This window comes from Flavobacterium glycines, from assembly GCF_900100165.1.
Classification (GTDB): Bacteria; Bacteroidota; Bacteroidia; order Flavobacteriales; family Flavobacteriaceae; genus Flavobacterium; species Flavobacterium glycines.
On record NZ_FNEO01000007.1, the window covers coordinates 115343 to 171214 of the forward strand.

General features: G+C 32.3%; 51 protein-coding genes and 1 other RNA gene (1 of these 52 running past the window's edge). 28 read left to right on the plus strand and 24 right to left on the minus strand.

The features are described 5' to 3' along the window. The 3 genes in view from BLR17_RS14090 to BLR17_RS14100 are tightly spaced (at most 39 nt apart) and all read right to left on the minus strand, a layout consistent with a single transcriptional unit that may run on beyond the window. On the minus strand, nt 1-1337 hold the 5' portion of the coding sequence (locus tag BLR17_RS14090; RefSeq protein ID WP_066326540.1) for a bifunctional UDP-3-O-[3-hydroxymyristoyl] N-acetylglucosamine deacetylase/3-hydroxyacyl-ACP dehydratase. 55 nt of this gene lie to the left of the window's left edge; 1337 of the gene's 1392 nt are visible here — the first part of the coding sequence; its start codon is at nt 1335-1337; its stop codon lies off the left edge, out of view. Between the two features lie 11 nt (nt 1338-1348). After that, nucleotides 1349-2377, minus strand: a complete 1029-nt coding sequence (gene lpxD, locus BLR17_RS14095; RefSeq protein ID WP_066326105.1) for a UDP-3-O-(3-hydroxymyristoyl)glucosamine N-acyltransferase — start codon at nt 2375-2377, stop codon at nt 1349-1351. A 39-nt stretch (nt 2378-2416) separates the two neighbouring features. Next, nucleotides 2417-3646 carry an HD domain-containing protein gene (locus BLR17_RS14100; RefSeq protein WP_066326106.1) on the minus strand — a complete coding sequence of 410 codons (1230 nt, stop codon included), beginning with the start codon at nt 3644-3646 and terminating at the stop codon, nt 2417-2419. 211 nt (nt 3647-3857) lie between these two features. On the opposite strand from BLR17_RS14100, the gene BLR17_RS14105 reads away from it, so the two are divergent. Genes BLR17_RS14105 through BLR17_RS14120 form a run of 4 tightly spaced genes read left to right on the plus strand, consistent with a single transcriptional unit; the run spans nt 3858 to nt 10062 of the window. Then, a complete protein-coding gene (locus tag BLR17_RS14105) occupies nt 3858-4355 on the plus strand; it encodes a GbsR/MarR family transcriptional regulator (RefSeq protein WP_066326107.1) in 498 nt (165 codons plus the stop codon). Between the two features lie 9 nt (nt 4356-4364). Next, nucleotides 4365-5483 (plus strand): efflux RND transporter periplasmic adaptor subunit, encoded by a 1119-nt coding sequence (locus tag BLR17_RS14110; RefSeq protein ID WP_066326108.1) that lies wholly within the window; start codon nt 4365-4367, stop codon nt 5481-5483. 21 nt (nt 5484-5504) lie between these two features. Then, the gene (locus BLR17_RS14115) at nt 5505-8657 is read left to right on the plus strand and encodes an efflux RND transporter permease subunit (RefSeq protein WP_066326110.1); all 3153 of its coding nucleotides are present in this window, start codon (nt 5505-5507) and stop codon (nt 8655-8657) included. A gap of 4 nt (nt 8658-8661) precedes the next feature. Then, the gene (locus BLR17_RS14120; RefSeq protein WP_066326111.1) at nt 8662-10062 is read left to right on the plus strand and encodes an efflux transporter outer membrane subunit; all 1401 of its coding nucleotides are present in this window, start codon (nt 8662-8664) and stop codon (nt 10060-10062) included. A gap of 63 nt (nt 10063-10125) precedes the next feature. Here BLR17_RS14120 and chrA read toward each other — a convergent pair whose 3' ends face one another. From chrA to BLR17_RS14135, 3 genes are all read right to left on the minus strand, one after another. Continuing rightward, on the minus strand, nt 10126-11250 hold the full coding sequence (gene chrA, locus BLR17_RS14125) for a chromate efflux transporter (protein ID WP_066326113.1): 1125 nt from the start codon (nt 11248-11250) through the stop codon (nt 10126-10128). Nucleotides 11251-11372: 122 nt separating this feature from the next. Beyond that, on the minus strand, nt 11373-11852 hold the full coding sequence (locus BLR17_RS14130) for a GyrI-like domain-containing protein (protein ID WP_066326115.1): 480 nt from the start codon (nt 11850-11852) through the stop codon (nt 11373-11375). 33 nt (nt 11853-11885) lie between these two features. Beyond that, nucleotides 11886-13973, minus strand: coding sequence for a M48 family metallopeptidase (locus BLR17_RS14135; protein WP_066326117.1), 2088 nt, complete (start codon nt 13971-13973; stop codon nt 11886-11888). 297 nt (nt 13974-14270) lie between these two features. Here BLR17_RS14135 and porX point away from each other — a divergent pair, with 297 nt between their 5' ends. The 6 genes from porX (at nt 14271) to BLR17_RS16510 (ending at nt 18987) form a co-directional block, all read left to right on the plus strand. Continuing rightward, nucleotides 14271-15824 carry a T9SS response regulator signal transducer PorX gene (gene porX, locus BLR17_RS14140; protein ID WP_066326119.1) on the plus strand — a complete coding sequence of 518 codons (1554 nt, stop codon included), beginning with the start codon at nt 14271-14273 and terminating at the stop codon, nt 15822-15824. A gap of 74 nt (nt 15825-15898) precedes the next feature. After that, nucleotides 15899-16306, plus strand: coding sequence for a tRNA (adenosine(37)-N6)-threonylcarbamoyltransferase complex ATPase subunit type 1 TsaE (tsaE, locus tag BLR17_RS14145; protein WP_066326542.1), 408 nt, complete (start codon nt 15899-15901; stop codon nt 16304-16306). A gap of 215 nt (nt 16307-16521) precedes the next feature. Continuing rightward, nucleotides 16522-17721: an alanine dehydrogenase gene (locus BLR17_RS14150; protein WP_066326120.1), complete on the plus strand. Its 1200-nt coding sequence runs from the start codon at nt 16522-16524 to the stop codon at nt 17719-17721. Between the two features lie 36 nt (nt 17722-17757). Next, entirely contained in the window at nt 17758-18135 is a 378-nt protein-coding gene (locus BLR17_RS14155; protein WP_066326122.1) for a DUF4258 domain-containing protein, read from the plus strand. Between the two features lie 250 nt (nt 18136-18385). Further along, on the plus strand, nt 18386-18820 hold the full coding sequence (locus tag BLR17_RS14160; protein ID WP_066326123.1) for a hypothetical protein: 435 nt from the start codon (nt 18386-18388) through the stop codon (nt 18818-18820). 2 nt (nt 18821-18822) lie between these two features. Continuing rightward, on the plus strand, nt 18823-18987 hold the full coding sequence (locus BLR17_RS16510; RefSeq protein WP_169817148.1) for a hypothetical protein: 165 nt from the start codon (nt 18823-18825) through the stop codon (nt 18985-18987). Here BLR17_RS16510 and ung read toward each other — a convergent pair whose 3' ends face one another. Further along, the gene (gene ung, locus BLR17_RS14165) at nt 18988-19662 is read right to left on the minus strand and encodes a uracil-DNA glycosylase (RefSeq protein WP_066326545.1); all 675 of its coding nucleotides are present in this window, start codon (nt 19660-19662) and stop codon (nt 18988-18990) included. A 111-nt stretch (nt 19663-19773) separates the two neighbouring features. Between ung and BLR17_RS14170 the strand changes: the two genes are divergently transcribed. Then, complete coding sequence (locus tag BLR17_RS14170; protein ID WP_066326124.1) at nt 19774-21939, plus strand: endonuclease MutS2; 2166 nt, start codon at nt 19774-19776, stop codon at nt 21937-21939. Nucleotides 21940-22072: 133 nt separating this feature from the next. Then, on the plus strand, nt 22073-22489 hold the full coding sequence (locus tag BLR17_RS14175) for a thiol-disulfide oxidoreductase DCC family protein (RefSeq protein WP_066326125.1): 417 nt from the start codon (nt 22073-22075) through the stop codon (nt 22487-22489). Here the strand turns inward: BLR17_RS14175 and BLR17_RS14180 are convergent, their stop codons facing one another. Beyond that, nucleotides 22490-23659, minus strand: a complete 1170-nt coding sequence (locus tag BLR17_RS14180; RefSeq protein ID WP_066326126.1) for a proline dehydrogenase family protein — start codon at nt 23657-23659, stop codon at nt 22490-22492. Nucleotides 23660-23750: 91 nt separating this feature from the next. Here BLR17_RS14180 and aroB point away from each other — a divergent pair, with 91 nt between their 5' ends. The 6 genes from aroB (at nt 23751) to BLR17_RS14215 (ending at nt 30674) form a co-directional block, all read left to right on the plus strand. After that, complete coding sequence (gene aroB, locus BLR17_RS14185; protein ID WP_066326127.1) at nt 23751-24818, plus strand: 3-dehydroquinate synthase; 1068 nt, start codon at nt 23751-23753, stop codon at nt 24816-24818. 291 nt (nt 24819-25109) lie between these two features. Continuing rightward, the gene (locus BLR17_RS14195) at nt 25110-26504 is read left to right on the plus strand and encodes a type III PLP-dependent enzyme domain-containing protein (protein WP_066326133.1); all 1395 of its coding nucleotides are present in this window, start codon (nt 25110-25112) and stop codon (nt 26502-26504) included. A 107-nt stretch (nt 26505-26611) separates the two neighbouring features. Continuing rightward, complete coding sequence (locus BLR17_RS14200; protein ID WP_066326134.1) at nt 26612-27583, plus strand: deoxyhypusine synthase family protein; 972 nt, start codon at nt 26612-26614, stop codon at nt 27581-27583. Between the two features lie 10 nt (nt 27584-27593). Further along, entirely contained in the window at nt 27594-28001 is a 408-nt protein-coding gene (locus BLR17_RS14205; RefSeq protein ID WP_066326135.1) for a DNA primase, read from the plus strand. A gap of 72 nt (nt 28002-28073) precedes the next feature. Further along, nucleotides 28074-30185 (plus strand): DNA helicase RecQ, encoded by a 2112-nt coding sequence (gene recQ / locus BLR17_RS14210; RefSeq protein WP_066326136.1) that lies wholly within the window; start codon nt 28074-28076, stop codon nt 30183-30185. 6 nt (nt 30186-30191) lie between these two features. Next, nucleotides 30192-30674 (plus strand): DNA-deoxyinosine glycosylase, encoded by a 483-nt coding sequence (locus BLR17_RS14215; protein WP_066326140.1) that lies wholly within the window; start codon nt 30192-30194, stop codon nt 30672-30674. On the opposite strand, the gene BLR17_RS14220 is transcribed toward BLR17_RS14215, so the two are convergent. From BLR17_RS14220 to BLR17_RS14235, 4 genes are all read right to left on the minus strand, one after another. Then, on the minus strand, nt 30669-31184 hold the full coding sequence (locus BLR17_RS14220) for a DinB family protein (RefSeq protein WP_066326141.1): 516 nt from the start codon (nt 31182-31184) through the stop codon (nt 30669-30671). The two genes, BLR17_RS14215 and BLR17_RS14220, sit on opposite strands and share 6 nt — an antisense overlap. 6 nt (nt 31185-31190) lie before the next feature. Next, complete coding sequence (locus BLR17_RS14225; RefSeq protein ID WP_066326143.1) at nt 31191-33776, minus strand: phosphoenolpyruvate carboxylase; 2586 nt, start codon at nt 33774-33776, stop codon at nt 31191-31193. A gap of 111 nt (nt 33777-33887) precedes the next feature. Beyond that, on the minus strand, nt 33888-34367 hold the full coding sequence (locus tag BLR17_RS14230; protein WP_007139244.1) for an Lrp/AsnC family transcriptional regulator: 480 nt from the start codon (nt 34365-34367) through the stop codon (nt 33888-33890). A 76-nt stretch (nt 34368-34443) separates the two neighbouring features. After that, complete coding sequence (locus BLR17_RS14235; protein WP_066326145.1) at nt 34444-35598, minus strand: M14 family metallopeptidase; 1155 nt, start codon at nt 35596-35598, stop codon at nt 34444-34446. A gap of 315 nt (nt 35599-35913) precedes the next feature. On the opposite strand from BLR17_RS14235, the gene BLR17_RS14240 reads away from it, so the two are divergent. From BLR17_RS14240 to BLR17_RS14250, 3 genes are all read left to right on the plus strand, one after another. Continuing rightward, entirely contained in the window at nt 35914-36372 is a 459-nt protein-coding gene (locus BLR17_RS14240; RefSeq protein ID WP_066326147.1) for a helix-turn-helix domain-containing protein, read from the plus strand. 240 nt (nt 36373-36612) lie between these two features. Further along, nucleotides 36613-37278 carry a spermidine synthase gene (locus BLR17_RS14245; protein ID WP_066326149.1) on the plus strand — a complete coding sequence of 222 codons (666 nt, stop codon included), beginning with the start codon at nt 36613-36615 and terminating at the stop codon, nt 37276-37278. A gap of 72 nt (nt 37279-37350) precedes the next feature. Then, nucleotides 37351-38061 (plus strand): potassium channel family protein, encoded by a 711-nt coding sequence (locus tag BLR17_RS14250; protein ID WP_066326151.1) that lies wholly within the window; start codon nt 37351-37353, stop codon nt 38059-38061. On the opposite strand, the gene kdsB is transcribed toward BLR17_RS14250, so the two are convergent. The 5 genes from kdsB to BLR17_RS14270 all read right to left on the minus strand — a co-directional run bounded on the left by kdsB (nt 38058) and on the right by BLR17_RS14270 (nt 42402). Then, the gene (gene kdsB, locus BLR17_RS14255; RefSeq protein WP_066326153.1) at nt 38058-38783 is read right to left on the minus strand and encodes a 3-deoxy-manno-octulosonate cytidylyltransferase; all 726 of its coding nucleotides are present in this window, start codon (nt 38781-38783) and stop codon (nt 38058-38060) included. The two genes, BLR17_RS14250 and kdsB, sit on opposite strands and share 4 nt — an antisense overlap. A 134-nt stretch (nt 38784-38917) precedes the next feature. Then, nucleotides 38918-40171 (minus strand): SIR2 family protein, encoded by a 1254-nt coding sequence (locus BLR17_RS14260; RefSeq protein WP_083189236.1) that lies wholly within the window; start codon nt 40169-40171, stop codon nt 38918-38920. Between the two features lie 178 nt (nt 40172-40349). Next, nucleotides 40350-40520, minus strand: a complete 171-nt coding sequence (locus BLR17_RS16615; RefSeq protein ID WP_368482853.1) for a DUF2683 family protein — start codon at nt 40518-40520, stop codon at nt 40350-40352. Between the two features lie 20 nt (nt 40521-40540). Then, entirely contained in the window at nt 40541-41371 is an 831-nt protein-coding gene (gene ygiD, locus BLR17_RS14265; RefSeq protein WP_066326157.1) for a 4,5-DOPA-extradiol-dioxygenase, read from the minus strand. Between the two features lie 152 nt (nt 41372-41523). Next, nucleotides 41524-42402, minus strand: coding sequence for an SDR family oxidoreductase (locus tag BLR17_RS14270; RefSeq protein ID WP_066326159.1), 879 nt, complete (start codon nt 42400-42402; stop codon nt 41524-41526). Between the two features lie 120 nt (nt 42403-42522). Between BLR17_RS14270 and BLR17_RS14275 the strand changes: the two genes are divergently transcribed. Continuing rightward, nucleotides 42523-42891, plus strand: a complete 369-nt coding sequence (locus BLR17_RS14275; protein WP_066326482.1) for a winged helix-turn-helix transcriptional regulator — start codon at nt 42523-42525, stop codon at nt 42889-42891. A gap of 299 nt (nt 42892-43190) precedes the next feature. Here the strand turns inward: BLR17_RS14275 and BLR17_RS14280 are convergent, their stop codons facing one another. Further along, nucleotides 43191-44612 (minus strand): ATP-dependent DNA helicase, encoded by a 1422-nt coding sequence (locus BLR17_RS14280; RefSeq protein WP_066326484.1) that lies wholly within the window; start codon nt 44610-44612, stop codon nt 43191-43193. 85 nt (nt 44613-44697) lie between these two features. Beyond that, nucleotides 44698-45324 carry a hypothetical protein gene (locus BLR17_RS14285; RefSeq protein ID WP_066326486.1) on the minus strand — a complete coding sequence of 209 codons (627 nt, stop codon included), beginning with the start codon at nt 45322-45324 and terminating at the stop codon, nt 44698-44700. 277 nt (nt 45325-45601) lie between these two features. Here BLR17_RS14285 and BLR17_RS14290 point away from each other — a divergent pair, with 277 nt between their 5' ends. Further along, nucleotides 45602-46408, plus strand: a complete 807-nt coding sequence (locus BLR17_RS14290; protein WP_066326488.1) for a DUF3822 family protein — start codon at nt 45602-45604, stop codon at nt 46406-46408. Beyond that, nucleotides 46405-47001 carry a 16S rRNA (guanine(966)-N(2))-methyltransferase RsmD gene (gene rsmD / locus BLR17_RS14295; RefSeq protein ID WP_066326489.1) on the plus strand — a complete coding sequence of 199 codons (597 nt, stop codon included), beginning with the start codon at nt 46405-46407 and terminating at the stop codon, nt 46999-47001. The genes BLR17_RS14290 and rsmD overlap by 4 nt, the downstream gene beginning before the upstream one ends. 68 nt (nt 47002-47069) lie before the next feature. Here rsmD and rnpB read toward each other — a convergent pair. Further along, nucleotides 47070-47396: RNase P RNA component class A (gene rnpB, locus BLR17_RS14300), an RNA gene on the minus strand. Nucleotides 47397-47522: 126 nt separating this feature from the next. Here rnpB and BLR17_RS14305 point away from each other — a divergent pair. The 3 genes from BLR17_RS14305 (at nt 47523) to BLR17_RS14315 (ending at nt 49669) form a co-directional block, all read left to right on the plus strand. Then, a complete protein-coding gene (locus BLR17_RS14305; protein WP_066326491.1) occupies nt 47523-47822 on the plus strand; it encodes a hypothetical protein in 300 nt (99 codons plus the stop codon). 138 nt (nt 47823-47960) lie between these two features. Next, the gene (gene dnaX / locus BLR17_RS14310; protein WP_066326496.1) at nt 47961-49046 is read left to right on the plus strand and encodes a DNA polymerase III subunit gamma/tau; all 1086 of its coding nucleotides are present in this window, start codon (nt 47961-47963) and stop codon (nt 49044-49046) included. A gap of 335 nt (nt 49047-49381) precedes the next feature. Next, nucleotides 49382-49669 carry a DNA polymerase III gene (locus BLR17_RS14315; RefSeq protein ID WP_245683144.1) on the plus strand — a complete coding sequence of 96 codons (288 nt, stop codon included), beginning with the start codon at nt 49382-49384 and terminating at the stop codon, nt 49667-49669. Nucleotides 49670-49671: 2 nt separating this feature from the next. On the opposite strand, the gene BLR17_RS14320 is transcribed toward BLR17_RS14315, so the two are convergent. From BLR17_RS14320 to BLR17_RS14335, 4 genes are read right to left on the minus strand one after another with little or no spacing between them, the layout of a single operon-like run. Further along, complete coding sequence (locus tag BLR17_RS14320) at nt 49672-50259, minus strand: TMEM175 family protein (RefSeq protein ID WP_066326502.1); 588 nt, start codon at nt 50257-50259, stop codon at nt 49672-49674. An 8-nt stretch (nt 50260-50267) separates the two neighbouring features. Then, on the minus strand, nt 50268-51158 hold the full coding sequence (locus tag BLR17_RS14325) for a Ppx/GppA phosphatase family protein (protein WP_066326504.1): 891 nt from the start codon (nt 51156-51158) through the stop codon (nt 50268-50270). A gap of 23 nt (nt 51159-51181) precedes the next feature. Next, entirely contained in the window at nt 51182-53254 is a 2073-nt protein-coding gene (gene ppk1, locus BLR17_RS14330; RefSeq protein ID WP_066326506.1) for a polyphosphate kinase 1, read from the minus strand. A 3-nt stretch (nt 53255-53257) separates the two neighbouring features. After that, nucleotides 53258-53743 (minus strand): SixA phosphatase family protein, encoded by a 486-nt coding sequence (locus BLR17_RS14335; protein ID WP_066326513.1) that lies wholly within the window; start codon nt 53741-53743, stop codon nt 53258-53260. A 717-nt stretch (nt 53744-54460) separates the two neighbouring features. Here BLR17_RS14335 and BLR17_RS14340 point away from each other — a divergent pair. Further along, a partial coding sequence (locus BLR17_RS14340) for a PKD domain-containing protein (RefSeq protein ID WP_245683145.1) occupies nt 54461-55872 on the plus strand: 1412 nt, incomplete at its 3' end.

The following is a 55872-nucleotide window of genomic DNA, read 5'->3' on the forward strand; positions in this document are numbered from 1 at the left end:
CCATTAGCGTAAGCATTAGCCTGCATGTGACAAATACCTCTTCTGATAGGAGTAATCAAATCACACTTGAAGGTTAATGTATCTCCAGGCAACACTTTGTGTTTGAATTTCACGTTATCTATTTTCATAAAATAAGTCAAATAGTTTTCCGGATCTGGAACTGTACTCAATACTAAGATTCCTCCTGTTTGTGCCATAGCTTCAACAATTAAAACTCCCGGCATAACTGGTGCATCAGGGAAATGCCCTACGAAGAAATTCTCATTCATAGTCACATTTTTCATACCTACCACATGGCTATCCGACATTTCGATAATACGGTCAATCAATAAAAATGGTGGTCTATGAGGCAACATAGCCATGATTTTATGAATATCCATCAATGGCTCCTGATTCAAATCGTAAACAGGAACAAAATTGCGTTGTTCGATTTTAATCATCTTAGCCATTTTTTTAGCAAATTGTGTATTCACAAAATGTCCAGGCTTATTTGCAATGATTTTCCCTTGAATTTTAGTTCCAATTAAAGCCAAATCTCCAATTACATCTAATAATTTATGTCTGGCAGCTTCATTAGGATAATGTAATGTAAGATTATCTAAAATTCCGTTAGGTTTTACGCTAATTGTTTCTTTACCAAAGGCAACTTTTAAATTTTCCATTGTGTTAGTAGAAATTTCTTTATCTACATAAACAATGGCATTGTTTAAATCTCCTCCTTTAATTAATCCGTTGTCAAGAAGAGATTCTAATTCGTGTAAAAAACTAAAAGTTCTGGAAGAAGCAATCTCAGTTTTAAAATCACTTATACTTTTTAGAGTTGCATTTTGAGTACCTAAAATTTTAGTACCAAAATCAACCATTGTAGTTACAGTATAATGGTCACTAGGCATCACAAGAATTTCACTTCCGCTGGCTTCATCGGTAAAAGAAATAACTTCTTTTACTACATAAACATTACGTTTAGCATTTTGTTCTTCAACACCTGCATTTTCTAAAGCTTCCACAAAATATTTAGACGAACCATCCATAATAGGAAGTTCAGAAGAGTTCAATTCGATGATAACATTGTCTAAATCGCAACCAACTAAAGCAGCCAAAACATGTTCAGGAGTCTGAATCTTAACGCCTAATTTTTCTAAATTAGTTCCTCTTTGTGTGTTTACCACATAATTAGCATCTGCTTCAATTACAGGATTTCCTTCAAGATCAACCCTAACAAAAGTAAAACCGTTATTAACCGGAGCGGGTTTGAAAGTCATTGTAACTTCTTTACCAGTATGCAAGCCAACTCCTGTTAGTGAGATTTCTGTTTTGATGGTCTTCTGTTTAACCATATTTTCCATTCTTATTGGTTTTTTATTAGTTTTTTTAATTCGTCAATTTCTGCTATAATCTTTGGTAGATTTTTAAAATGAACATAGGATTTACTAAAATCACTATATCCAAATGTTGGGCTTCCTTGCAAGACTTCGTTGTCTTTAATATTTCTTGCAACTCCTGATTGTGCCTGAATCCTAACATTACTACCAATGGTTAAATGTCCTGAAATACCTACCTGTCCGCCAATCATTCCGTTGCTGCCAATTTTTGTTGAACCTGCAATCCCTGTTTGTGCCGCAATAACCGTATTCTCTCCTACCTCTACATTATGTGCAATCTGAATTTGATTATCTAATTTCACCCCTTTTCTTATTATTGTCGAGCCCAAGGTTGCTCTGTCTATAGTAGTACAAGCTCCTATTTCTACATTGTCTTCAATTACAACATTTCCAATTTGTGGGATTTTTTTATAACTACCATCAGGATTAGGCGCAAATCCAAAACCATCGGAACCTATTACTGTCCCTGCATGAATGATACAATTATTACCTATAACTGATTCCGAGTAAATTTTAGCACCGGCAAAAATAGTGACATTATTATGAATGACAACGTTATCGCCAATAAAACAATTTGGATAAATTTTTACATTATCGCCAATAACCACATTGGTACCTATATAGCTAAAACTACCTAAATATAAATTTTCACCATATTTTACATTAGCACTTATTACTGTGTGTGGATCTATCCCTTGTTTACTTGCTTTTTTTGCCTGATCATAAAACTCTAACAGTTTTGAAAAAGCCATATAAGCATCGTCAACTTTAATCAAAGTAGTCTTAATTTCCGATTCCGGAACAAAAGTTTTATTTACAATGGTTATTGTTGCCTGAGTGGTATAAATATAATTGTTGTATTTGGGATTTGATAAAAAGGTTAATGACCCTTCTTTTCCTTCTTCTATTTTAGATAGTTCATGGACTTCAGCATGGGGATTCCCTACTACTTCGCCTTCTAAAACACCTGCTATTTGTTCTGCTGTAAATTTCATCGCGACAAAAATATAAAAAATAGATTTTAAATTAAGTATTTATACCAGATGTTTTGGGAAGCAAATATAATACTTGGTTACCGATTTTGATAAAGATTTCAAATTCAACTGATCTGAGGATTCTATCACATCTTCAATAGTTCTGTCTTTTTTCAAAATTCGAATAGGCTCAGCTTCCTTATCATAAGCCTGATTTTTTATTTTTCCTTTAAAAATAAAATAATTTGTATCGGCCAAACTAATATTATGTTCTGATACTAAACGCTCTTTCAGCGGGGTTAAATCATCAATTGCAACTTTGTCACTCGTTAACTGAATCTTTAATAAATCCCTGTTGATAATCATTTTACTTAACGAAGACAAAATAAAATCATTATGTCTTTGCCAGGCTTTTAATGCGCTAATAATATCAAAATCATCTAATTGTGAAAACAAATCCAAGGTAATTGTATCAAACGATTCAAAATCAATTTTATTTTGCATAAAAAATTGCAAAGGTTCACTGCAAGGTAAAACAACTCCTTTCAAAGTAAGCTCTTTAGCCCTTTTTAAGATTTTAGTTAAAACCAATTCAGCTACCAAACTTGTTTTATGTAAATAAGCCTGCCAATACATCAATCGACGCGACATTAAAAATTTTTCAACCGAATAAATTCCTTTTTCTTCAATAACCAAAACATCGTCTTCAACATTCATCATTTGAATTAAACGCTCCGAATTAACATTTCCTTCGGCTACACCGGAATAAAAACTATCGCGTTTTAAATAATCCATTCGATCCATGTCCAATTGACTCGAAATCAACTGCAACATGAATTTTCTATGATAATCGCCTTCAAATATCTTGATGGCCAAACTTAATTTTCCTTTGAATTCGGTATTCAACTGTCGCATAAACAACAAAGAAATCTCTTCGTGATGCACATCTTCAACAATACTTTTTTCCATAGCATGTGAAAATGGACCATGACCAATATCGTGTAATAAAATTGCGATATACAATGCATTTTCTTCCTCTTCCGAAATAGAAACCCCTTTAAAACGCAAAACATCCACTGCTTTTTGCATCAAATGCATGCATCCTAAAGCATGATGGAATCGGGTATGATTAGCCCCAGGATAAACTAAATATGATAATCCCATTTGAGAAATACGTCTTAATCTCTGAAAATAAGGATGCTGAATTAAATCGTATATTAAAGCATTAGGGATGCTAATAAATCCGTAAATAGGATCATTAAATATTTTAAGTTTATTGATTTGAGTCACTATAACTTTATTTTTTTTCGCCAACAAATATAATTAAATTAGCTTGTAATTTTAACTATACTTTATTGTTTACTACCAGAACAATTAAATGGTTTTTTGTTATACAACTGGCTCTTAAACAACTAAAAACTTCAAATCTTAAAAAAAGTTTAAAATAATTCGTTTAGTTCGGTGAATTACGAACTAATCATATCTTTGCAAAAAAATAATCATGGATGCTCTACAAAAAGAAAGAGAAGAACTCATTGAAATGTTTGGTATTCATTTTGAATCCATCTACCAAATTCCCCCTTTGGCAGGAAGAATTATTGGTCTTTTGATTGTTGAAGGATGCAAGTCCGGATTAACATTTGAAGCAATCGTAGAAAAATTAGGTGCAAGTAAAAGTTCTATTTCTACTAATCTAAATTTACTACTTAAAACAGAAAGAGTTATCTATTTTACAATTCCATGTGACAGAAAAAAATACTTCAAGTCGGCTCCTTTAAGCAACAGATTATCAAATTATTTAAAATTTTTAGAATCAGAAAATTACATTACCGATAAAATATTTGAGTATCGTCAAAAAACAGCTTCCTGCCCGGAAGAAAAATGTAATTTAGAAAACATAAAAGCATATAAAAAACACCTGAAAGAAGTTGAAGCTTCACTTAAAAAAACAATTGCTGAATTCAAAGAAATAGAAATCCAAAATCAATCCAATAAATAACATCTAATTATGAAAAAGAGATTTTTTATTAGTGCAATCATATTATCCATTGGTTTACTTTCTTGCAATAAAAAGAAAGAAGAACAAGCCGCACCACCTGTAATGCCTTACAAAGTGATTAATGTATCTAAATCAAATACTTCTCTGTTAGCTGAATATCCTGCTACTTTAGAAGGAATAACAGACATAGATATTCGTGCTAAAGTAGATGGTTACATTGAGAAAATATATGTACAGGAAGGTCAGGAAGTTAAAAAAGGACAATTACTTTTTAAACTGGAAACTCAAACTGCCGATCAGGAAGCAAGTGCTGCTAAAGCTAAAGTTGCTGCTGCTCAGGTCGAAGTAAACCGTTTGAAACCATTGGTTGAAAGAAACATTATCAGTGATGTACAATTAGAAACTGCAAAAGCCAATTTAGCCAGTGCCAAAAGCACTTATCAAAGTATTTTGGCCCGTATCAATTACGCTACCATCAAAAGTCCTGTAAATGGAATTGTTGGGACTTTACCTTTACGATTAGGAAGTTATGTGAGTAGCCAAACAGCCGAACCATTAACCAGAATTTCGGATGTAAGCACAATTTATGCTTATTTTTCAATGAATGAAAAACAGCAATTGGACATCACGATGCATTCGGCAGGAAAAACATTTCAGGAAAAAATTGCCAAAATGCCTGCTGTTAATTTAATTCTGAGCAACGGAATCGAATACGAACAAAAAGGGAAAATTGAAACATTTAGCGGACAAGCAAATACTCAAACCGGTTCTTTTAACGTAAGAGCAAGTTTTACCAATGCAAACAAATTATTGCGTTCAGGAGGTAGCGGAACGATTCAAATTCCAACCAATTTAACTGATGTAATTTTGATTCCTCAAAATGCAACTTTAGAAATGCAGGACAAACGTGTAGTGCTAACCGTTGACAAAGAAAATAAAGTAAAAGCTATTCCTGTAGAAGTTCGTGCTGTTCCCGGAGGACAATATTTTGTTGTAGACAAAGGATTGAATGTAAATGATAAAATTCTTATTGAAGGTGTCGGAATTATATCTGAAGGAACCGAAATCAAACCACAATTAGTTGACTATTCAACAATTATAAGTCCTGAAAAAAAGGGAATTAACTAACAATCGAATAAATAACACATTATGTTTTCAAAATTCATTGACAGACCTGTATTGTCAACGGTGATTTCTATTATTATCGTTATACTGGGAATTTTAGGGTTAATCTCGCTTCCTGTTTCACAATACCCGGAAATAGCCCCTCCTACTGTTACCGTTTCTGCAAATTATCAAGGTGCCAGTGCCGAAGTTGTAATGAACTCAGTGGTTATACCTTTAGAAGAACAAATCAATGGTGTGGAAGACATGACTTACATGACTTCTACTTCAAACAATGATGGTTCAGCTTCTATAAATATATATTTCAAATTAGGAACTAATCCTGATTTGGCTGCCGTAAACGTTCAAAACCGTGTGTCTCGTGCCACTCCTCTTTTGCCACAGGAAGTAACAAGAGCCGGTGTAACAACATCCAAAAGACAAAGTGATAACATTTTGATTTTTTCTTTATACAGTGAGAATCCAAATTACGACATGACTTTTCTTCAAAATTATGCTAACATCAATATCTTACCTAAAATCAAAAGGGTTGCCGGTGTAGGTGATGCAACCATTTTTGGACAAAGAGATTATTCTATGCGTATTTGGTTAAAACCAGATATCATGGGGGCTTATGGTTTAGTTCCTTCTGATATTACTGCACTGTTAGCAGAACAGAATATTGAAGCTGCTCCAGGACAATTAGGTGAAAGAGGGAATCAATCTTTTCAATATGTATTAAAATACAAAGGTCGTTTACAAAACACCAAAGAATTTGAAGATATTGTAGTTCGTTCCACTCCTAACGGGGAAGTTCTTAAACTTAAAGACATCGCCCGAATTGAATTAGGAGCTGTAAATTATGCCAGTAGTACACTTACAAATGCAAATCAGTCAGTGGGTATTGCGATAGCACAAACAGCAGGTTCTAACGCACAAGAGGTAATTGAAAATTCTTTAAAAGAATTGGATAAAGCAGCAATAAATTTCCCCAAGGGTGTTAAATACACCACATTAATTAATGCTAATGATTTCCTTGACGAATCTATTTCAAAAGTTATCCATACTTTAATAGAAGCTTTTATTTTAGTATTTATAGTTGTTTTTGTCTTTTTACAAGATTGGAGATCCACTCTTATTCCTGCTATTTCAGTACCTGTAGCTATTATAGGGACTTTCTTTTTCTTGAGTTTATTTGGCTTTACGATTAACTTATTAACTTTATTTGCGCTAGTATTAGCGGTAGGAATTGTAGTAGATGACGCCATTGTTGTTGTTGAAGCCGTACATGCTAAAATGGAAGCAGGAGAACACGATCCAAAAAAAGCAGCCCATAGTGCCATGGGAGATATTAGTGGAGCTATTATTTCCATTACATTGGTTATGTCGGCGGTATTTATTCCTGTATCTTTTATTAGTGGTTCATCTGGAGTTTTCTACAAACAGTTTGGTTTAACATTAGCGATTTCTATTGTACTTTCTGCAATTAACGCCCTTACCCTGTCACCAGCTTTATGTGCTATCTTTTTAAAAGAACATGATCCAAATAAAGAAAAAGGATTTTTTGAACGTTTTTACACTGCATTTAATGCCGGTTTTGAAACCACCACTAATAAATACAAAAAAGCGGTAGAGTTTTTAGTGAAACGTAAATGGTTAGCTTTCTTAGGAATTGCCGTTTTTGCGGGTGTATTTGTTTTGTTATTAAACACGACACCAAAAGCTTTTGTTCCAAGTGAAGATACCGGAGCAATCTTTTCTGATATTCAGTTAGCACCGGGAACTTCATTAAAGAAAACTGAAGAAGTATTATTACAGGTAGAAAACAAAGTAAAAGATATGCCGGAAATCAAAGAGATATTGCGTATTTCTGGTAGAAGTATCATCAGTGGTTCCGGTAGTAACTATGGAATGGTAATTTTAAAATTGAAACCCTGGGCAGAACGTAAAGAAGCAAATCAGGAAATTACAGCTGTTGTTCAGGAATTATTTAAGCGCGCTGCTAGTGTTAAAGATGCCAAAATTTTATTTTTTGCGCGCCCTACCTTATCCGGTTTTGGTTATTCTAATGGATTCGAAATGCAATTACAGGATCAAAAAGGAGGAACAATTCAAGATTTAAGTAAAGTAAATACCGATTTCTTAGCTGCTTTAAATAGTCGTCCTGAAATTAAATTTGCCGCTACACCTTTTTCTCCAAATTACCCACAATATCGAATTGATTTGAATGTGCCGGCAATTAAAAAATCCGGATTAACAGTAACCGATGTGTTGGGAACTATGCAAGGTTATTATGGAGGAGTTTATGCTTCTAACTTTAATAAATTTGGGAAACAATACCGTGTTGTTTATCAATCTGAACCCGAATTTAGAAGAGACCCTGAATCGTTGAACAAAGTTTTGGTTCGAAATAATTCTGGTCAAATGGCTCCTATTTCACAGTTTGTAAAATTAGAAAAGGTATTCGGGCCTCAGGCAATCGATCGTTTCAATTTATTTACATCGGTTAAGATTACCGGTGCTCCAAACGAAGGATATAGTTCCGGTGATGCTATTAAAGCCGTTCAGGAAGTAGCCAGTCAAAAATTGCCTTTGGGTTATGGATATGAATTTTCAGGAATGACTCGTGAGGAAATTAATGCAGGTGGACAAACCTTGTTTATTTTCTTATTGTGTTTAGTATTTGTTTATTTCTTATTGTCTGCTCAATATGAAAGTTACGTATTACCCTTTGCCGTATTGTTATCATTACCTATAGGTTTGTCAGGCGCCTTTATTTTTGCATTTTTCTTTAATGTAAGTAATAATATTTATATGCAAATTACTTTAATCATGCTTATTGGATTATTAGCCAAGAATGCCATTTTGATTGTTGAGTTTGCTGCCGATTCCAGACGAAAAGGATTGAGTATTTCTCAAGCTGCCATTCAGGGTGCAGTAGCACGTTTAAGACCAATTTTAATGACCTCTTTTGCCTTTATTTTAGGTTTAATGCCATTAATGCTGGCAAGAGGAGCCGGAGCTATAGGAAATAAAGCTATCGGAACCGGAGCAATTGGAGGAATGTTAATCGGTACTGTTTTAGGAGTATTTGTAATTCCAGTTCTGTTTATTGTTTTCCAAAATTTACAGGAAAAAATTTCTACAAAGCCACTACCAACAACTATTGATGAATCTGATGTTGAATCTTTAGAATAAGAAAATGAAAAATAAAACATATAAAATTGCCTTATTAGCAACAACAGTCATAGTATTTCAATCCTGTTTTGTTGCTAAAGATTACAAAAGACCTGACTTAAAAACGGATCATTTGTATCGTAATGAAACTACTGCTGTAGATACAAATTCTTTAGCGAATGTGAGTTGGGAAAAAATATTTACTGACCCCATTTTACAAAGTCACATCAAAAAAGGATTGCAAAACAATTTAGATATTAGAATTGCCATGCAAAATCTTGCAGCAGCTGAAGCAACAATGAAACAGGGAAAAGCAGGCTATTTTCCAAATTTTTCAGTAGCGACTAACTGGACGCACATCAAAACTTCTAAAAATAGTCAAACAGGTTCGTTTTTAAGAAAATTAGACACCGATCAATATCAAATTAGCGGTAATCTTTCATGGGAAGCTGATATTTGGGGAAAAATCAGAAGTAATAAACGTGCTGCCAATGCTGCTTTTTTACAAACTACAGCAGCCAATCAGGCTATTAAAACAGAACTGATTGCTAATATTGCATCTACTTATTATCAATTGTTGGCAGTAGATGAACAAATTAAAGTAGCAGAAGAAACGCTGATTAACCGAAACAAAAGTGTTGAAACAATTATTCAACTTAAAAAATCAGGAAATGTAACTGAAGTGGGAGTTAAACAAACTGAAGCTCAAAAATATGCCACTGAATTAATTATTGCCGATTTAAAAAATTCGGTAATCATTCTTGAAAATACTTTAAGTACTCTTTTAGGAGAGCCTTCAGCTCAGATAACACGCAGCACTTTTGAATCTCAAAAATTGCAGCCTGCTATTACACTGGGAGTTCCTGCTCAATTGTTAAGAAACCGTCCGGATGTGATAGCTGCCGAGTACAATTTGATTTCCAATTTTGAATTAACTAATGTTGCCAAAAGTAGTTTTTACCCAAGTTTTACGGTAACTGCCACCGGTGGATTACAAAGTATAACATTAAAAGAATGGTTTAGTGCTAATTCCATTTTTGCCAATATAGTAAGCGGTTTAACACAACCTATTTTTAATCAGAGACAGTTGAAAACCAAGTACGAAATTGCAAAAGCCAATCAGGAAAAAGCCTATTTGCAGTTTGAACAATCACTTTTAAGGGCTGGAAAAGAAGTTTCGGATGCATTGGCACAATACAATAATGAAACTAACAAAATTAATATTCGTAAAAAACAAGCCGAAGCATTAACAAAAGCAGCCAGTTTCTCTGATGAATTGCTGACTTACGGTCTTGCAAATTACCTCGAAGTTTTAACTTCAAAAAACGATGCTCTGAATGCTAAACTGAATTTAGTTGATAATAAATTCCAACAATACAAAGCTATAATTCAATTGTACAAAGCCCTTGGCGGAGGATGGCAATAAGTCTTTATTATAAAATTAGTTATTTTATCAGAAGTCATTAAGTTTTCTTAGTGGCTTCTTTTTTTAAATCAAAGCCAATAAATATCCTAAAAAAGCACCGCCAACAACAATAAATGCTGAATTGATTTTTTTGAAACTAAAAGCTATAAAAATCCCTACTATTGCAATCACAATGGTACGCCAATCCGTGATTGTATCCTTTGCCATTTGAATGCAAATCGAAATAATTATAGCTACCGAAGCCACATTGACAGCATCCAAAAACACCGAAAAAGATTTCGAATTTCGTAGTTTTTTTACCAAAGGATTCAACAAAGCAACAAATATAAAAGAAGGTAAAAAGACGGCTAAGGTCGAAACCATAGCTCCCGATATTCCATTGATTTGATAACCCACAAAAGTCACAGATGAAAAAACGGGTCCGGGAGTAAATTGTCCTACAGCAATGGCGTCAATCAATTCTGTTCTGCTAAGTAATCCTTTAGAAACTAATTCGGCATCCAAAAAAGCAAATAACACATAACCGCTTCCGTAGAGAATAGAACCTATTTTAAGAAAAATCAAAAATAAATTCCAATTACTAGTCACTAAAATTGTCTTAGGAACAGACAAAATACCAATAGGAATAAAATTACGATGAACAGTATTTTTATTCTTTATAAAAAACCAAAATAAGGATAGAAAACCAGCCCCAAAAAGCAAGGCAATTTCGTTAAAGTTCAATAATGACAGCATCAGAACTATTGCACCAATTATTCCAAGCAGAATGGTTTTAAATGATTTTTTTGCCAATGGAAAAATAGCACCCAAAATAATAGCAATAATAGCAGGTTTAATCCCGTATAAAAAAGGTTGCATTTCGGGTAATTGGCCGTATTCTTTATAGAGCCAGGCGAAAAATCCGGTAATAAAAACCGCAGGTAAAATAAAACAAAGTCCCGCCACGACTAAGCCCTTTACTCCTGCTCTTTCATGACCAATATGAATTGCCAATTCGGTGCTGTTAGGCCCCGGAATTAAATGAGTTGCTCCTAACAAATCAAGAAAATGCTGCTCGTCAAGCCATTTTCGTTTAACAACCACCTCGTTTTGCATCATGGCAATATGTACCGCCGGACCACCAAAACCAATAATTCCTAATTTTAGAAAAAGTTGCGCAAGTTCTTTTAAATTTTGTTTTTCATTCATTTAAAAAAAATTAGACTAAAAGAATGCTAAATTAAGAATTAAACGTTGGCTTTATAATTTAGAACACAAACTTAACATTAAACTAATTTCTTAAAATTTGCTAAATCTGTGTTCTAAAAATATTATTTCAACCGAACAGGAATCCAGACTTCTTCTTCCGAATTGGGATCTCCTTTTTTGTATTTAGAACCCAAAATTTCAAAATGAGGTCGGTTATCCACCACATAAGCCGAATTGGGAATCCAATCACTAAAAATGGCTTCAAAAAAAGCGGGAGCATTACTACCATCTCCTTTGTAGTCAAAAACCGCATACCAACCTCCCGGAATTATCAGAGTATGCATATTTGAAGGAATGTTTTCAAAAGCACTTACTTCAACAGCTGCCCATTTTTCAAAAACCGTTTCAGGATTAAAATGAGTCCAAAAATCTATTGGAAATTGTTGTACCGAAAACAAATCAGAACCAATGGTATTTGTAATTTCCGTTTTTATCGGCATAAAACTTTGCCACAACGGAACCGGATTGTAAGCCGCATAATTCATGTTTTGCTTACAACCTACCAGCTTTTTTTCTTCGAGGGCTATTATTCTAGGTTTCATCTTAATTAAATAAAAAGAGTTTTAAAAATAATTTTATAATTGATAGTCATTTGTTTTTTCGACAATAGGAAGATTAGCTGTTGTCAATAATTCACTTTGAAAATCCAGTAATTCTTTTTTTAATAGAAAATACCCTCTTGAAATGATAAACATATAATTATTAATTGCTTTATAAAAGATGTTTAACTCCTCCTCAATATATTTACTGTTAGAAAAATACAGCCAACTCTCTTTCAAATACAATTCAAAACTTTCTCGAATATCAGCTGTTAATTCTTTTTTAAATAATTCATTTGAAAGCATATCTTGAATCTCTTTTTTGATGTTTACTTCCAGAGCGTAAACATTTTTCAATTTTGATTTGATTACTTCTATCGGAGTAACTACCGATAAAAAATCGGTGGCATTTATTAAATCATTATAATAAGCAGCTCTTTTTTCATATTCAGAATCATAATTGAAAAAAGCTTTGTATTTCAATATTAAAGAACCATCCCTGTAATCTTTTTTAGCCAGATTATTAAAAAATAAAAAGATTGAAATGTCATTCTCTGTGATTTTATTTCTCAAATTATTTATTTCTTTCTCAATTTTGGGCAACAATTCCAAAGCATCTTTAGCTTTAAATTTATGTCCATCATAATCAAAGCTTTTAATACTTATTTGTTTGTTTGCAATATTTTCAATAACCATTTTATCATTTTCTAATGCAATAAACTCATAAACCATATCAATTTTTTCTTTGCTGAAAAGAGCATCAAAAAAACTTACATCAGAATTTTTATCTAAAGTATTTATTTCAAAATAATTAGGATTTTTATTATCATAATACCCGTTATAAATAGAATTGAACGTATTCTTTTCAAATTGTTCCTGATATTCTGATTTAAAATCTTCTAATGATAAATAACCAAAGGTTTCTATATTTTCAATACTGGAAAATAATTTTGCAGTGAGCTTTTCCTGAATCTTCTCAATGTCTTGGAAAACAGTATTCGCCATTTGGTTTTCTGTTATTTCCTTATGAATATTAAGTTTATTAAGTTTCGCATTTCTATCCTGAGTGGATGGATGTGAAGCCCATTGATTTTCAATATTAAGTTTGGATTTATTAAACTTATTTGCATCTAATTCACTAACTAAAGGTAATCCATTTTTGCATTCTATTTGACTGTCTTTTGCAAAAAAATCCAATAAAAACAATTGTTCTTTATAAACATTCCTCGGTTTTATGTTTTGACTGATTTTATCGCTGTAAAAACTAAGAACAGAATTGTACGCAGAATCCACTAAATCCATTCTTAACAAAGATTCCTGTAATGGATGAATTCCTGCTACATTAGCCGCAACTTCATCAGCATGAAATTCCATTTCTCGGGAAAGTGCCAAATAATTGATATTAATTAACCCATACATTTTTTTTAATATCCATTGAATTGCTTCAATTATTTTTACAGATATAATCAAAAATATAGAGAAATAATTATTTGAATTGCCCCATTTTTGTATTGTTTTATCGAATGAATCATTCTCATATAACATATTAAAAATAATTTGGTTTACATAATACACATAACTTCCAACTTTCATGCTTTTTTGAGAAAAATGTCCGAACTCATGTGCCAAAATAGCTTTTAATTCCTGTTTGGTTATGGTATTAACTAATCCTAATCCTATATTAAGATTCTTTTTTACAGGGAAAAATAAACTCCAAAAATTGGAATCATAAAACACACTTGCATTTACATCAGCTGACAGATAAATCTTTTTAGGAAAATTTGTACCCACTTCATTTACTATCTCTGTTATAAACTCAAATAATTTAGGTTCGTTTTCTTCCTTAATTTCTACTAAATGACTAAGATCTATAGTGTGTTTTTTGAATAGAAATTTGAATAAAAATGCCAAAATATAAAATCCTAAACTTGCTAATCCAAGTCCAAACATTAATGTAAAAAAGGACGGATGATTTTTAATCATAAAAAATCCCCCTAAAGCACATAATACAGTTAAGCCTACAGCAAAAGCAATTAAGATTACGTAAACAATCATAAATAAAACGATTGAAGCAATCGCTTTAATTGTCCTTTTTCTAAAATTTTTAGATACTTCTATATTCATTTTTTACAATTGTATTAATTTCAATATCTTCAAATGTAAGATAAATATGCTAATATAAAAATTCAAAAAAGATTAAATTTCTTAATTAATTTGTTAGATTCACTTCAATCAATACAAATCAATTCTTTCGAAAATATTAGTTACCATAATTTCAGAAAAAATATTACTACTATCAGGAAAGGATATTAGAAAGAAATTTTATCATAATATTAGGAAGTTGAACTATATAAAATCTGTAATTTGCACAATGTACTTGCGTTTTTTACGTTCAGGAATAACTATTAGAACAGATAAAACATGGATAAAATAAAAATACTTTGGGTTGACGACGAAATTGATTATCTAAAACCACACATTCTTTTCTTAGAGAAAAAAAATTACGAAGTCACTACTTGCAACAATGGTCTTGATGCCATCGAGATATTTGATAACGAAAATTTTGACATTGTTTTCCTTGACGAAAACATGCCCGGAATGAGCGGACTGGAAACCCTTTCGGAGATGAAAGAGAAAAAAAGTGCTATCCCGATGATTATGATTACCAAAAGCGAAGAAGAATACATTATGGAGGAAGCCATTGGCGCTAAGATTGCCGATTACCTGATTAAGCCCGTGAATCCAAATCAGATTTTGCTGAGTTTAAAAAAGAATCTGGATAATTCTAAATTGATTTCGCAAAAAACCACTTTGGATTACCAAAAGGAATTTCGAAAAATAGCCATGGAAATGGGTATGGTCAACAGCTACGAAGACTGGATAGAATTGTATAAAAAACTATTATTCTGGGAATTACAATTGGAAGACATCAATGACCCGGCTATGATTGAAATTCTGGAATCCCAAAAAGTAGAAGCTAATTCACAGTTTGGAAAATTCATCGAACGTAATTACGAAGACTGGTTTTTACCTAAAGCAGACACTCCTATTCAATCGCATACATTATTTAAGGAATTAGTAGTTCCTGAATTGAAGAAAAAAGAAAGACCGGTTTTATTTATCGTGATTGACAATTTGCGTTACGATCAATGGAAAGCCTTTGAAAATGTAGTAGCCGATTATTATAAACTGGAAAAAGAGGTACCTTATTATTCTATTTTACCAACGGCTACCCAATACGCCCGAAATGCTATTTTCTCAGGTTTATTACCTGTTGAGATGGAAAAAAAACATCCGGACTTATGGAAAAATGATCCCGACGAAGGCGGAAAAAATTTATTTGAAGCCGAATTTTTGGCAGCCCAATTGAAGCGTTTAAATCTGAATATCAAATCGGATTATTTCAAAATTACCAATATGGCTTCGGGCAAAAAACTTCTGGATAATTTTAGAGCTTTAAAAGACAACGATTTGGTTGCGGTAGTCTATAATTTTGTCGATATGCTTTCGCACGCCAAAACCGAAATGGATGTTGTAAAAGAACTTGCTCCTGATGACAAAGCTTATCGTTCCTTAACTTTAAGTTGGTTTAAAAATTCACCATTATTGGAAATTATCCAACAGGCACAAAAACTGGGTTTCAAATTAGTCTTAACAACGGACCACGGAACTATCAACGTAAAAAACCCTTCAAAAGTGGTTGGTGATAAAAATACCAGTTTGAATTTGCGTTACAAAACCGGCCGCAGTCTAACTTATGAAAACAAAGATGTTTATGCGGTAAAAGACCCAAAAAAAATTGGCTTGCCGGCAATAAATATGAGCAGTTCTTTTATTTTTGCAAAAAATGATTTGTTTTTAGCTTACGTTAACAACTACAATCATTATGTGAGTTATTATAAAAATACGTATCAGCATGGTGGAATTTCGCTTGAAGAAATGATTGTACCCTGCCTGATATTTAATCCAAAATAAAATAGTTTTCAGTGTTCAGTATTCAGTCATCAAAAGAACTGAATACTGAACACCAAAAACGGAACACTAGAATTATGGAAATCACTTTTTCATTAAACGAAATAAGCAATGTTGCCGAATTGATTGTAGCGGCTAAGCCTAACAAAGTAATCCTTTTTAATGGTGAAATGGGAGCCGGAAAAACTACATTTATCAAACAATTGTGCAAAACTCTTGGGGTAAATGAAGCTACCAGCAGTCCTACTTTTTCTTTAGTTAACGAATATGAAACTACAGACAATCAGACTGTTTATCATTTTGATTTTTATCGTTTAAAAAAAGAAACTGAAGCACTCGACATGGGAGTAGATGATTATTTGTATTCCGGAAATTGGTGTTTTATCGAATGGGCGGAAAATATTGCTAATCTTATTCCTGAAACACATTCCACCATAAATATTGAAGCACTTCCGGATGGAAAAAGACTTTTAAAACTAAATTAATTCAATGAAAACAAATAATTATAACTACTGAATATCAGTATTTTAAATTGTTTTCTTTTGTGTTTCTCCGAAAATACTTCTTAAGAAAAAACAACAAAAGTATTAAAAATCTAACTTTATGTTAATTAATAAAATCATTTGCGTTTTTATCAGATTATAAAACTTATTTTTTTAATCTTTTTGTGTAATTTTACCTTTTAATTGTACCAAAAACGATGTCAATATCAATAACTCCATTTACAAAACAACAGTTATTACCTCAGGAAGAGAAGCTGGAAGTAGCCAAAAAAAAAGGTGACCTATTTATTGGTATTCCAAAAGAGACCAGCTATCAGGAACGTCGTATCTGCTTAACACCTGATGCAGTGAGTTCGTTAGTGTGTCATGGACATCGCGTGATGATTGAATCGGGAGCAGGAGAAAGTGCCAGTTATTCGGACAAAGAGTATTCTGAAGCAGGTGCGGAAGTAACTAAAGACACTCAAAAAGTTTTTGGCTGTCCGATGATTTTAAAAGTCGAGCCACCTACAATTGCCGAAATCAACATGATGAATAATCAAACGATTCTACTTTCGGCAATTCAATTAAAAACCAAGAAAAAAGAATATTTTGAAGCTTTAACAAAGAAGAAAATTACAGCTTTGGCTTTTGAATATCTTAAAGATGTCGATGATACCTATCCGGTTGTAAAATCCTTAAGTGAAATTGCCGGAACAGCTTCTATATTAATTGCCTCCGAATTAATGATTGCCAATGCAAACGGAAGAGGACTACTTTTTGGAAATATTACCGGAGTCCCTCCTACTGAAGTGGTTATCCTGGGAGCAGGAACTGCCGGGGAATTTGCAGCAAGAGCAGCCATTGGATTAGGAGCTAATGTAAAAGTTTTTGATAATTCGATTACCAAATTAAGACGCCTTCAGAATAGTTTGAGTGAGCGTATTTTCACATCAACGATTCAACCTAAAGCGCTGATGAAAGCCCTAAGACGTTGTGATGTTGCCATTGGTGCCATTCGCGGTTTAGAACGCTGCCCAATTGTCGTTACCGAAACAATGGTGGAACACATGAAAAAAGGTGCTGTTATTGTTGATGTCAGTATCGATATGGGAGGTTGTTTTGAAACATCCGAAGTTACTACACACGAAAAACCAACCTTCATAAAGAGCAATATTCTTCATTATTGTGTTCCCAATATTCCTTCCCGCTATTCTAAGACCGCTTCGCTTTCAATAAGCAATATTATTACTCCTTATTTATTAAAAATTGCTGAAGATGGTGGACTTGAAAGTGCCATTCGCTGTGATAAAGGCTTGAAAAACGGGGTTTATACCTACCACGGAATCCTAACCAACAGAGCTATTGGAGAATGGTTTGATTTACCTAACAACGACATTAATTTAATTGTTTTTTAAGTAAACTTTCAACTACCTTTGCCAAAAAAATAATTCATGAAATTTGTACAACGTTTTGCTTACTATCTGGTAGGTTTAGTAATAGGCTGCTTTTTTGTAGCCCTTGTTTTTAGTGGAAAAGATACTCGATGTAATTATTTCCCAAATGCCCGTGTTTTGAATGATATTAGAAACAAACCTTTTGAATATTCTGCAAAAGCTACTCAGGTTTTAAATGAAAAATGGGTCGATACTGCTGATATTCGAAAAACTTTAGAATTTGGCGATGTTGACTTTGATAAAAGCGATACTGAATTTGGAAAAAAAAACAAATTGTATGTTATTGAGGGAAAAACAGCCCAAAATGTCGAAATCATTTTAACCGTAAAAAACGAAGAAAACAAAGCTACTTTAGAAAATATTATTAAGAAGTAATTTTATTCTTTTACCATATAAGCCATTTAAATTTCGTAAAAAGAAATTTGAATGGCTTTTTTTATCCGATAAGTTATCTCTCTGCTAATATATCTGATGTCGAATAAATCATTATAATTTTGGAATTTATCCGAAAAACAAATGGTATTAATTAACAAATAAGAAACTACAAATATATTTCTGTAAGAAATTTGTTTGTATTTGAAATAATAATAGATTGAAAAAGGATTTTTAATTTAAAAACTTCTACATGAACAAAATTTTAACAGTTGTAATCGGACTCCTTTTAATTGCTTTAACCTCTTTCACAACAGAAAAAACTACTTCAGGTTTTCAGGAGACATTACAAAAGACTAAGATGTCTTTCTCAATGCCAAAAGATTTTAAAGAGACAACAATTATTCCTAACAATCATATGAATTATGAATATGCCATCAAACATATTGAAAAGAATTTTGAAGTTAGATTTGCAATACGTCCACTTGGAGATAGAATGACTGCGTTTTATGAAAAAGAAAAAAACAAAAAAACTGGTGAAGTAAATTTAAGTCCTAATAAGTCCTATCAGGCTTCTTTTTTAGCTATTACTATGAATGTTTCTGGCATTATGGACAAATTACCCAGAACTTCTACTTTTCCCCAGAAGCGATTAAAGCTGAATTTAATGCCGATTGGGGTGCAATGACTATGGTGGAACCAAGAAAAGAATTTGGACAGGATTACAAATATTGCATGATAATAGCCATTCATAAAGATGATGCTGCAGATGCCTATTATTTTTATTTAGCAGATGACCAGCAAACCCTAAAAGAACAAATGCAAGCTGTTTTTCATAGTTTAAAATTCAATTAGCTACAAAACCCAATCAATCTCAGTTTTTTTATTCGCTTTTAAATAGGCATTAGTCTGAGAAAAATGTTTATTTCCAAACCATTTTCCCTGATTAGCGCTCATGGGAGACGGATGTCCGGATTCGAGAACTAAATGTTTATTTCTGTCAATTTTACTTCCTTTTTTTTGTGCAAAAGACCCCCAAAGTAAAAAGACAACTGCCTCTTTTTCATCGGATATTTTTTGAATGACTGCATCCGTAAAAAGGTTCCATTTTAAATGTTTATGACTGTTAGGTTTGTCTTTTCTAACACTAAGTGAAGTATTTAACAACAAAACCCCTTGCTCTGCCCAATGCTCTAAATTTCCCGAAGCCGGCATCAGCAAATTATCCAAATCATCATTAATTTCTCTGTAAATATTACGCAATGAAGGCGGAATTTTAACACCATCATTAACCGAAAAACACAAACCATTGGCTTCTCCTTCTCCATGATATGGATCCTGACCTATGATTACCACTTTCAGATTGGAAAAATCACAAAAATTAAAAGCCGAAAAAATTAAATCTTTAGGTGGATAACAAATATCAGATTGGTATTCTTTTTCTACCTCTGTCATTAAAACATTAAAATAAGGCTTTTGTATTTCATCAGATAAAATTGCTTGCCATTCGGGGTTAAGATTGATATTCATTTGCATCATTTTGGGCAAATTTCGTAAAGTTTTCAGCAAACTACACTACAATTACATCTATTTTAACTACTAAACTTTGTAACTTTGCTCCTTTGCAACTTATATTTAAGAATGATATCCATCACCGAAAAAACATTACAAGATCTTCAGTTTCCAACCATTCTCGAAACCATTTCAGAGATATGTAATACTGAAATTGGAAAAGAAAAAGCACTCAAAATTACTCCTTTCAGAGACAAGGAAGGCCTGATGCAGGCTTTGATGCAAACCTCTGAGTATGTTTCTTCTTTCCAGAATAATAATGCGATTCCTAATCACGGATTTGATGCGATAACGTATGAAATAAAATTTCTGGCTATTGAAGATAGTTTTCTGGAAGTAGGCAGTTTTAGAAAAATTGCCTCCCTTTCTTCAACAGTTAATGTGATGTTGCAATTCCTTAAAAAATTTGATGATTATTACCCTAATATCAATGCCAGAGCTTCCAGAGTGGAACTGACTAAAGAAATTGTGACTCAGATTGATGTGGTTGTAGATAAGTATGGTGAAATCAAGGATAACGCCTCTCCTGCTCTGTCGGATATTCGCAGAAATATGAATTTGGTTCGCGGCAAGGTTAATCAGAGTTTCGGAATTGCGTTGCAGCAATACAACGGCTTAGGATATTTAGACGATATTAAAGAAAGTTTTGTGCAAAATCGTCGTGTTTTAGCCGTATTGGCGATGCACCGAAGAAAAGTAAGAGGAACTATTTTAGGAAGTTCGAAAACAGGAAGCATTGCTTACATCGAACCTGAAATGACACTGAAATATTCCAGGGAATTAAGTAATTTAGAATACGAAGAAAAAGAAGAAATCACCCGTATTTTAAAGCAATTATCGAATGCGATTCGTCCATTTTTACCTTTGTTGAAAGAATATCAGGATTTTTTAAGTGATATTGACGTAATTGCAGCCAAAGCAAAATATGCCAACAGAATCAACGGAATCTTACCAAATATAACCGAAGAACGTCGTTTGTATTTCAGGGATGCTTTTCATCCTATTTTGTATTTGAATAATAAACAAAAAAAGGAAATCACTTATCCGCAAACTATCGAATTACAACAGGAAAACCGAATTATCGTTATTTCCGGACCTAATGCAGGAGGAAAAACCATTTCGTTAAAAACCGTTGGTTTACTGCAATTAATGCTGCAATCGGGAATGTTAATTCCTGTTCACGAACGCTCAGAGACCTTTTTATTCGACAGAATATTGACAGATATTGGAGACAATCAATCTATTGAAAATCATCTGAGTACCTATAGTTACCGATTAAAAAACATGAACTACTTTTTGAAAAAGTGCAACAGTAAAACCATGTTTTTGATTGACGAATTTGGTACAGGTTCTGATCCGGAATTGGGAGGAGCTCTTGCCGAAATTTTCCTCGAAGAATTCTATCATCGGGAAGCCTTTGGAATTATCACGACACATTATGCCAATTTGAAAATTCTGGCTAATGAATTGCCTTTTGCTACCAATGCAAATATGCTTTTTGACGAAAAATCTTTGGAGCCCATGTATAAATTGGTGTTGGGACAAGCCGGAAGTTCGTTTACTTTTGAAGTAGCCCAGAAAAACGGAATTCCTTTTGGCTTAATCAATCGCGCGAAAAAGAAAATCGAGGTTGGAAAAGTTCGTTTTGATAAAACCATTGCCAACTTACAAAAAGAGCGCTCCAAGCTGGAGAAAACCTCTTTGAATTTAAAAGAAGAAGAAACCCGGGCTCGTGAAGAGAGCAAAAAAATGGAATCTATCAATACCAAAATAAAACAAAAACTGGAAAGCTATCAGGAATTGTACGACAGCAATCAAAAAACGATTTACATTGGTCAGAAAATAGAAGATATTGCCGAGAAATATTTCAACAACAAAAACAAAAAAGAATTGATTGGTGAGTTTTTGAAAATTGTAGAAATCGAAAATTCGAAACGTAAAAAAGCCACTCCAAAAGAAACTAAAGCGATAATTGCCAAGAAAAAAGAAATTATAGAAGAAGTTCAGGTTCAGGTTGAAGAAATCAGAAAAGAGAAAAAAGAAAAAAAACTAAAACCTGTGGTTGAAAAGCCAAAACCAATTCTAAAAGTAGGCGACCGCGTGCGAATGCTGGACGGAAAAGCCGTGGGAAGCATTGATGCCATTGAGAAAAACAAAGCAACGGTTAATTATGGTTTATTTACTTCTAAGGTAAGTTTGGATGAATTGGATTTAGTCGAAGCGGTGAAGAAATAATTTGTAGTAATCAGTGTTCGGTATCATTGCGAGGAACGAAGCAATCTCACTAGGATAAGCAAATCAGTACGTAAAAACAAAAATGCGATTGCTTCGTTCCAATAGCTATCGGAACTTGCAATGACTTATTCAAATGCAAAACTTTCCTAAAAACAAAAAAATAATCCTCTTTGATGGTGTTTGCAATTTGTGCAATTCAGCAGTACAATTTATAATTGAAAGAGATAAAAAAGATGTTTTTCGCTTTCTAGCGCTGCAATCTAATTTAGGGAAGGAAATTTGCAGTTATATTGGCGTAGACCAAAAAACAACGGATAGTATTATTCTTTATGAACCCGGAACCGCTTATTATTTAAAATCAGATGCTGCCCTGAAAATTGCCGCTGAATTTAATTCGCTTTATATTTTTCTGAGTATTTTTAAAATTTTCCCAAAAGGAATTCGGGATTCCATTTACGATTATATCGCTAAAAACCGCTACAAATGGTATGGCAAAAAAGAATTCTGTATGATTCCAACCCCGGAATTGAAAGTAAAATTTTTAGAATAATCAGGCATTTTTTCTTCGCTGACGTTCTTTAATTATCATTTCCAGTTCGCGACTCGTTTGTCCGGCTACAGCGGTGTTTTCCTGAGCTCGACGGATTAAATAAGGAATCACTTCTTTTACAGGGCCAAAAGGCAAATATTTAGCAATATTATAACCATTGGCGGCCAAATTAAAACTCATCGTATCGCTCATTCCATATAATTGTGCAAACCAAATTCGCGAATCATTGACAGCAATATTTTTTTGCTGCATTAATTCCATCAAATAATAAGCACTTTCCTCATTATGAGTACCAGCAAAAAGAGAAAGAACATCCAAATTGTTTGTAATATATTGCAACGCCAAATTGTAATTTTCATCGGTTTCTTGCTTACTGGCACAAATAGGCGACGGATAATTTTTTTCTTCTGCCCGTTCCTTTTCTTTTTCCATATAAGCCCCGCGAACTAATTTTATCCCAACGTAAAAACCTTCATTTTTAGCAAATTGATGGATTTCTTTTAAATAATCTATTCTATCCCAACGATACATTTGAAGTGTATTAAAAACGATAGCTTTTTCAGTATTGTATTTGCGCATCATTTTAAAAATCAAATCATCGGCGGCAGTTTGCATCCAACTTTCCTCGGCATCAATTAAAATGGAAACATTTTTTTGATTTGCTTCCTGACAAACCTTATCAAAACGTGCCTCTACCCTTTGCCATTCCTGCTGCTCAGCATCGGTTAAATTTTCATGATTCCCTATTTTTTCATACAAATCAAGACGACCAAAACTCGTTGGTTTAAAAACACTAAAAGGAATTGCCTGACGTTCTTTATCAAATTCAATTATTCGTAACATTTTTTGGAGCGCGTTATCAAACTCACTCTCCGCAACCTTTCCTTCAACTGCATAATCCAAAACCGCCGAAACGGCTTTAGTTTCAAGAATATCAACTACTTTAAGACAATCTTCTTCATTTATGCCTCCGCAAAATTGATTAAAGATGGTTTTTCGAATTAAATTTTCTACCGGAAGCTTTATTTTTAAAGCAAACGGAATAATAGCAGTTCCAATTTTCACCAACGGTTTAAAACTCATCATCTTGAAAAGAAAATAAGAAGTATTCAATTGACTGTTACTTTTTAAAGCAAAAGCAATTTGGGTATTATCGAATATCTTTTTCATTTTTTTTGCTATTTAAAACAAATATAGCCAGAGTTATGGATATTAATTACTAGAAATTACCTTATTTTGCAATTCAAATTAATTAATGACAATGCAAACAATTCAAGCCAATAATTACCCTATCTATTTTAACGAAACTGCAACCGAAGCTTTAAATCTTCACATAAGCAACAATAAATATTCTAACATCTTTATTATTGTAGATAGCAACACTAATGAATTTTGTTTACCAAAATTATTGCCGGCTATCGAAACCGATTTAAATGTTGAAATTATAGAATTTGAAGCAGGTGAAGAAAATAAAAACATCGAAACCTGTGTTGAAATCTGGAAAGTACTTACGGAACTTGGCGGAGACAGAAAGAGTTTGGTTCTTAATTTAGGTGGCGGTGTTGTTACTGACTTAGGAGGTTTTGTGGCATCTACGTTTAAACGCGGTGTTGACTTTATCCACATCCCTACTACTTTACTTTCAATGGTAGATGCTTCTGTAGGAGGGAAAAACGGAGTGGATTTAGGAAATTTAAAAAATCAGATTGGTGTTATCAATGTGCCAAGTATGGTACTTATCGATACACAATATTTAGAAACAGTTCCTCAAAACGAAATGCGTTCCGGTCTTGCCGAAATGCTGAAACACGGCTTAATCTACGATAAAAAATACTGGGAGGAATTCCTTGATATTTCCACTATTGATTTTGACGCTCTTGATCAATTGATTTACAGATCAGTTGAAATCAAGAACGAAATTGTAAAACAGGATCCTACTGAGAAAAACATTAGAAAAGCGCTGAACTTTGGTCACACCTTAGGACACGCTATAGAAGGTTATTTTCTTGAAAGCGAATCTAAAACTACCTTACTTCACGGCGAGGCTATTGCAGTGGGAATGATTTTGGAAAGTTTCATTTCATGGAAAAAAGGACTTATTTCTAAAGAAGAATATATCCAAATTAAGAGCGTGTTGAAATCCATCTATGATGATGTAATTTTTGAAGAAGAAGATATTGAGCCTATCATGGAGCTGTTAATCCATGACAAAAAAAATGAATATGGAAGTATTCAGTTTGCATTAATTGAAGGAATCGGGAAGATAAAAATCAACCAAGAAGTTGAGAATGAATTGATTCTTGAAGCCTTTGAAGATTACAAATCTTAACTATTTTTTTTATAAAAAAGGATTGCATCACTTATATTTTATTTTTTACATTTGCCGCAATGAAAAAGCATCAAAAACAAAGAAATCACAGCTCAAATCAAGACGTAAACAATACTTCTTTTCAAAGAATATTGAAACGTTTTAATTTAGTTATTAGTCGATTTAATTTTGATATTTTTCAATACTTAACAATAGAAAACGAAAAATTGCAGATTATTTATGCCAATATTAGGGTTTGAATTATAGTTGAATAACTTCTTAAAACTATAAAAACACAAATTCCTAAAAAAAATGAATACTAAATATTCTGATCTAATCAATCAAACATACTATTTTCCTCAAGAAGAGTTTACTTTAAACAAAGACAACCTTTATTTCCATAATATTGATTTGATGAAATTGGTGGAAAAATACGGTACGCCGTTAAAATTCACCTATTTACCTCAAATTTCCAACAATATCAACAAAGCCAAAAGTTGGTTTCGTAGAGCTATGGAGAAAAATAAATATGAAGGAAAATACTATTACTGCTATTGTACTAAAAGTTCTCATTTTGAGTTCATCATGAATGAAGCTTTCAAAAACAATATTCACGTTGAAACATCTTCTGCATTTGACATTAATATTGTTGAGAATCTTTTAGAAAATGGCAAAATCAACAAAAGCACCTATATTCTTTGTAACGGTTTTAAAAGAGATCAATACATTACTAATATTGCCAGATTAATCAATAACGGACATAAGAACACTATTCCAATTATTGATAATTACGAAGAATTAGATTTACTACAGGCAGAAATCAAAGGGAAATTCAAAATTGGAATCCGTATTGCTGCCGAAGAAGAGCCTAAATTTGAGTTTTATACTTCAAGATTAGGAATTGGTTACAAAAACATCGTTAACTTTTACAGAAAGCAAATTCAGGAAAACAGTAATCTTGAATTAAAAATGCTTCACTTTTTTATCAATACCGGAATTAACGATACAGCTTACTATTGGAACGAATTAGTAAAATGTATTAAAGTATATATCGCTCTTAAAAAAGAGTGTCCTACTCTTGACGGATTAAATATTGGTGGTGGTTTCCCTATCAAGAATTCCTTAGCTTTTGAGTATGATTACCAATACATGATTGACGAAATTATCAATCAGATTAAAATTGCCTGTGATGAGGCCGAAGTAGATGTTCCTCATATCTTTACTGAATTTGGATCTTTTACTGTTGGTGAAAGCGGTGGTGCGATTTATCAGGTTCTTTATCAAAAACAACAAAACGACAGAGAAAAGTGGAATATGATTGATTCTTCATTCATTACTACACTTCCTGATACCTGGGCAATAAACAAACGTTTTATCATGTTAGCCGTAAACCGTTGGAACGATACCTATGAAAGAGTATTGTTAGGAGGTTTAACTTGTGATAGTGATGACTATTACAACTCGGAACAAAACATGAATGCTATTTATTTACCTAAATACAATAAAGAAAAGCCTCTTTACATTGGATTTTTTAATACAGGTGCTTACCAGGAGACTATTGGAGGTTATGGAGGTTTACACCACTGTTTAATACCACAACCCAAACATATTCTAATCGATAGAGATGAAAATGGGATATTAGCAACAGAAGTTTTTTCAGAACAACAAACCTCTGAAGAAGTATTAAAAATTTTAGGTTATAAATAAAAAATAATTAATCAAATACAAGCTTTAGTAGATTTATAATTTCATTATATTTGAACCGGTTTAGATTCTAAAAATGATAAATTTACTAAACATTTAAATCCCATAAAATGAGTAAAGGACCTATCAGTCAATTTATTGAAAAACATTATTTACACTTCAATTCAGCAGCATTAGTTGACGCAGCTAAAGCTTACGAAGAGCAACTAGCCAAAGGATCTAAAATGTTAGTGAGCATGGCAGGAGCAATGAGTACAGCCGAAATTGGAAAAATTTTCGCCGAAGTTATTCGTCAGGATAAAGTTCAAATTATCTCTTGTACAGGTGCTAACCTTGAAGAAGATATCATGAACTTAGTAGCGCACTCTCACTACGAAAGAGTACCTCACTATCGTGATTTAACGCCGCAAGAAGAATGGGATTTATTAGAAAGAGGATTAAACCGTGTAACAGATACTTGTATTCCTGAACACGAAGCTTTCCGTAGATTACAAAAACATATCTACAAAATCTGGAAAGATGCCGATGATAAAGGAGAACGTTATTTCCCTCATGAATTCATGTACAAAATGTTACTTTCAGGAGTGCTTGAAGAATACTACGAAATTGACTTAAAAGACAGCTGGATGTATGCTGCTGCTGAGAAAAATTTACCTATTATTGTTCCTGGATGGGAAGATAGCACCATGGGGAATATCTTTGCTTCTTACGTGATTAAAGGAGAACTTAAGGCTTCAACTATGAAATCAGGTATTGAATACATGACTTTCTTAGCAGACTGGTATACTAAAAATTGTGAAAACGGAATTGGATTCTTCCAAATTGGTGGAGGTATCGCAGGAGACTTCCCTATTTGTGTTGTACCAATGTTATATCAGGATATGGAAATGCATGATGTACCGTTTTGGAGTTATTTCTGCCAAATTTCAGATTCTACAACCAGTTACGGATCTTATTCAGGAGCAGTTCCTAATGAAAAAATTACTTGGGGTAAATTAGACATCACAACCCCTAAGTTTATTATTGAATCAGATGCTACCATTGTAGCTCCATTAATTTTTGCTTATTTATTAGATTTATAATACCATTTTTATGAGAAGAGTTATAGTTGAGTATGCTAAATTAACAAACGAAATTTTAAACTTGTTAGTTGAAAAATTTCCTGATGGATATGACGACGAAGATATCATTCGTTTTAAAAATGCTAAAAACGAATTAGTAGAAGCTGTTGAAGTACGCACTGAGGATACTATCTACTTAGTAAAAGTGAGTACTAAACTTGCGGATAGAATCGAGAACTTTGATGAAGATGACGATTTAGATGACGTTGTTATAGAACCAATGGCGCCTATCAAAGGTTTAGATTTAGATGACGACATTAGTGCTGATGACGACGATGACGACGACGATAATGACAAACCTGATTTAGACGAAGATGATGATGAAGATGGTGATGATAAAGACATCGCTGATGACGACGACGACGAAGATGAAGATTAATTCATAAAGCCAACATAAAAAAAGGAACTCAAAAAAAGAGTTCCTTTTTTAATTTTTAGCCAATCCCTCAAAATGATTCCTTCTCAGATATTACACACTACACTTAAAGAAAATTTTGGATTTGAAAAGTTCAGAACTAATCAGGAAGAAATTATAAACACCATATTACAAGGCAACGATACCTTAGCCATTATGCCTACCGGTGGCGGAAAATCCATTTGTTTTCAATTACCTGCCTTATTACTTCCCGGAATTACCGTTGTAATTTCTCCACTAATTGCCTTAATGAAAGATCAGGTGGATAGCCTTAAAGCCAACGGAATTGCTGCCTGCTACATCAACAGCACACAAACAGAAGCTGAACAACAAAAGCATATTGATAATTTAAAAAATAATAAAGTAAAGCTAATTTACATAGCTCCCGAGAGCTTGTCGTATCTGGACAATATTTTTAGCCTGCTCAACATAAGCTTAATTGCTATTGACGAAGCACATTGTATTTCGTCCTGGGGACACGACTTCAGACCAGCTTATACCAATTTAGGTTATCTCAAAAACCGCTTCCCTTCTACTCCTATTTTAGCCTTAACTGCCACCGCCGATAAAGCTACACGTCAGGATATTAGCAATCAATTGAATTTGAAAAATCCTGCTGTTTTTATTGCTTCTTTTGATCGAAAAAACCTTAGTTTAGAAGTTCGACCAGCCTTAGACAGAGTCAAACAAATTATTGATTTCATCGAATCAAAACCTAACGATTCTGGTATTATTTATTGCCTGAGCCGAAAAACCACCGAAGAACTTGCAGAAAAACTTAACAAAGCAGGAATTCCGGCCAAAGCCTATCATGCCGGTTTAGATGCCGAACTTCGTTCTAAAACACAGGATGAATTTATAAATGATGAATGCCAGGTGGTTTGCGCCACAATTGCTTTCGGAATGGGAATTGACAAGTCGAATGTGCGTTGGGTAATTCATTATAATCTACCTAAAAACATCGAAGGTTATTATCAGGAAATCGGTCGCGCAGGTCGTGACGGATTGAATTCAGAAACTATTTTATTCGAAAGTTATGGCGATTTGATTCAATTGCAAAAATTTGCTTCGCAGGGACAAAATGCCGAAATACAATTGGCCAAACTCGAACGAATGAAACAATATGCTGACGCACTAAGTTGTCGCCGAAAAATACTGCTTTCGTATTTTGGAGAAATCGTAACCGAAAATTGTGGCAATTGCGATATTTGCAAAAATCCTCCCGCCTTTTTTGACGGGACTATTCATGCTCAAAAAGCACTTTCGGCTATTATTCGTCTCAATGAATCCGAACCATTACATGTAATTGTTGATTTTTTAAGAGGTTCTAAAAATGCATACATTTACGAAAAAGAATACCAAAATTTAAAGACCTATGGCGTAGGTATCGAAACTTCCTGGCACGACTGGAATCAATACCTGATTCAGTTAATCAATCTGGGATATTGCGAAATTGCTTTCCATCAACAAAACAAAATCAGACTTACTTCGTTAGCTAAGAAAGTTTTATTTGAAGGTGAAAAAGTACAACTCTCAACAGTTCAAAAACCCGCAGAACAAAAAAGTGATAAAAATACCAACAAAGCTAAAGTAGTTAACAATTCTCTTTTTGAAACCTTACGTAAATTGCGCTACGAAATTGCAACTGAAGAAGAAGTACCTGCCTATGTTATTTTTAGTGATGCAACTTTACGCCAAATGGAAATCAACCGCCCGATGAGTGAGGAAGAATTGATTATAATTGACGGTGTTGGAAAAGCCAAATTGGAAAAATACGGTGATGCTTTTATCAAAGCTATTATTACTTTTCAAAAAGATAAAAAGATTAAAACTAAAAAAGAATCGAGTACTTATAAAGAAACTCTAGCTTTGTATCAGGAAGGTTTGACAATTGATGAAATTGCTGCTAAAAGAAAATTAGGCACTGGAACTATCATGTCACATTTAGCTAAATTATATTCAGACGGAGCTGCAATTGACTTACACCAATTTGTTTCAGAAGAAGAAGTTAACTTAATAGCGGCAGCGCAAATTAAATTAGAAAAACCAACAGCTCTAAAACCTTATTTTGATTATTTCGAAGAAAAAATAGCTTACGAAAAAATCAGACTGGCTTTAGCCATTATTGAAAAAGAAGAAAACAACTAGGTAATTATGATTTATTCCTTCCCTCCTTTTGTCAACGCCGAAACTCAAATTTTAATTTTAGGAACCATGCCCGGAATTGCTTCTTTAGAAAAACAGGAATATTATGCGCATCCGCGCAATCATTTCTGGAAAATCATTTATACTTTATTTGATAAATTACCGGTTACTACTGTTTTCGAAGAAAAAATAAAAGTATTGCAAAATCATAAAATTGGCATTTGGGATGTTTTGGAAAATTGCGAACGAAAAGGAAGTTTAGATATTCACATTAAAAATCATAAGCCAAATGATTTTGAAAGTTTATTGAAACAATTTCCTAATATTAAAAAGATTGTCTTCAACGGAAAAGAAAGTCACCGCTACTTTAATAAAAATTTCGGGCAAATAAAAGGCATTACTTATTATGTAATGCCTTCTACTAGTCCCGCTAATACGATGTCTTTTGAAAACAAGCTGAAAATCTGGTCAACTGTTTTCTATGATTTATAAATATCTTTCTTTAAAAACTTTATGATGGTGTTTTAAGTGTCCAATGATAATAAAACCTATCGCACGCACTGAAATATCAGCATTAGAAGCAATTCCAATTCTTTTTAATTGTTCTTCTGAAAGACTTTTAAAAAGCGCCAAAGTACTTTGGCGAACAATTGATAATTCAGTTAACAAACTTTGTAAGTGCCTGCTATTAGCATCTGTATTTAATGCATAAGCATTTTCATCAAATCCCGGCAAAGGCGTTTTGTCATTTCTGGAAACCCGCAAAGCCCTGTAAGCAAAAACACGTTCGGTATCAATTATGTGCTGAATGATTTCTTTGATTGTCCATTTGCCTTCGGCATAACGATAATCAAATTTATCCATTGGAATATCCTGAACAAAACGAATAAAATCATGAAGACTTATTTCTAAGTCTTCATATAAATCTCCGTCTCCTGCTGCTTTTACATAAGTAGCATTGAATACAGAATATTCGTTTTCCGGGATATCAATTGCTTTCATAAAAAATTAAGCTGAATTTCTACTTGCATTGGTATTACCAAACAAAGAACGCATTACGATTTTTTCGTAAACTTTAATCAGTTTTTCATCCGGATTTGGCTCTTTATTCAATTCATTAATTCGCAATAATGCATATTGTTGAATCGTTAATAAAGGCAACACAATACGTTCTCTGATTTGAATTGAAGCTATACCGTCAGGATAATTTTCCATCAATTCTTTATGTCCGGCAATTTTCAACAACAATCTCTTAGTTTCTAAAAACTCGTCATAAATGTTTTGCCAGAATTCTCCAAATTCAGGATCATTTTTCATATAAGCTGTTAATGGGAAAAATGACTTAGCCAATGACATCATACTATTTTCCAATAATGTTTTGAAGAACATAGAACGGTTGTACAAGTCCTGAACTTTTTCCCATTGATTTGTGTCCTCAAAGTATTTTAAAGCCGAACCAACACCATAGAAACCTGGTACATTTTGTTTCAACTGACTCCAGGAACCCACAAATGGAATAGCTCTTAAATCTTTAAAATCTAATTTTTCAGACTTACTTCTTTTAGAAGGACGACTTCCAATATTAGTTTTAGCGTAATATTTCAACGTACTCATTTTTTCCAAGTACGGAATAAACTTATCGTGATTTTTAAAACTCAAATATTTTTCATATCCAAGTTCAGATAATTGGACCATAATCTCTTTGTCACTATCTGATAATTTATTCAAATCTTTATTGAATACCTGGTTAGTTACACCAGCACTTAATAAGTTTTCTAAATTATGACGACAAGAATCCAAAGTTCCAAAGTTTGAACTAATAGTTTGCCCCTGAACAGTAACCTGAATTTCTTTGTTTTCGATTTCTGGTCCTAAAGAAGCATAAAACTTATGTGTTTTACCTCCTCCACGAGCAGGCGGTCCACCACGTCCATCAAAGAAAATCACTTTAATTCCGTATTTTCTGGACATAGCAGTAAGCTGCTCCTTAGCCTGATAAATACTCCAGTTAGCCATTAAATAACCACCATCTTTTGTACCATCAGAAAAACCAAGCATAATGGTTTGTTTCATTCCTCTGTTAGCCAAATGCTCAGCATAAACCGGATTTGTATACAATTGCTCCATTACATTATGCGCATTTTGTAAATCATCTACTGATTCAAATAAAGGCACAATATCAACTGATGGATGCTCCCAGTTGCTCAGTCTAAATAAAGCATAAGCTTCTAAAACATTAACCGCATTTTCATTATTACTAATAATATAACGGTTAGCTCCTAACTCACCATTGCATTTCTGAATTTGCTGAATAGCTCTGATAGAATCAATTGTAGATTGAGTCATTTCATTTTTAAAATCAGCCGAATTCAAATTCCCTTGTACCTGCGTTAAAACTTCACATTTTTCTGCTTCGGATAATTCATAATAGTTTTTAGGGAAAACTTCACTTCCATTAGCTAAATAGTAATCAAAAATATCTCTGAATACCGCATCGTGAATTTTACTATTCTGACGAATATCTAATGTTGCAAAATGGAATCCGAATAAATTTACTTTTATCAATAAAGCTTCTAATTCATCAACATATAAAGATTGATGTTGCTCTACAATAATAGTTTTAATTTTGTTTAACTGAGATTTAAATTCCTCTAAAGTGATAAAAATTTCACCTGTAGAATAAAAAACAGAACGGTATAATTTATTTTCAAGTTCAGCAACCAGAAAATCTACACCTGAGAAAGTTAGTTTTCTCTTTAAGTTTCTCATTTCAAAATAATAACATTTTAAAATAGAAGTTCTTAAACGATCAGCAACTTTAAGTGTAATATCAGTGGTAACAAATGGATTTCCATCTCTGTCTCCTCCCGGCCAGAAACCTAGTTGGATAATAGGATTTTTAATATTTCCATTTGGTGCAATATTCGTTTCTAAATAATGCATTAAATCTCCGGCAGTATTATAGAATACATTTTCCAGATACCAAATTAAGCTTACTGCTTCGTCAAAAGGATTTGGCTTTTCATTTTTAATGAAAGGGGTTTTTCCTAATTGTGCCAAAAGCTGTTTGATTTGCAATAGATTATTATCACGAATAGCTTGTGTAAGGTCGTTGATAATACCTAAAACCGGACCAGGATAAAACTGTGTAGGGTGAGCTGTCAGAACTGTTCTAACATTGAAGTTTTCCAAAAATTCAGCTAACTCTTCATTCTTACCTCTGGCTTCTGATTTTTCTTTGATATCTCTCAAAGAACCGCGTCCCTCCATATTATTTACAATAGGAAAAGCAGCATCTTCTATAGCATCAAACAATACAATCTGACGTTCTATATATTGGATAAAACGAAACATTAAATCAATTTTATCAGCCTCTACATCAGTGTGTAAATATTTTTTAGAGAAGAATTCAAAAATTTCCTTTGGTGTTTCCATCTTTTTGTAACCTGTATCACAAACCTCTGTAAACAAAGGCAATAAGGCACCGGTATTATCAATTGAATCAAAAGGTAAAGTAATGAAAACGCTATTGTAAATATGATATTTAGAGAGAACGTTTTGGTTAAAACGTTCTATTTTAGGGAGCGTATACATAAATTATGTTAATTATTTTTTTGTTAATTATGCGTATTGTTCATTTTTAAAAAAAATAACCCCAAGAGTAAACTTGAGGTATTATTTTTTTAATAACATTCAAGTCAAAAATTACATGTTTTTGAAGATAGTGTGCATCAAACGCTTCTTATCGTTGATACTTTCTTCAAGAGAAATCATAGTTTCTGTTCTATATACACCATCGATATCGTCAATCATAAAGATTACATCTTTAGCATGTTTAGTATCTTTTGCTCTGATTTTACAGAAAATATTAAATTTCCCGGTAGTTACAGAAGCAACTGTCACAAAAGGAATTTCGTTAATACGTTGTAAAACAAACTTCGTTTGAGAGGTGTTATTTAAAAACACACCTACATAAGCAATAAAAGAATAGCCTAATTTATCATAATCCAACACTAAAGAGGAACCCATGATAATACCAGCATCTTCCATTTTCTTAACTCTAACATGCACAGTACCAGCTGAAATTAATAATTTTTTAGCAATATCCGTGAACGGAACTCTCGTATTATCTATCAACATGTCTAAAATTTGATGATCTACTTCATCTAAACGGAACTTACTCATATTTCTTTAATTATATTATTAATTATCATTTTAAAGCATAAAAATATACATAAAAATGATAAACTCGTACAAAAAATTACTTTTTTATTAATCCGTTGACAAATTTATGGTCTTTTCCTAAACAAAAATTTGCCTTTTGATCAAGTTTTGGAAAATTATTTACTCCGTCATCATAAACAGCACCTTGGGCATCAAATTCTTCATGTCCAAAGAAACCTTCTAATTCATCAATTTTAGCTACATAAGCATTAAAATTGATTTTACCATCAATTAATTCCTCCTTATACTGAGCAGCAAAATTCGTTATTTTTTCATTACCGTCATAATTTATTTTAACCTTTTTGTATATAAAATCATAAAAAACAACTTTATTTTGAGGAATATTCAAATATTCTTCCGTTCTATTAATTTCTACAACGTTTTCGTTAAGTTTTGTAAAACTCGAAACTAAAGCCATAAAAATGTATTTTCGAGTAACTTCTCTATGATAGTCTCCCGGAAAATGGCCAGCTTCAAATAAAATAGTAGGAACGCCTAAATACTGAAAAGTATCTCCAATACAATTAATATTGAAAGAATCATCAAAACGCCCTATTTGTCCCGGAATAAATCCTTGTAATACCGCATTCATTTCAGCAATCAAATTAATAGCTTTTTGTCGCGAATCATTTATTTCTCTTTCTTCATTATAAGAAGGTGCTAAAAACGAAACCGTTGCAGGTTTACCAGTATCAGCAACTCCAAAAATAGTTCGCTGATCGTGAAGATTATAGCAAAAATCAGGTTTGAATTCCTCAAAAACCGCCCGCAATATTTTACTTTCCGGCTGAGTCAAGTCCTGCGAATCCCTGTTTAAGTCAATTTCATTAGCATTGGCCCGAGTATACAAATAAGCTCCATCAGGATTCAACATTGGTAAACAGCAAAAAGTAAAATTAGCCAAGAAAGTTTTTGCCAAATCTGAACCACTATGCAGCAGATTTAAAAAATCAAATAAAGCTTTTGTGGTTGTACTTTCATTACCATGCATTTGCGACCAAAGATAAATCTTAGTCTTTCCCGTACCGATACTATATTTATAAATTAATCTTCCCTTAACTGATTTTCCAATAACCGACAATTGATTATCCGTATTCATTCTGTTTAATATTGGCTCAATTGACTCCAGAGTCAAATACCTGCCTTCAATCGTTTTTTCTTTATTATCAAGAAACAATTGTTCTAAATTCATAATCCATTTTTTTTTGATTTACAAAAGTAAACATCTTTATTTTTACATTCGTAAACAATAAGCAAAGAGTGTTTTTTATAATTGTAAACAATATTGCCACTTTTTTTGAGTTATTGTTCTAACAGTTAATTGACAAATGTTATTTTAATTCTATTCAATACACACTCTACTTATTTCTAGATAATTAACTATTTTATTTTAAATTTAAAATTTAAACAAATTACAATATTAACTATTATTTACAACTGTAATATTGGAGTTTACATTGCTTTTAATTACATTTGTAAACAGTTAGTTTTAAAACTATATTTTACAATGGTAAACACGGAAGATTTTATAAAAAGACTCGAGATTATACTCGATTATTACGGGATGAACGCTTCTGCCTTTGCCGATAAAATTGGTGTGCAACGCTCTAGTTTATCTCATCTCCTTTCAGGAAGAAACAAACCCAGTCTGGATTTTATTCTCAAAATTCTGGATGTTTATCCTGAAGTCGATTTGTATTGGATATTAAATGGTAAAGGTAATTTCCCTAAAAACAACAGTTTACCAACTGAACCGGAAACACCAGTAAACATTCCTCCGATTTCTCCAGTAAATCCAGACGCACTAATTGATGAAAGTTTATTTTCAGAAAAGAATATCAAAGAAAAAACTACCAATTCAAATGAGATACTAAAAAATCTATTTGAAGAAGATATTGAAAAAATAGTATTTTTCTATAAAGACGGGACTTTTAAAAGCTTTAATCCGAACACAAAACAGTCTTAAATCATACCGTACTAGTATTAAATACAAAATGCAAGTAAAAAACAATAGTACAATACAAATCAATAGTATACACTTTTAAATAAAAGTATTAATTACTTCTACAACTACCTACAAAAGTTATTACTAAATTCAAGACTCTTCATTTTTCAGACAATTGTTTGTAAGAAAATAATTTTACTTTTTTATTTAAAAAATAGCGCTTTTAGGATATAAAAGTTATTTTTGAGAAAAAGCAGATTCATGTTAAAACGCCTACTTAGCTATTTATACCCCATAAAAATTTACAGTCAAAAATCAGATTTAAGCAAATCAGTAGAAGTCACTTGGGCAAATGGTGATTTGGTTATTGATTCACTTAATACCAATTATTCATACGGTAGTCTGCAACGTATTTTGAAATTGGGATTGAAAAATATTGGTTTTGCCAAAATAAAAAAAATGGAATCAGTTCTGGTTCTTGGAGTTGCAGGCGGGAGCGTAATTAAAACTTTAATAGATGATATTGGGTTTTCGGGAAAAATAACCGGAGTAGAAATTGATTCGGAAATAGTTGAAATTGCCAATCGTTATTTTAAACTAGACAAAATCCCACAGCTCGAAATTGTAATTGACGATGCCTTCGAATTTGTTTTAAAAACGAAAGACAAATACGATTTAATTATTATAGATATTTTTCAGGACACCAAAATGCCTAATTTTCTTTTTGAAACTTTTTTCATCGACCGTATTTGCTTTCTGTTGAAAAGCAAAGGCAGTATACTTTTTAACACTATGATTTTAAACGAAGCCGACAATCTTCGCAATCAAAAATTAATTAGCACATTCAGAAAAGGAAACTTCCTCATAAAATCAATTCCAAGAGTTGAAAAACACAACGAACTCATTGTTATCGAAAAATTACTTTAACATTTCCCTCTTGAGATTAGTTTGACTAATCTCTATTATTTGTACTTTAGACTTGGAAAACAAATTCAAAAAATGAAAAAGATAATCCGGAAATTACTTTTAGGGAATGTAACTAATTTAAGTGACCCTAAGTTGAATCCAATTCAAAAACGAATTCAGAATATCAAAGCCATTTGGAACAACGATCATCAGGATGATAATGGAATTGAAAAAATTGTTCGTTTGTTATTATCTTCTTCACAATTAATTTTTCCGGGGATTTACATAAAATATTTGGCTTCTAAAAAAGGAACTGAATATGAAGATTTGGCTATGGATTTCTATATTTTGACAAAAGTTACCATGCCATTAATTATTATCATTAATTATTGGCAACAATATCCTTATATCTTAGCAATAATGGTTTATGTAATGCTTGAAACAGTTTTATACATTCCTACATTAATTTTTGCATCCGATTTATTTTCAAAACCACGCTCCTATAAACGCTCGATGCTTTTACTATTTTTTAATTATTTAGAAATTGTATTCGGATTTGCTGTTTTGTATTCTACCGGAGATTATTTAAATCAAAAGTTTGCCCATTGGTTTGATGCAATTTATTTTAGTATGGTAACTTCTTCAACTATTGGTTTTGGAGATTTATATCCTGTAGCTGCTTTTGGAAAATTCTTAGTAATGACGCAATCGCTTTTGGTATTAATGTTTGTAGTTTTATTTTTAAATTTTTATTCCACTAAAATAGATTCCAAAGGCTATTTTGAAAAAAGCAAAAAAGACTAAACAATCTTTCTTGCTTTCTCTAAATCTTCTTTAGTATCGATACCAATTCCGGCATGAGTGGTTTCAACCATTTTAATTTGTTTGCCAAATTCCAAATAACGCAATTGTTCCAATTTTTCAGAAGCTTCCAAAGATTTCATTGGCAAATGGTAAAAATCCAACAAAGCCTGTTTTCTAAAAGCATACACCCCGATGTGTTTCATATAACGCACACCTACATTTTTTTCTCTTGGATATGGAATCACCGAACGTGAAAAATACAACGCAAAGTTGTTTTGGTTCACCACCACTTTCACATTATTTGGATTGTTGATTTCTTCTTCGTCTTTGATTTCATACATCAATGAAGCCAAATCGACTTTTTTATCCACGTCATTTTTGAAAACTTCGATTACCTCTTTTAAAGGCTCAGCATTGATGAAAGGTTCGTCACCCTGAACATTGATTACAATATCAACATCCAAATTTTCCACCGCTTCAGCAATTCGATCACTCCCCGATTCGTGTTCTTTGATACTCATAATCGCTTTTCCGCCATGAGCAACAATTTCGTCAAAAATTAAATTGGAATCCGTTACCACAAAAACATCATCAAACAAATTCGTATTTACTGCTGCCTGATAGGTTCTTAAAATGACTGTTTTTCCTCCAAGATCCTGCATTAATTTAGCATGAAATCTTGTGGAAGCGTAACGGGCGGGAATGACTGCTATTATTTTCATAGTGAATTTTATTTTTGCCACAAAGGCAGAAAGTGGCAAAGATAGATTTAAATTTTTTATAGAAATTAATTAACTAGTAAATTTAATTATTTCTCAATTTTGGCTACTAAGAAAGCTATAAATATTAATTTGACTTATTTTTTAAGTTCTTCTTTGATAATTTCAGCATTATCACATGCCGCTAAAAAACCGTTATACCATATACTTAATGGATATTTTTTATTTCTCGAAAATTCAAAAGAATTATTTTTCTTATAATCAATTATAGTATCGGGAGGCAAACATATGCTACCATTACCCATTTCATCTCCATTAAACGGAATAGTTTCAAACAACCTATAGCTCCATGAATCAGGTCTTTTGTACATTGCTTCTGTTTCGTCAGGAAAATAATCAATTACTACAACCTGTCTTTTTTTTGTAGATTCCATTCGGTGTGAAGGAAATAATTGATTCAAATGTAAATCACTAAAACCATAACCAATAAAAAGAATTGCATCAGAATCATGTATTAATTTATCTATTTTCATATAATATTGACGAAATGGTTCTCTTAGAATTTGATTAGATTTATCTAATCCAGTAATAATAGTTGAATTTAAAAAGTAATTACCTTCACTGGTATAATTTACATTTCTTTGAGAAGATCTATCTTCAAAATTCATATCCAAACTATTATTCCAAGTTATTTCATGCATTTTAACTCCTTTACCATTCATCGTAAAATGTACTGAACCATGAATATGATAACAAAAATTCCAATTGTCATGATAAAATTGATTTTTATCAAATTTACCTGTATCTACATCAAAACCAGTAAACAAATCTGGAAGCGTTTTTAAAATTACATTATCATAATTTAAATTTATAAAACCAATCTCAAACTCTTCTTTTAAAATCTCAAAAAACGCTCTAACTTTTGAAAGTTCACTTCCTTTATTCAACTCTAACTCTCTACATTTCTTTCGTATATGATGTAATAATTTATCAACTAAATATGATTGAAGTTGTTTGAAATCATCTGCATCAGGCATCACTGTTTTTTCAAAATATCTTTTTATTTCAGGAAACTCTTTTATTTTAAAAAATGCTTTTAACCCTTTATCATTTTTATAATCTCTATGCAAAGTATTACTCATTGACGATAAAAACTGAATTATATATAAAATAGATTCAAAATTTTGTTCCAAGGTTTGACTATTCCCTTGAGTTAAATAATATTTTTCTACTTCTTCTTTAACCCATCTATATAGATTTCCGCTTTCATGAGAATTTAAAGAATAATTTTCACTTGCCCAATTATCAAATAATTTATCAATCTCTCTTACTGAAGGCATCCCTAATTCTATTGATCCCCCTGCTCCAACAACGATTAAAAGTTTCTTCACAATATTTATATTTTATAAGGTCTACAAACTATTTAAAACTAAATAACAAAAACAATTTAAACAACTAAATTATATAATCTTTATCGAAATCGTACCCAAAGAATTTAAATTCGAATCAACAAAAAACCTCACTAAATTAGAGTGAGGCTAATTTTTTATATCAAAAAATCATTAATACTTATTCCCATAAATCTTCTATAGAGATTGTGTTACATTCACCTCGTTTATATTCTTCTCTACCTTCTTCAACTAATTTCACAAAATCAGGATTGTAATAACAATCATTTTCATTTATTACACTCATAAAAAATAGTTTAAAAGTTATTTTTACAAAAATAATGAAAAACAATAATTCCTTAAATAACTAGTCTAAACAATCTTCACCGAAGTCATACTCAAAGAACCACCTAATAATTTATCATTAAACAAACTCAATTCTTCGTTTTTTTCTTTGAGACCCAAAGTATAAATTAAAGGTAAATAATGTTCCGGTGTTGGGATTGCCAGTTGCACTGCCGTACCTCTTTTTTCATAATCAATCAAAGCCTGGAAATTTCCATCTAATAAATAAGAGTTCACTTTTTCTCTGGCTTCCATTGCCCAGTCAAAACCATAATTATCTACGTCCATATTATAGAAATCCACTAATCGTAAATTATGAACTATATTTCCGCTACCTATTATAAGGATACCTTTATGGCGCAAAGCACTTAATTTTTGTGCCAACTCAAAATGATATTGTGGCGATTTAGAATAATCAATGCTCAACTGAATCACCGGAACATTGGCTTCGGGATACAAATGTTTTATCACACTCCAGGCACCATGATCCAATCCCCATTCGTGATCGAGTTCAACTTCTATTGGTAATAACAATTCTTTAGTATCAATTGCCAACTCCGGACTTCCCTGAGCGGGATATTGAACCGCAAACAATTCTTTAGGAAAACCACCAAAGTCATGAATCGTTCGGGGCATTTCCATCGCGGTGACTTTTGTCCCTTTGGTAAACCAATGCGCCGAAATACACAAAATAGCATTGGGCTGCGGTAAAGTTTTTGCCAAATTTCTAAAACCTGCTACAAACTGATTTTCTTCAATGGCGTTCATCGGACTTCCATGTCCCAGGAACAATACAGGCATTTTTTCGGTATTCGAAAAAGTACTTGAAATTTTATGTAGGTCGTTGAGTGTGTTCATAAACAAATATATTTAAATCTTTTTTAGCATTAAGAAATTTAGCTCATTCGAATTTAGTCCATTTTCTTTCGCTTCTAAAATAGTACAACCACAAATTACACCTATTATATAGATGTAATTTGTGGTTAACAAAACTGCAATCTTTTAATTTTTTATTTAGAATAAACTTGTTTCAAAAAATCATTCAGACTTGCAGGTTTTCTACCTAATAATTTTTCCAAATCACTTGAATCAGTTTGAAACTCTCCTTGTTTAATAGCTTCTGCAAAACCTACAAACATTCCGATGTATTCACCCGGAACTCCTGCGTTTTTTAAAACTTCGGCATATTCTTCTGAAGCCGGACTTATGTATGCTATTTCTTTATTTGTTATTTTACTTAAAGTTTCGGCAATATCCTGAAAAGAATAATTCTCAATATTATTCATACTGTATTCTTTGCTTTCATTTGCGTCTGAAATCAACACATTGGCTGCTGCTTCGGCCAAATCATTTCTGGAAACATAAGCTGCCTGACCTTCTCCTGCCGGAAAATAAATCCCTGATTCTAAAACCTGCTCTCCTAAAAACATCGGCAATACATCCAGGTACAAATTATTTCTAAAAATAGTATAGTTGATTCCGCTTGCTTTGATTGCATTATCGGTATCAATATGCGATTGGGCTAAAAAAACAATTGGAGAAGTTTCAGTTTCATTTTTACGTTCGAAACTTGTATATATTATATGTTTCACTCCGGCTTCTTTTGCTGCCCGAACGGCATTCAATTGTTGTTTACTTCGGTTTACCAAATCAGTTCCGGAAACCAACAACAGTTTATCGATACCCTGAAAAGCTGCCAGCAAAGAATCGTAATTATCATAATCTCCTATTTTCAAACTAATTCCTTTTGCTGCCAATTCGGATGCTTTTGCTTCGTCTCTAACCAAAGCCGAAATGTTTGCTGCATCTACACCTTTTTTCAACAGAAAATCAATTGTTAATTTTCCGAAATTCCCTGTAGCACCTGTAACTAAAATCTTTGCACTCATTATTTTTATGTTTTATGATTTATTTTTATTCAAAGTTAAGTACATTTGCTATATAAAATATACCTACATACTAAAATACACTACTATACTTTTGTATAGCAACAATAAAATCAACAGATTATGGAAATAGAAAATGTAATCAGTTTTAAAGAAGCCAAAGCCTGCCCAATTCAATTTGTACTGGCAGTTAATGATACTTTGAATGTAATTAACGGTAAATGGAAATTGCCAATTATAGGTTCCTTATTATTTGAAAAAAGACGTTTTACCGATATTCAACGTAATATTCCAAAAATCACTCCCCGAATGTTATCCAAAGAATTGAAAGATTTAGAAATGAACGGAATGGTCAAACGTACCGTTTATGACACTACACCTATTACAGTGGAATATGAATTGACCGAATCGGCTAAATCATTGAGTGATGTTTTGGATAAAATGTTAGAATGGGGAATTCAACATAGAGAAGCAACGATTGCCAAAAATTAATCGACAATTGTGGCTTTACTTTTTTACCATTAAGAAATTAAGAATCTTAAGCTTCTACTTTACCTAATGAATCTTAGTCTTAATGATTTAAAAACAAAAAACTTTACGGTTAGCTTTTTTACCACATAAGGCATAAAAGTTTTTTTTCCTCAGCCTAACCTCACTAAAGCTTTATAAAAGCCCATATAAGTAAATGGATAAAATATCTTTGCGGATAATCTTTCGTAAATCTTTTAAAACTTTGCGGTTAAAAAGACAAAACTTAATAACTTAAATCTTAATGGTTTATTTTTTAAACGTTAATCAACAAAACTTTCATCTTTGAAACCTATTAAATATAATTTGTTTTTGGCACGGGTCATTGCGGTGTACAACCAGCGAATGTAATCTCTGTCAATTCCATTAGGCAAATATGGTTGTTCGATAAAAACCGTGTTCCATTGTCCACCTTGTGATTTGTGACAAGTAATGGCATAAGAAAATTTTACCTGAAGTCCGTTGAAATATTCATTGGCTTTGACTTTCTGGAATTGTTTGAATTTGGTTTCGCCTTCATAATCTTTCAATACTTCCTGATATAATCTGTTTGATTCTTCGTAAGTCAAAGAAGGCGATTCACTTTTTATAGTATCCAATAATAAAACGGTTTCAAAAGGTTTTTGATTTGGGTAATCGACCATACGGATTTTTACTTTGGCAAACTTAAAACTATACAATTCGACAATTTTAAAAATTTCCAGAATTTCGATAATATCACCATTAGCAATAAAACCCGCTTCATCGGATTCTTTCAGCCAAAAATAGTTGTTCTTCACCACCATCAAAAAATCACCTGTGGAAAGTTCGCTTTCTTTATCCAAAATTTTAGACCTGATTTGCTCATTATATTGATTGGCTCTTTTATTCGAACGAACAATAAAAGCCGTGTCTTCGATACTATAATTACTATAAGCCGAATTGATGGCATCCTGAATATCGTAACCATCAACTAATCGAACAATATCTTTGAACTTTCTGACATCAAACTGAAAATCGGTAATGAAAGAATCTTTTAATAATTCGCGAAGTTCGGTTGCATTATGCAAAATTCCGGAACTCTCTTCCTGACGCATTACTTCATCGAGTTCGATATAATCAACATCCTTATTATAATTCATACTTAGCGTTTGAATATCTAGCGCCGGACTAACATCTAAATTCACCGGAGGCAACTGAGCGGTATCACCCAGCAAAATCATTTTACAATTGGTTCCCGAATAGACATAAGAAATCAGGTCGTCGAGTAAAGAACCATTGGCATACATTTTAGAATCAGAATCTACATCTGAAATCATCGAAGCTTCATCGACTATAAAAACAGTATTTTTATGTTTGTTTTGTTGTAATGTAAAAGAAACTCCACCACCTGAATTTTTCTTTGGGAAATAGATTTTCTTGTGAATGGTAAATGCCGGTTTCTCCGAATAATTGGCAATTACTTTTGCCGCGCGACCTGTTGGTGCCAGCAAAACATATTTTTTATTGATCTCTCCCAGATTATTTACAATAGTCGAAATCACTGTAGTCTTCCCTGTTCCCGCATATCCTTTAAGTACAAAAATGCTGTCATTACTAGTTTCGGTCAAAAAAATCGCAATCTTCTGAAAAAAAATATCCTGATTGTAAGTAGGTGAAAACGGGAATCTCTTTTTTAAAAGACTGTAAAACTGGAAGGAAATCATTGTTGTTATTTTGCTGCAAATTACGCCAATTAAAAATGAATAGCAATGACAATATCAATAGCAAAAAACAATTTCAATAGCAATGTCAATAAAACAACTTATCATAAATATCAAATTTTTCAAATGGAACAATCCCAAAATCTTTTTTTGTCAAAATAGTTTCACCCGCTTTAACAACTGCTTCTGCATCTGGATTATTATCTGGATTAAGCTTAAAATATTCGGTTCCAACTCTATGCAAAAACCAATTCTCTTTTAAGTTATCATATTTAAAAGTAATAATCTTTGACCATTTATCATTACCACCAACGGTATAATGCTCAACTGAAAAATAACCATTCTTTATTTTCACACCTTCAAAAGAATCTCCATGAATAGCTCCAGAACAATCAACACATAAAACCGAATTATCATTACGCGCTCTTAATTCTAATTTATTATTTGAATTTCCAATTAAAATTAACAAAGGTCTCTTTTCTGGCTTATCCTCATTGAAATTTGAAAGGATTGCTTCATTATTTTTCTTTAATACTAATATATAATCATCATAATTATCATAATTCAGATTTCCTCTTACTGTACCGAGAATTTCATAGCCTTTAGGTACAAATTTTAAAATCTGATTTTTATTAGATAGAGTTATTACATCTTTATTAAAATCTTGTGCCGAAATATGCAAAGCAAATAACATTGTTATAATTAGGTACTTCATTCTTTTAATTAATATAGATTGATTATTTTCAAATATAACGCCTTTTAGTAAAAGAAATATATTCTTACTTTATTTAATAACATATCAAAATAAAATTGACTTTTTGGCATCAAATCTCTTTTCTACCTATTATATATGTATTAAGTAATCTGCATTTAAACATCACTCGATATTAATTTAATCATTTCAATTGTAATTGATTTATTTGAAATTGCAATTGCCATTGATTTTTGCCATTGAAATTTGTAAGTTTGCCATTCAGAAAAAATCTTCATTAATGGACATCACCGAAAAGAAATATAAAAAACTCTCCATTCAGGTTTCGCTGACCGGACTTTCTTTTTGCAGTTTTGATACACTTAATAATACGGTGTCATCATTTAAGGAAATCCATTTTGACCATTTCGACAAAAATCTTAAGATTGAAGATTTGTTTGCCAATGCTTTTGCCGAGCATCCGGAACTGAATGAACAATATGATGATGTGCTGGTAATTCACAGTAACAATCTTTCGACTTTTGTTCCGACTCCCCTTTTTGATGAAAATTATCTGGGAAGTTATTTGCAATACAATACCAAAGTTTTCGAAACTGATTTTTTTGCTTTTGACGAAATCAGCAATTACGAAATCAATGCCGTTTATATTCCTTATGTGAATATGAATAATTTCTTTATAGACAAGTTTGGTTCTTTCGACTATAAACATGCCAACAGTATTTTAGTCACTAAATTATTAGATACTTCTAAAAATGTAGATGCTAAAAAAATGATGGTTCATTTTAACCAGGGGCATTTTGAAATTGTGGTGATACAAAATCAAAAATTATTATTGTTCAATTCTTTTGAATACCAAACTCCGGAAGATTTTATCTATTATATTTTGTTCACTGCCGAACAACTCCAAATGAATCCCGAGAATTTCCCTTTGGAACTAATTGGGAACATTAACACCGAAAGTCCGTTTTATAAAATGGCTTACAAATACATTCGCAATGTTTCACTTATAGATGTGGAAGATTTAAAATGGAACAATTATTTTACTGAGGCCGAAAACCGAAATCATTTTATACTTTTCAATTCATGAGAATCATTTCCGGGAAATACAAAGGAAGACGCATCAACCCACCAAAAGGTTTACCTGTTCGACCTACAACCGATATGTCCAAAGAATCCTTATTCAATATTTTAAACAATCATTTTAATTTTGATGGTTTAAAAATTTTGGATTTATTTTCCGGCACAGGAAATATCAGTTACGAATTTGCTTCCCGAGGTAGTGAACCCATCACTGCTGTTGATGGCGATTTTGGCTGTGTAAAATTCATCAAACAAACCGCTGCGGAATTTGATTTCCCAATTGCAGCCATCAAAAGTGATGTTTTTAAATTTCTGGAAAAATGCAATACTTCATTCGATATCATTTTTGCCGATCCTCCTTATGGATTAGATCAAAATGTTTTTGAAAAAGTGGTTTTGTTAGTTTTAGAAAACAACATTCTAAACGAAGACGGAATGATGATCATTGAACATTCTAAACATACCAGCTTAGAACACTTACCTAATTTTTCTTTTCAAAAAAATTATGGAGGTTCTATTTTTAGCTTTTTCGAATTTGAATCTGGCGATGAAGAAACCGAAGAGGATTCCCATGAAGATGATGATTCCGAAGAAGAATAATCAATACAAAATTCAATAATAAAACCATTAAGAAATTTCAATTCCTTAATGGTTTTATTTTTTTAAAGAAAAAAAACAGACCTATAAGCCGGATTCTGTATTCCGATGAACGGAACCCTTATCATTTATCTAGCCTTATTGTTACCAACAAGATCAAGCTACCTACCCTTCAGCAACGGACGAGAAACCCTTAAATGCTGATATACTTGGTATTTCACCGCATAGAGTTTACCTGGTTTCACTACAGCATTATCTGTACATACTTTCTGTTGCACTTGTCCTATCCCGTCCCGAAAAACGAGATGACGGGTGTTACCCGCTATGCCTCTCTATGGTGTCCGGACTTTCCTCTCTCTCGTCCCAAAAGACGAGACAGCGATAAGGCGGTCTGTGGTGCAAAACTACAATAATAAAAGCGGGCGAACAAGTCCTGCAAGGCTACTTTAACAAGCATTTTTCAAGCCATTAAAAATAAAATAGTTATATTTAAGTATGTTTTTAACCTTTTAATATTTAGTATCATGAACACTATATATCACTACGATTCTGTTTCAAAAGCTTTGGACGAATTAAACGAAAATGGTTTTAATTACGACTTTAATCAACACGAAGATCTGATTCTAAAAAATCCTCACAATTACGAAATCAGACATATCTATCGTTATGAAGGAGAATCTAATCCGGATGACGAAGCAATTGTTTTTGGTATTCAGTCAAAATCAGGAAAAAAAGGCGTTTATGTAGCCGGTTTTGCAGCAAATTCTATCAATGAAACCGCTCAACTTTTATTAAATATCAGTATTAAAACCGGAAAAAAATAGAACAATAAAATTTTTTATAAGTCTTCAAAATTCAAAATAACAGAAAATCAAATCTCTAATAAATTCTAAAAATCTTTTAATATTTTAATTTTTCAATCATTAAATTAAAACCTATATTTGCTTTCGAATAGAAAATTTATGGAACAATTTATAGTATCAGCCCGCAAATACCGTCCACAAACATTTAATGATGTTGTGGGACAAAAAGCGATTACAAATACTTTATTGAATGCCATAGAAAACAATCACTTGGCTTCTGCCCTTTTATTTACAGGTCCCAGAGGTGTTGGAAAAACTACTTGCGCCAGAATTTTGGCTCGAAAAATCAATCAGCCCGGTTATGATGATCCTAACGAAGACTTTGCTTTTAATGTTTTCGAATTGGATGCTGCATCAAACAACTCGGTTGATGATATTAGAAATCTGATTGATCAGGTTCGTATCCCGCCACAAACCGGAAAATACAAAGTCTATATTATAGATGAGGTGCACATGTTGTCATCGGCAGCTTTTAATGCTTTCCTGAAAACCTTAGAAGAACCGCCTAAACATGCTATTTTCATTTTGGCAACGACCGAAAAGCACAAAATTATCCCAACCATTTTATCGCGTTGTCAAATATTTGACTTCAAAAGAATTACCGTAAAAGACGCTAAAGAACATTTGGCTGAAGTAGCTAAAAGTCAGGAAATTATTTTCGAAGACGATGCTTTGCATATCATTGCTCAAAAAGCCGATGGTGCCATGCGTGATGCTTTGTCTATTTTTGACAGAGTAGTTTCTTATTGCGGAACTAATTTAACACGTCAGGCAGTTACCGAAAATCTAAATGTTTTAGATTATGAAACTTACATTAGTGTAACCGATTTAATTTTAGAGAATAAAATCCCGGATTTATTGGTAGCTTTCAACGATATTCTTTCAAAAGGATTCGATGCACATCATTTTGTAGCCGGAATAGCTTCTCATTTCAGAGATTTATTGGTTAGTAAAACACCATCAACTTTAAGTTTATTAGAGGCTGGTGAACAAGCTCAAAAAATGTATGGTGTTCAGGCACAAAAATGCACACAGGAGTTTCTTTTGCAAGGAATTGCCATTGCCAATGAATGCGATTTAAAATACAAATTGAGTCAAAATCAGCGTTTACTGGTTGAACTTTGCTTAATGCAATTGGCCTCTATCACTTTTGATGGAGAAAAAAAAAAGTTGAGTCTTTCATAATTCCACCTACTTATTTTAGAAAAAAAGACTATTCAATAGTAGAGCAATCTAAACCTATTGAAACAGTAGCTACTGCTCCAACAATTGCTCAAAAGGAAATTCCGACAGCAGTTCAAACTCCTGAAGCTCCAAAAAAAGTAGAACCAGAAACTACCGGACCTCAATTTTCAGCCTTATCATTATCGAGTATTCGTACCAAAAAAGCATTAGAAGACAACAAAAAAGTAGTCGTAAGAGAAACCGTTGATTTACCAACCGAAGCTTTTACGGAAACAGAAATGTTGTTGCAATGGACCAATTATGCTAAAAGATTAGGTGACAAAGGTTTCAAAATCATGGAATCTTTATTACTTATTAATGATCCTGTTTTAAACGGAACAACCATTAGTATCGAATTACCAAATGAAGGTTCAAAATTGGATTTCGAAAAAGAAATGAATGGACTTTTAGGTCATTTAAGAGGCCATCTACATAATCACAATATTAAAATTGACATCATTGTGAACGAAAATGTGACTATCAAAAAAGCATTAAATGATCAGGACAAATACAATCGCTTACACGAAATAAATCCAAATATTGAATTATTAAGAACAACATTTGGATTAGATTTAAACGCTTAAAATTATTTTTTTTCGGAATTTAAAATTCTTTTTTCTATTCGAGTATCCGGAACCAACCACATCAATGCGACTATTAAATAAATAATTAAGGAAATCCATTGATTGAAAAAAGAAATTACAATTGCTGATAAGTATAATCCCTGAGAAAATTTACCTTTCATATCTTTTCCAACGGCCTCAGCTAAAAAAGATTTTTCACCATCCAAACAAATAATAGTAGTTTGAAGAATCACAAAGGCAATTGCAGACATGAAAAGTACAATTCCATAAACTGTTACAGTAGCTTTTGCAAAATCATGCTCACCCATCCAGGCTGTAGAAGCCGGAATTAAAGACAGCCAAAAAAGTAAATGAAGATTTGCCCAAAGAATTCTACCATTTACTCTGGTAGCACTATGCAATAAATGATGGTGATTATTCCAATAAATCCCTACATAAATAAAACTCAGAACATAACTGATAAATACAGGAAAAAGAGTCAATAAATCACTAAAATGTTCTCCTTCGGGAACTTTCAACTCTAAAACCATGATAGTAATAATAATGGCTAAGACACCGTCACTGAAGGCTTCTAATCTTGTTTTATTCATATTACAATTTATATTTTACCAAAATACATAGCTTTAACAATACCATCTGAAAGTCCAATTTTAGGGACATAGATATTTCGGGCACCACTCCATTTCATTGCGTTCAAATAAATACGAACAGCTGGTATAATTACATCGGCACGGTCAGGATTCAAACCTAATTCGGAAATTCTTTGATTGTAGGTTAACGAATTTAAAAAGGCATATTGCGAATTGATATACAAATAAGACAAAGGCTTATCCTGCATTTTCCCCGACATCTTGAATAATTTATTAATGTTACCTCCCGATCCTATGAGGGAAACTTCGTCAAAATCGGCGGTATTAGTTTTAATCCATTTTTCAATTTCTTCCCATACCACATCATGAACCATTTCATTAAGCAAACGAACAGTACCTACTTTGAACGATCTTGAAGTCACTATTTTGCCATCTGAAAACAAAGTAAATTCGGTACTACCACCACCTACATCAACAAACAAATAAGTCTTATCTGTCTTCAATAAATGGTGTAAATCAGTCGAAGCAATAATAGCAGCTTCTTTTTTTCCATCAATAATTTCAATTTTGATATCCGCTTTTTTCTTAATAAGTGCTACCACTTCTTTACCATTATAAGCTTCACGCATGGCTGAAGTTGCAAAAGCTTTATAAGCTTCCACTTTGTGCACTTTCATTAAAAGATTAAATGCCTTCATTGCATCAATCATTCTATCTGAATTCTCAGCCGTAATTTCCCCTACTGTAAAAGCATCCTGACCTAAACGAATAGGCACACGCACCAAGGAACTTTTATTGAATTGGGTTTCTTTTCCTTCTTGTTCAACAATATTGACAACTAATAATCGCATGGCGTTAGATCCAATATCGATAGCTGCGTATTTCTTAATTTTAATCATTCTTTTCCTTTATTGATTATCTTTTAAAAGATAACTTCTTTTAACAAATCTACTTTTCTTTGGTAATATTTGTACGTTTCTAACTGAGCTCTAAATATATTTTTACCGTCATTTTTACGGTATTTATTATCTAATTTATAAGAATGAAAACGTGCTTTAACATTTCCTTTCCATCCTATATCAAAATTTTCAATTAATTCATTTTTTATTTCCTGATCATAAATAGGACATGTTACTTCAACTCTTCCATCTAAATTTCGAGTCATAAAATCAGCAGAAGAAATATAAACTTCCGTTTGGCCTCCGTTACCAAAAATATAAATTCGGGAATGTTCTAAGTAATTATCAACGATACTAATAGCTTCAATATTTTCACTCAGCCCTTTTATTCCCGGTATTAAAGAACAAATTCCTCTAACCTCTAATTGAATTTTCACTCCCGCATTACTTGCCTCATATAATTTATCAATCATATCAAAATCCGACAAGCTATTCATTTTCAATTTCATATAAGCTACTCTGCCAGCACGGGCATTCAAAATTTCTCTATCTATGAATTTATAAAACTTCGAACGGGTATAATGTGGAGAAACAATCAAATGTTTATAGCGGTGAACTCTATAATTAATATCGAAGAATTCAAATATTTTTGAAATATCTTTTAATATTTGTTGATGACTTGTAAAAAGAGTTACATCTGTATAAATTTTTGCAGTTGCTTCATTAAAATTTCCGGTTGAAATAAACCCGTAACGTTTATTTTTACCATTTTCAATTCTTTCTATTACGCAAATTTTACTATGTACTTTCAAACCTTTGATACCAAAAATAAGTTCTATTCCTTCTTGCTGCATTTGTTCAGCATAAGATATATTAGAAGCTTCATCAAAACGGGCTTGTAACTCAATTTGAACAGTTACTTTTTTTCCATTTTTTGCTGCATTAATCAACGAACTAATAATTTGAGAATTCTTAGCTAATCGATATAATGTAATTTTGATAGTAGTTACTTTCGGATCTAAAGCAGCCTCTCTTAAAAATTTGGTTAAATAAGAAAAAGACTGATATGGTGCATGCAAAAGGTAATCTTTTTTGCTTATTTTTTCTAAAATACTACCTTCCAGACTAAGTCCTGGAATTGGAAGAGGTATGTTTTTTTTATAGAGTAAATCATATCTTCCTAGGTTTGGAAATTCCATATAATCTCTCCTATTATGATATCTCCCACCCGGAATAACACTATCAGTAGATACTATTTTCATTTTTTCTAAGAAAAACTGCAGCGTATCTTCTTCAATCGTCTGATCATAAATAAAACGTACCGGTTCTCCGATTCTTCTTTCTTTTACACTGGTAGAAATTTTTTCAAGCATACTTTTACTCAAATCACTATCAATCTCCAATTGAGCATCTCTGCTTATTTTTATCATATGAGCACTCACACTTTCATAATCAAAAATATTAAAGATACTTTTTAGATTATGTCGAATAACATCATCAATGAGGATTAGATATTTTTTGTTGTCATTTGAAGGCAGAACAACAAAGCGATTCATTGTTTTTGGAATCTCGATAATTGCATAATGCACTTCTGCATCTTTTTTCATGACTAATTTAACAGCCAAATAACCCACATTGTCTTTTAACAATGGAAATTCTGCCAAATCATTCAAAATAATCGTTACTAATTCAGGACTTAAAGTTTGAATAAAAAAGTCTTTTAAGAAAAATTCTTGTTCATCAGAAATTTGATTTTCATTGATGATGAATATATTCTCAGTTTCTAATTTTGATTCTATATCTTTTAATATAGCTAAACTTTCTGATTGATGTTCGATGACAATTTCAGTAATATCCTTAATTAATTGTTGAGCCGATATACCTCCTAATATTTTTTCCCCCGTTTTCCCTGACAAACTCAATCTGCGAATAGCAGCAAAACGAACCCTAAAAAACTCATCTAAATTATTGGAAAAAATCCCTAAAAATCGTAATCTATCTAATAATGGAACTGAATCGTCTGCTGCTTCCTGAAGAACTCTGGCATTAAATGCTAACCAACTTTTTTCTCTATCAATATATTTTTGATCAAACATTTTTTATTTTAAATCTTTTGGCATTATTATTTTTTTAGTCTTTCCTTTACTAATACTGTCCCAATTATCCGTATCAAATTGCAGCGAAACAAAGCCACTTGTAGGAACATTATCAATAAATACATCTCCAAATTTATTAACAAAATTTGTAATTGCAGCATTATGTCCAAAAAGAATTACACTATCAAAACTATTTGTACAAGATTTAACAACGCTTTCTAACTGTTTTTCATCAAAAGTGTATAAATCATCTTTGAAAACGATGTTTTCTATAGGATACAATATATTTTGCGCAAAAATGACAGCTGTATCTGAAGCTCTTTTGGCAGGACTACTCCATATAATATATTTTTTAGGAAGGTGTTTTTGAATATTGGATGACACCAAATGTGCATCTTGCAGCCCCCTTTGATCTAAAGGTCTGTCTATATCTTTTAATGGCATATCCCAATTTGATTTTGCATGCCTTACTAATACTAAATTTTTCATAGAGCCTCTTTTTTATTTAACACCTATTTTTTTAGAATTTCCTTATTAGAAAGATACAATTAATCTTGGAATATTTTTTACTATAAAGCCAAAAAAAAAATAAAATTTCAGCTCTGACTGTTTAATTTCACCTGTATGGTTTCAACAAGTCTTACTTAATAAAAATGTAATTAAAAAACTACTTTTGTTAATTTTTAACGTATTTTATCCTTGTTTTTTGCTTTTTATCGATTTTTTTATTGTACCATTCATTTTAAATTTATAAGTTTGGTATAAATTACATATACCAAATAATCTATTTTACAGAAAACACAATATAAATTTTTATTAACAAAATACTGTTCATAAAACAAAAAACAAAACTCCGCTCATCATATAATATAAAGAGTGCAAACAAAAAATTATAGTTTTCTAGGGTTTGTTTTACAAATAAAAACGCTCTTTAACGAGTATTTATGTTGTTCAAAGAGAAAATTTACAATAAAAAACTAATGTGAGTAGCTTAGCATTAAAATTAAATAGAATATTTTTCTAGCTATAGAATTTAGCTCCAACTATCTTAAAATTCATTTATATGAAAACAAAAACTAACCTATCCTCAGAAACAATCCTAATATCAACAAAAGATTACAGAAAGCACTAATTATTTTGTGACTAAAATTGGGTATTTTTTGTATTTTAAGAAATTCATCCCAAATTTATTTAATAATAAATATTATGAAAAAAATTACTTTTATTCGATGTTTAGCATTTATGGTCATGTTGTTCACTACAACAACTGGTTTTTCACAAACTATATTTGCAAATCTTACTCCTTCAAATTCTACAGCTTGTCCACCTGCCGGTTGTACTGCTAATGACGTAAAAATTGGGGAAGTTTATCTTGCAGATGCAAATGGTAACAGATTAACAACCTGTAATTCTGGAGATCCTATCACTACCCAATATTTATGGGTACAAATAACCGATGCCAGTTCGAAATACGGTCTTTATATGCAATTTAATATGTATAAAGGAACCCAAGAAATTGACGAAAATGGCGCCAATATTTCAGATGGCAATACAAACAAAATAACTGTTGGTGATAATCGTCAAATTACTCCTGGGAATTATAGAATGATGGCGTTACCATCTTATACTTGCGGTGATTTTATTACACTTAAAGATATTTATTTAGCATGGCAAACACCTCCTGGTGGACAGGCTACAACTGTAACTCCTGGATGTGCTGGCACAAGTAAATGTTCTGCTGAAAATTTACCAAATACCATAATTGTCAATACACCTTTAGCTGTTAACTTTACATACAACCCAAGTTGTACAGGAAACACTTACCAACAAGTAACATTTACCAATACCTCTACAGGAGGAGACGGAACTTTAACCTATTTATGGAATTTTGGAGCAGGAGCTACCCCTTCAACTTCTTCAGCTAGTGGTAATTCACCCAATCCAATAATTGTTACTTATTCTTCAAGTGGAACAAAAACAGTTAGCCTAAAAATTACTGATAGAGATGGAGATACTGATACAGAAACAAAGTCAATAGAAGTTGGTACATGTTGTACTATTGCAATTAATTCAATAACTAAAACGAATATTGCTTGTTATGGAAACTTGAACGGTACTGTAACAGCAACAAAAACTGGTGGTACAGGTACTATAACTTACGATTTATTGCGATCAGATACTTCTGGAGGCACGTTTAGCGCTTCTGGATTACCTACAAACGGAGATTCTACTGGTAGTTACACTGGTTTAGGTGTCGGTTATTATAAAGTCATAGTATCGGAAGCTAACGGATGTAACGTTACAAGTTCTGAAGTTCAAATTACTCAACCTACCGCTTTAACGGCTTCAGTTACTGCTCAAACTAATGTAAATTGTTATGGTAACAACTCTGGCAGTATAACTGTAGCTGGTGCTAATGGTACGGCTCCTTATTCTTATGCTATTGATGGAACTACTTTTGGCAACAGTGGAACTTTCGGTACTCTTGCCGCTGGTTCTTACACAGTAACTGTAAAAGACGCTAATAACTGTACTACTACTCAAAACTTTACTATAACTCAGCCTGCAGCAGCTTTATCAGCTACTATATCTAATTCAACTAATGTAAATTGTTATGG

Coding starts and splice junctions, on each gene's coding strand:
- BLR17_RS14325 (WP_066326504.1), bottom strand. CDS start 51,158: ATGATTAAAATTAAGAAATACGCAGCTATCGATATTGGATCTAACGCC.
- BLR17_RS14270 (WP_066326159.1), bottom strand. CDS start 42,402: ATGAGTGCAAAGATTTTAGTTACAGGTGCTACAGGGAATTTCGGAAAA.
- BLR17_RS14230 (WP_007139244.1), bottom strand. CDS start 34,367: ATGAGTAAGTTCCGTTTAGATGAAGTAGATCATCAAATTTTAGACATG.
- BLR17_RS14235 (WP_066326145.1), bottom strand. CDS start 35,598: ATGAATTTAGAACAATTGTTTCTTGATAATAAAGAAAAAACGATTGAA.
- aroB (WP_066326127.1), top strand. CDS start 23,751: ATGCAAACAATTCAAGCCAATAATTACCCTATCTATTTTAACGAAACT.
- BLR17_RS14170 (WP_066326124.1), top strand. CDS start 19,774: ATGATATCCATCACCGAAAAAACATTACAAGATCTTCAGTTTCCAACC.
- lpxD (WP_066326105.1), bottom strand. CDS start 2,377: ATGAAATTTACAGCAGAACAAATAGCAGGTGTTTTAGAAGGCGAAGTA.
- BLR17_RS16510 (WP_169817148.1), top strand. CDS start 18,823: ATGGTGGAACCAAGAAAAGAATTTGGACAGGATTACAAATATTGCATG.
- BLR17_RS14335 (WP_066326513.1), bottom strand. CDS start 53,743: ATGAAAAATTTAGTATTAGTAAGGCATGCAAAATCAAATTGGGATATG.
- BLR17_RS14205 (WP_066326135.1), top strand. CDS start 27,594: ATGAGAAGAGTTATAGTTGAGTATGCTAAATTAACAAACGAAATTTTA.
- BLR17_RS14175 (WP_066326125.1), top strand. CDS start 22,073: ATGCAAAACTTTCCTAAAAACAAAAAAATAATCCTCTTTGATGGTGTT.
- BLR17_RS14290 (WP_066326488.1), top strand. CDS start 45,602: ATGGACATCACCGAAAAGAAATATAAAAAACTCTCCATTCAGGTTTCG.
- BLR17_RS14110 (WP_066326108.1), top strand. CDS start 4,365: ATGAAAAAGAGATTTTTTATTAGTGCAATCATATTATCCATTGGTTTA.
- recQ (WP_066326136.1), top strand. CDS start 28,074: ATGATTCCTTCTCAGATATTACACACTACACTTAAAGAAAATTTTGGA.
- BLR17_RS14220 (WP_066326141.1), bottom strand. CDS start 31,184: ATGAAAGCAATTGATATCCCGGAAAACGAATATTCTGTATTCAATGCT.
- BLR17_RS14245 (WP_066326149.1), top strand. CDS start 36,613: ATGTTAAAACGCCTACTTAGCTATTTATACCCCATAAAAATTTACAGT.
- BLR17_RS14200 (WP_066326134.1), top strand. CDS start 26,612: ATGAGTAAAGGACCTATCAGTCAATTTATTGAAAAACATTATTTACAC.
- dnaX (WP_066326496.1), top strand. CDS start 47,961: ATGGAACAATTTATAGTATCAGCCCGCAAATACCGTCCACAAACATTT.
- BLR17_RS14315 (WP_245683144.1), top strand. CDS start 49,382: ATGGAATCTTTATTACTTATTAATGATCCTGTTTTAAACGGAACAACC.
- BLR17_RS14155 (WP_066326122.1), top strand. CDS start 17,758: ATGAAATTTGTACAACGTTTTGCTTACTATCTGGTAGGTTTAGTAATA.
- BLR17_RS14240 (WP_066326147.1), top strand. CDS start 35,914: ATGGTAAACACGGAAGATTTTATAAAAAGACTCGAGATTATACTCGAT.
- ppk1 (WP_066326506.1), bottom strand. CDS start 53,254: ATGTTTGATCAAAAATATATTGATAGAGAAAAAAGTTGGTTAGCATTT.
- ung (WP_066326545.1), bottom strand. CDS start 19,662: ATGAATATCAATCTTAACCCCGAATGGCAAGCAATTTTATCTGATGAA.
- BLR17_RS14280 (WP_066326484.1), bottom strand. CDS start 44,612: ATGATTTCCTTCCAGTTTTACAGTCTTTTAAAAAAGAGATTCCCGTTT.
- BLR17_RS14180 (WP_066326126.1), bottom strand. CDS start 23,659: ATGAAAAAGATATTCGATAATACCCAAATTGCTTTTGCTTTAAAAAGT.
- porX (WP_066326119.1), top strand. CDS start 14,271: ATGGATAAAATAAAAATACTTTGGGTTGACGACGAAATTGATTATCTA.
- BLR17_RS14160 (WP_066326123.1), top strand. CDS start 18,386: ATGAACAAAATTTTAACAGTTGTAATCGGACTCCTTTTAATTGCTTTA.
- rsmD (WP_066326489.1), top strand. CDS start 46,405: ATGAGAATCATTTCCGGGAAATACAAAGGAAGACGCATCAACCCACCA.
- BLR17_RS14135 (WP_066326117.1), bottom strand. CDS start 13,973: ATGAATATAGAAGTATCTAAAAATTTTAGAAAAAGGACAATTAAAGCG.
- BLR17_RS14320 (WP_066326502.1), bottom strand. CDS start 50,259: ATGAATAAAACAAGATTAGAAGCCTTCAGTGACGGTGTCTTAGCCATT.
- BLR17_RS14105 (WP_066326107.1), top strand. CDS start 3,858: ATGGATGCTCTACAAAAAGAAAGAGAAGAACTCATTGAAATGTTTGGT.
- chrA (WP_066326113.1), bottom strand. CDS start 11,250: ATGAATGAAAAACAAAATTTAAAAGAACTTGCGCAACTTTTTCTAAAA.
- kdsB (WP_066326153.1), bottom strand. CDS start 38,783: ATGAAAATAATAGCAGTCATTCCCGCCCGTTACGCTTCCACAAGATTT.
- BLR17_RS14275 (WP_066326482.1), top strand. CDS start 42,523: ATGGAAATAGAAAATGTAATCAGTTTTAAAGAAGCCAAAGCCTGCCCA.
- BLR17_RS14225 (WP_066326143.1), bottom strand. CDS start 33,776: ATGTATACGCTCCCTAAAATAGAACGTTTTAACCAAAACGTTCTCTCT.
- BLR17_RS14195 (WP_066326133.1), top strand. CDS start 25,110: ATGAATACTAAATATTCTGATCTAATCAATCAAACATACTATTTTCCT.
- BLR17_RS14250 (WP_066326151.1), top strand. CDS start 37,351: ATGAAAAAGATAATCCGGAAATTACTTTTAGGGAATGTAACTAATTTA.
- BLR17_RS14285 (WP_066326486.1), bottom strand. CDS start 45,324: ATGAAGTACCTAATTATAACAATGTTATTTGCTTTGCATATTTCGGCA.
- BLR17_RS14305 (WP_066326491.1), top strand. CDS start 47,523: ATGAACACTATATATCACTACGATTCTGTTTCAAAAGCTTTGGACGAA.
- BLR17_RS14150 (WP_066326120.1), top strand. CDS start 16,522: ATGTCAATATCAATAACTCCATTTACAAAACAACAGTTATTACCTCAG.
- BLR17_RS14115 (WP_066326110.1), top strand. CDS start 5,505: ATGTTTTCAAAATTCATTGACAGACCTGTATTGTCAACGGTGATTTCT.
- BLR17_RS14130 (WP_066326115.1), bottom strand. CDS start 11,852: ATGAAACCTAGAATAATAGCCCTCGAAGAAAAAAAGCTGGTAGGTTGT.
- BLR17_RS14215 (WP_066326140.1), top strand. CDS start 30,192: ATGATTTATTCCTTCCCTCCTTTTGTCAACGCCGAAACTCAAATTTTA.
- ygiD (WP_066326157.1), bottom strand. CDS start 41,371: ATGAACACACTCAACGACCTACATAAAATTTCAAGTACTTTTTCGAAT.
- tsaE (WP_066326542.1), top strand. CDS start 15,899: ATGGAAATCACTTTTTCATTAAACGAAATAAGCAATGTTGCCGAATTG.
- BLR17_RS14120 (WP_066326111.1), top strand. CDS start 8,662: ATGAAAAATAAAACATATAAAATTGCCTTATTAGCAACAACAGTCATA.